The 56,399-nt window shown below is 60.5% G+C and carries 49 protein-coding genes (1 of these 49 cut by a window edge); 22 read left to right on the top strand and 27 right to left on the bottom strand.

Annotated features, from left to right (window positions below; genetic code table 11):
- Positions 1-128: 128 nt before the first annotated feature.
- Positions 129-794: a polysaccharide lyase family 7 protein gene (locus tag AC1RAC_RS20700; protein ID WP_492616941.1), complete on the bottom strand. Its 666-nt coding sequence runs from the start codon at positions 792-794 to the stop codon at positions 129-131.
- 312 nt (positions 795-1,106) lie between these two features.
- Between AC1RAC_RS20700 and AC1RAC_RS20695 the strand changes: the two genes are divergently transcribed.
- The 3 genes from AC1RAC_RS20695 to AC1RAC_RS20685 are packed head-to-tail and all read left to right on the top strand — an operon-like array spanning position 1,107 to position 4,069.
- Positions 1,107-3,212: a putative bifunctional diguanylate cyclase/phosphodiesterase gene (locus tag AC1RAC_RS20695; RefSeq protein ID WP_492616940.1), complete on the top strand. Its 2,106-nt coding sequence runs from the start codon at positions 1,107-1,109 to the stop codon at positions 3,210-3,212.
- A 42-nt stretch (positions 3,213-3,254) separates the two neighbouring features.
- Positions 3,255-3,755, top strand: coding sequence for a M48 metallopeptidase family protein (locus AC1RAC_RS20690; protein WP_034128904.1), 501 nt, complete (start codon positions 3,255-3,257; stop codon positions 3,753-3,755).
- 17 nt (positions 3,756-3,772) lie between these two features.
- Entirely contained in the window at positions 3,773-4,069 is a 297-nt protein-coding gene (locus AC1RAC_RS20685; RefSeq protein ID WP_014720272.1) for a winged helix-turn-helix domain-containing protein, read from the top strand.
- Positions 4,070-4,157: 88 nt separating this feature from the next.
- On the opposite strand, the gene AC1RAC_RS20680 is transcribed toward AC1RAC_RS20685, so the two are convergent.
- Positions 4,158-4,610: a GNAT family N-acetyltransferase gene (locus tag AC1RAC_RS20680; protein WP_054898182.1), complete on the bottom strand. Its 453-nt coding sequence runs from the start codon at positions 4,608-4,610 to the stop codon at positions 4,158-4,160.
- 197 nt (positions 4,611-4,807) lie between these two features.
- Between AC1RAC_RS20680 and AC1RAC_RS20675 the strand changes: the two genes are divergently transcribed.
- The gene (locus tag AC1RAC_RS20675) at positions 4,808-5,545 is read left to right on the top strand and encodes a substrate-binding periplasmic protein (protein ID WP_054898183.1); all 738 of its coding nucleotides are present in this window, start codon (positions 4,808-4,810) and stop codon (positions 5,543-5,545) included.
- A 107-nt stretch (positions 5,546-5,652) separates the two neighbouring features.
- Here the strand turns inward: AC1RAC_RS20675 and yccS are convergent, their stop codons facing one another.
- The 10 genes from yccS to betI all read right to left on the bottom strand — a co-directional run bounded on the left by yccS (position 5,653) and on the right by betI (position 20,574).
- Positions 5,653-7,836 (bottom strand): YccS family putative transporter, encoded by a 2,184-nt coding sequence (yccS, locus tag AC1RAC_RS20670; RefSeq protein WP_034128901.1) that lies wholly within the window; start codon positions 7,834-7,836, stop codon positions 5,653-5,655.
- 207 nt (positions 7,837-8,043) lie between these two features.
- The gene (locus tag AC1RAC_RS20665; protein WP_034129071.1) at positions 8,044-9,222 is read right to left on the bottom strand and encodes a BaiN/RdsA family NAD(P)/FAD-dependent oxidoreductase; all 1,179 of its coding nucleotides are present in this window, start codon (positions 9,220-9,222) and stop codon (positions 8,044-8,046) included.
- A 145-nt stretch (positions 9,223-9,367) separates the two neighbouring features.
- Positions 9,368-10,705: an ATP-dependent RNA helicase DbpA gene (dbpA, locus tag AC1RAC_RS20660; protein ID WP_229999345.1), complete on the bottom strand. Its 1,338-nt coding sequence runs from the start codon at positions 10,703-10,705 to the stop codon at positions 9,368-9,370.
- 197 nt (positions 10,706-10,902) lie between these two features.
- A complete protein-coding gene (mdtD, locus tag AC1RAC_RS20655) occupies positions 10,903-12,330 on the bottom strand; it encodes a multidrug transporter subunit MdtD (protein WP_034128900.1) in 1,428 nt (475 codons plus the stop codon).
- A 36-nt stretch (positions 12,331-12,366) separates the two neighbouring features.
- Positions 12,367-13,257 (bottom strand): alpha/beta fold hydrolase, encoded by an 891-nt coding sequence (locus AC1RAC_RS20650; protein WP_034128899.1) that lies wholly within the window; start codon positions 13,255-13,257, stop codon positions 12,367-12,369.
- Positions 13,258-13,521: 264 nt separating this feature from the next.
- The gene (locus AC1RAC_RS20645; protein ID WP_054898185.1) at positions 13,522-14,838 is read right to left on the bottom strand and encodes a TldD/PmbA family protein; all 1,317 of its coding nucleotides are present in this window, start codon (positions 14,836-14,838) and stop codon (positions 13,522-13,524) included.
- A complete protein-coding gene (locus AC1RAC_RS20640) occupies positions 14,838-16,280 on the bottom strand; it encodes a TldD/PmbA family protein (RefSeq protein WP_054922362.1) in 1,443 nt (480 codons plus the stop codon). Before AC1RAC_RS20640 ends, AC1RAC_RS20645 begins: the two co-directional genes overlap by 1 nt.
- A gap of 219 nt (positions 16,281-16,499) precedes the next feature.
- Positions 16,500-18,203, bottom strand: coding sequence for a choline dehydrogenase (betA, locus tag AC1RAC_RS20635; RefSeq protein ID WP_054898187.1), 1,704 nt, complete (start codon positions 18,201-18,203; stop codon positions 16,500-16,502).
- 194 nt (positions 18,204-18,397) lie between these two features.
- Entirely contained in the window at positions 18,398-19,870 is a 1,473-nt protein-coding gene (betB, locus tag AC1RAC_RS20630) for a betaine-aldehyde dehydrogenase (RefSeq protein WP_054922365.1), read from the bottom strand.
- Positions 19,871-19,980: 110 nt separating this feature from the next.
- Positions 19,981-20,574: a transcriptional regulator BetI gene (betI, locus tag AC1RAC_RS20625; RefSeq protein ID WP_003194919.1), complete on the bottom strand. Its 594-nt coding sequence runs from the start codon at positions 20,572-20,574 to the stop codon at positions 19,981-19,983.
- Between the two features lie 389 nt (positions 20,575-20,963).
- On the opposite strand from betI, the gene AC1RAC_RS20620 reads away from it, so the two are divergent.
- Positions 20,964-22,898, top strand: a complete 1,935-nt coding sequence (locus tag AC1RAC_RS20620; protein ID WP_230633881.1) for a BCCT family transporter — start codon at positions 20,964-20,966, stop codon at positions 22,896-22,898.
- 155 nt (positions 22,899-23,053) lie between these two features.
- On the opposite strand, the gene choV is transcribed toward AC1RAC_RS20620, so the two are convergent.
- The 3 genes from choV to AC1RAC_RS20605 all read right to left on the bottom strand — a co-directional run bounded on the left by choV (position 23,054) and on the right by AC1RAC_RS20605 (position 26,091).
- The gene (gene choV, locus AC1RAC_RS20615; protein ID WP_054922367.1) at positions 23,054-24,232 is read right to left on the bottom strand and encodes a choline ABC transporter ATP-binding protein; all 1,179 of its coding nucleotides are present in this window, start codon (positions 24,230-24,232) and stop codon (positions 23,054-23,056) included.
- Positions 24,229-25,074: a choline ABC transporter permease subunit gene (gene choW / locus AC1RAC_RS20610; protein ID WP_003194913.1), complete on the bottom strand. Its 846-nt coding sequence runs from the start codon at positions 25,072-25,074 to the stop codon at positions 24,229-24,231. The genes choV and choW overlap by 4 nt, the downstream gene beginning before the upstream one ends.
- Positions 25,075-25,143: 69 nt before the next feature.
- Entirely contained in the window at positions 25,144-26,091 is a 948-nt protein-coding gene (locus tag AC1RAC_RS20605) for a choline ABC transporter substrate-binding protein (protein WP_034128893.1), read from the bottom strand.
- 416 nt (positions 26,092-26,507) lie between these two features.
- Here AC1RAC_RS20605 and AC1RAC_RS20600 point away from each other — a divergent pair, with 416 nt between their 5' ends.
- Together AC1RAC_RS20600 and gbdR are read left to right on the top strand one after the other, a co-directional pair.
- Positions 26,508-27,884 (top strand): L-serine ammonia-lyase, encoded by a 1,377-nt coding sequence (locus AC1RAC_RS20600; RefSeq protein ID WP_014720257.1) that lies wholly within the window; start codon positions 26,508-26,510, stop codon positions 27,882-27,884.
- Between the two features lie 523 nt (positions 27,885-28,407).
- Positions 28,408-29,511, top strand: a complete 1,104-nt coding sequence (gbdR, locus tag AC1RAC_RS20595) for a choline metabolism transcriptional regulator GbdR (protein WP_034128892.1) — start codon at positions 28,408-28,410, stop codon at positions 29,509-29,511.
- 88 nt (positions 29,512-29,599) lie between these two features.
- On the opposite strand, the gene AC1RAC_RS20590 is transcribed toward gbdR, so the two are convergent.
- The 5 genes from AC1RAC_RS20590 to AC1RAC_RS20570 form a co-directional block, all read right to left on the bottom strand.
- Positions 29,600-29,863 (bottom strand): hypothetical protein, encoded by a 264-nt coding sequence (locus AC1RAC_RS20590; protein ID WP_034128891.1) that lies wholly within the window; start codon positions 29,861-29,863, stop codon positions 29,600-29,602.
- Between the two features lie 225 nt (positions 29,864-30,088).
- Positions 30,089-30,580, bottom strand: coding sequence for a thioesterase family protein (locus AC1RAC_RS20585; protein WP_054922373.1), 492 nt, complete (start codon positions 30,578-30,580; stop codon positions 30,089-30,091).
- 101 nt (positions 30,581-30,681) lie between these two features.
- Positions 30,682-31,647, bottom strand: a complete 966-nt coding sequence (locus tag AC1RAC_RS20580) for an L-carnitine dehydrogenase (RefSeq protein ID WP_034128889.1) — start codon at positions 31,645-31,647, stop codon at positions 30,682-30,684.
- A 142-nt stretch (positions 31,648-31,789) separates the two neighbouring features.
- Positions 31,790-32,677: a 3-dehydrocarnitine:acetyl-CoA trimethylamine transferase CdhC gene (cdhC, locus tag AC1RAC_RS20575; protein ID WP_034128888.1), complete on the bottom strand. Its 888-nt coding sequence runs from the start codon at positions 32,675-32,677 to the stop codon at positions 31,790-31,792.
- An 86-nt stretch (positions 32,678-32,763) separates the two neighbouring features.
- Positions 32,764-33,708, bottom strand: a complete 945-nt coding sequence (locus AC1RAC_RS20570) for a choline ABC transporter substrate-binding protein (RefSeq protein ID WP_089041454.1) — start codon at positions 33,706-33,708, stop codon at positions 32,764-32,766.
- Between the two features lie 194 nt (positions 33,709-33,902).
- Between AC1RAC_RS20570 and AC1RAC_RS20565 the strand changes: the two genes are divergently transcribed.
- The 3 genes from AC1RAC_RS20565 to AC1RAC_RS20555 all read left to right on the top strand — a co-directional run bounded on the left by AC1RAC_RS20565 (position 33,903) and on the right by AC1RAC_RS20555 (position 36,718).
- Complete coding sequence (locus tag AC1RAC_RS20565) at positions 33,903-34,847, top strand: GlxA family transcriptional regulator (RefSeq protein ID WP_054898194.1); 945 nt, start codon at positions 33,903-33,905, stop codon at positions 34,845-34,847.
- Positions 34,848-34,915: 68 nt separating this feature from the next.
- Positions 34,916-36,100: an AAA family ATPase gene (locus AC1RAC_RS20560; RefSeq protein WP_294138220.1), complete on the top strand. Its 1,185-nt coding sequence runs from the start codon at positions 34,916-34,918 to the stop codon at positions 36,098-36,100.
- Between the two features lie 189 nt (positions 36,101-36,289).
- The gene (locus tag AC1RAC_RS20555) at positions 36,290-36,718 is read left to right on the top strand and encodes a hypothetical protein (protein WP_054898196.1); all 429 of its coding nucleotides are present in this window, start codon (positions 36,290-36,292) and stop codon (positions 36,716-36,718) included.
- Positions 36,719-36,725: 7 nt separating this feature from the next.
- Here the strand turns inward: AC1RAC_RS20555 and AC1RAC_RS20550 are convergent, their stop codons facing one another.
- The 3 genes from AC1RAC_RS20550 to AC1RAC_RS20540 all read right to left on the bottom strand — a co-directional run bounded on the left by AC1RAC_RS20550 (position 36,726) and on the right by AC1RAC_RS20540 (position 38,256).
- Entirely contained in the window at positions 36,726-37,142 is a 417-nt protein-coding gene (locus AC1RAC_RS20550; protein ID WP_034128883.1) for a DUF3010 family protein, read from the bottom strand.
- Positions 37,139-37,780, bottom strand: coding sequence for a hypothetical protein (locus AC1RAC_RS20545; RefSeq protein WP_492616939.1), 642 nt, complete (start codon positions 37,778-37,780; stop codon positions 37,139-37,141). Before AC1RAC_RS20545 ends, AC1RAC_RS20550 begins: the two co-directional genes overlap by 4 nt.
- Positions 37,781-37,851: 71 nt before the next feature.
- A complete protein-coding gene (locus AC1RAC_RS20540; RefSeq protein ID WP_034128881.1) occupies positions 37,852-38,256 on the bottom strand; it encodes a lysozyme inhibitor LprI family protein in 405 nt (134 codons plus the stop codon).
- 218 nt (positions 38,257-38,474) lie between these two features.
- Here AC1RAC_RS20540 and AC1RAC_RS20535 point away from each other — a divergent pair, with 218 nt between their 5' ends.
- The 6 genes from AC1RAC_RS20535 to etfB all read left to right on the top strand — a co-directional run bounded on the left by AC1RAC_RS20535 (position 38,475) and on the right by etfB (position 46,219).
- Positions 38,475-39,452 (top strand): dipeptidase, encoded by a 978-nt coding sequence (locus tag AC1RAC_RS20535; RefSeq protein WP_032879065.1) that lies wholly within the window; start codon positions 38,475-38,477, stop codon positions 39,450-39,452.
- 78 nt (positions 39,453-39,530) lie between these two features.
- Positions 39,531-40,061 (top strand): DUF5943 domain-containing protein, encoded by a 531-nt coding sequence (locus tag AC1RAC_RS20530; RefSeq protein ID WP_008033249.1) that lies wholly within the window; start codon positions 39,531-39,533, stop codon positions 40,059-40,061.
- A gap of 15 nt (positions 40,062-40,076) precedes the next feature.
- Positions 40,077-42,137, top strand: a complete 2,061-nt coding sequence (dgcA, locus tag AC1RAC_RS20525) for a dimethylglycine demethylation protein DgcA (RefSeq protein ID WP_127881617.1) — start codon at positions 40,077-40,079, stop codon at positions 42,135-42,137.
- A gap of 137 nt (positions 42,138-42,274) precedes the next feature.
- On the top strand, positions 42,275-44,218 hold the full coding sequence (gene dgcB, locus AC1RAC_RS20520) for a dimethylglycine demethylation protein DgcB (RefSeq protein ID WP_054898201.1): 1,944 nt from the start codon (positions 42,275-42,277) through the stop codon (positions 44,216-44,218).
- Positions 44,218-45,438 carry an electron transfer flavoprotein subunit alpha gene (gene etfA, locus AC1RAC_RS20515; protein ID WP_492616938.1) on the top strand — a complete coding sequence of 407 codons (1,221 nt, stop codon included), beginning with the start codon at positions 44,218-44,220 and terminating at the stop codon, positions 45,436-45,438. The genes dgcB and etfA overlap by 1 nt, the downstream gene beginning before the upstream one ends.
- 4 nt (positions 45,439-45,442) lie before the next feature.
- Entirely contained in the window at positions 45,443-46,219 is a 777-nt protein-coding gene (etfB, locus tag AC1RAC_RS20510; RefSeq protein ID WP_372441717.1) for an electron transfer flavoprotein subunit beta, read from the top strand.
- Between the two features lie 848 nt (positions 46,220-47,067).
- On the opposite strand, the gene gbca is transcribed toward etfB, so the two are convergent.
- Entirely contained in the window at positions 47,068-48,363 is a 1,296-nt protein-coding gene (gbca, locus tag AC1RAC_RS20505) for a glycine betaine monooxygenase oxygenase subunit (protein ID WP_492616937.1), read from the bottom strand.
- 282 nt (positions 48,364-48,645) lie between these two features.
- Here gbca and gbcB point away from each other — a divergent pair, with 282 nt between their 5' ends.
- The gene (gene gbcB, locus AC1RAC_RS20500) at positions 48,646-49,746 is read left to right on the top strand and encodes a glycine betaine monooxygenase reductase subunit (RefSeq protein ID WP_014720237.1); all 1,101 of its coding nucleotides are present in this window, start codon (positions 48,646-48,648) and stop codon (positions 49,744-49,746) included.
- Between the two features lie 351 nt (positions 49,747-50,097).
- Here gbcB and AC1RAC_RS20495 read toward each other — a convergent pair whose 3' ends face one another.
- From AC1RAC_RS20495 to AC1RAC_RS20485, 3 genes are all read right to left on the bottom strand, one after another.
- Positions 50,098-50,631, bottom strand: a complete 534-nt coding sequence (locus AC1RAC_RS20495; RefSeq protein WP_003194866.1) for an REP-associated tyrosine transposase — start codon at positions 50,629-50,631, stop codon at positions 50,098-50,100.
- A gap of 131 nt (positions 50,632-50,762) precedes the next feature.
- Positions 50,763-50,963, bottom strand: a complete 201-nt coding sequence (locus AC1RAC_RS20490; RefSeq protein WP_054920783.1) for a hypothetical protein — start codon at positions 50,961-50,963, stop codon at positions 50,763-50,765.
- Between the two features lie 193 nt (positions 50,964-51,156).
- Positions 51,157-52,197: a threonine aldolase family protein gene (locus AC1RAC_RS20485; RefSeq protein ID WP_003194862.1), complete on the bottom strand. Its 1,041-nt coding sequence runs from the start codon at positions 52,195-52,197 to the stop codon at positions 51,157-51,159.
- A gap of 90 nt (positions 52,198-52,287) precedes the next feature.
- Here AC1RAC_RS20485 and AC1RAC_RS20480 point away from each other — a divergent pair, with 90 nt between their 5' ends.
- The 5 genes from AC1RAC_RS20480 to AC1RAC_RS20460 form a co-directional block, all read left to right on the top strand.
- A complete protein-coding gene (locus AC1RAC_RS20480) occupies positions 52,288-53,016 on the top strand; it encodes a TraX family protein (protein WP_181124728.1) in 729 nt (242 codons plus the stop codon).
- A 258-nt stretch (positions 53,017-53,274) separates the two neighbouring features.
- Positions 53,275-54,528: a serine hydroxymethyltransferase gene (glyA, locus tag AC1RAC_RS20475; protein WP_003194857.1), complete on the top strand. Its 1,254-nt coding sequence runs from the start codon at positions 53,275-53,277 to the stop codon at positions 54,526-54,528.
- Between the two features lie 22 nt (positions 54,529-54,550).
- Complete coding sequence (locus tag AC1RAC_RS20470) at positions 54,551-55,801, top strand: sarcosine oxidase subunit beta (RefSeq protein WP_003176546.1); 1,251 nt, start codon at positions 54,551-54,553, stop codon at positions 55,799-55,801.
- 15 nt (positions 55,802-55,816) lie between these two features.
- A complete protein-coding gene (locus AC1RAC_RS20465; RefSeq protein ID WP_003194855.1) occupies positions 55,817-56,119 on the top strand; it encodes a sarcosine oxidase subunit delta in 303 nt (100 codons plus the stop codon).
- Positions 56,116-56,399: the 5' portion of a sarcosine oxidase subunit alpha gene (locus AC1RAC_RS20460; RefSeq protein WP_054896756.1), read on the top strand. 2,734 nt of this gene lie beyond the right edge of the window; 284 of the gene's 3,018 nt are visible here — the first part of the coding sequence; it begins with the start codon at positions 56,116-56,118; the stop codon falls past the right edge of the window. Before AC1RAC_RS20465 ends, AC1RAC_RS20460 begins: the two co-directional genes overlap by 4 nt.

Below are 56,399 nucleotides of genomic sequence, written 5' to 3'. Positions count from 1 at the left end.
GTGTGTCAGGCGCCGAGGATATTGGCTGATACGCCGCCATCGCGGGCAAGCCCGGCTCCCACAGGGTGCAACGGTGTGTTTAAGACTTTGGGTTTATCGGGGAAAAATCCTGTGTCTCACGGGACGATTCACTCGTGATCAATATCCAATTTCGCAAACGTCACCCGCGCACCATCATTGGTGTCGCCCGTATTGTCCTGCACATACACCCCCGCCTTGAAGTACAACGGCTTGTCGCCCCATGCCGCGCCAATCCGTTCATTCCACTCACTGTCAGCGGCATACACGCTCAGCAGCCCGGCTTTGTTGAGGTTGATCACGTAGGTGAAGCTCTTCTGCAGTGGCACATTGGAGGCGACGATGATCACCTGGCTTTCGGCCTCGTCCGGGCGCATGCGCACTTTGGCGACGATGTTGCCGGTCTGGGTTTTCTCCTTGAATTGGTACTCCAGCTTGATCAACGGTTTCTGGCTGTCGTAGGCGTGGATCTGGCCGATCACGATCTTGCCGGAGGAGGGCACCTGGTTGACGGTGAGGGTGGCGCGCAGGAAGTTGTCGGCTTCGGGGTAGGTCCAGTTACGCAGGCGGCCGTCGGCGTAGGTTTCACGCAATTCGCTGCGTGGGTAGATGGCGTTTTCGGTGCGCGAGCCCGTCACAGGTGTCCAGAACTGCACATCGCTGCCTTCGGCCTGGAAGTATTGATCGTTGAAGCCGCTCAGCAGCCTTGGCGTTTCAATGGTCGTGGGTGGGGAGCCGACCGGAATGCTCAGGTTCCAGGTGGAAAGGTCGATCATGGTGTTGGCCTTTTTACAGAGGGTGTAGGCATTGGCCCAAAGGGCCTTCCAGGTTCTTTATAGGCCGTGCTGGTGAGATTGTTAAACAATTGCTGGCAATTTATTGGCGTCAGCTAAATGTCAAAAAGCCATGTCGCCCGTGAACCGCGGGCTACAGGGCCTTACCGTTAGTCGGCTTCCTGGCCTTTGGCACAATGAGGGCACCCACGTCACTTCTGCTTTTTTGGCCGCGCGGCTAGAGTGAGCCCTCAGTGTTTATCCGGCCTTGGTAGCAAAAGTGACCGGTGCAGCTCCCTAAGGAAGAGACGTAGCATGGATGGCGCTCCACAACACGACGATGCAATTTCGGTTCTGTTGGTGGTCGATGACTACCCGGAAAACCTCGTCAGCATGCGTGCGCTGTTGCAGCGTGACGACTGGCGGGTGATAACCGCCGCGTCTGGCCTGGAAGCCTTGGAGTTACTGCTGGCCCATGACGTCGACCTGGTGCTGCTGGACGTGCGCATGCCGGGCATGGACGGTTTCGAGGTGGCGCGCCTGATGCGTGGCAGCCAGCGTACGCGCATGACGCCGATTATCTTTCTGACGGCCACCGCCCATTCGCCCGACGCGGTGCTGGAAGGCTACGCCAGTGGGGCGATCGACTACCTGTTCAAGCCCTTTGACCCGCACATCCTCAAGCCCAAGGTGCAGGCGTTGCTCGAGCACCAGCGCAATCGCCGTGCCTTGCAGCGCCTGAGCCATGACCTGGAATTGGCCCGAGCTTTTAATGCCTCGGTGCTGGATAACGCCGCCGAGGGCATTCTGGTGGTGAGCGAAAACAGTGTGATCGAGTACGCCAACCCGGCCATTTCCCGGCTGTTGAATGCAACGATGGCTGAGTTGCAAGGCGAAAGTTTCCTCAGTTTCCTGCAAAAGCCCCATGTGCCAGCCTGGTTGGGCTTTCCCATGTACGAGGCGTATCGCAGGGGCGAGACGTGGCGCCAACACGATGCCATTTTGCGCACCGGTCGGGGCCAGCAAGTGCCGGTAGCGTTGTCCTGCGCGCCTTTGCCTGCGGAGCAGAAGGCAATGGTGGTGACGGTGCTGGACATGTCTGAAGTGCGTCACCTGCATCAGCAACTGGAATTCCAGGCCGTGACCGACCCGCTGACCGGGCTGCTGAACCGGCGCGGTTTCCATCAGGCGATGGAGAATACGTTGCTGCGCAGCGAACGTAGCAAGCAGGCGCTGGTATTGCTGTACCTGGACCTGGATGGCTTCAAGCGGGTCAACGATACGTTGGGCCATGACGCCGGGGATCGCGTGCTGCGTTGGGTTTCGGAGCAGATGCAAGCATGCCTGCGTTCCTACGACATTCTCGGGCGCATGGGCGGTGATGAATTCACCGCGTTGCTGGAGCTGGAGTTTCCCGAGCAGGCCGCGAAGATCGCGGAAAAGCTCATTGAGCGCGTATCGGTGTGCCAGCAGGTCGATGGTCTGGAGGTGATGCTTGGGGTCAGTATTGGCATCGCGACGTTCCCGGATTGCGGCTCGGACTTGAGCGGCCTGCTACGGGCCGCGGACATTGCCATGTACGAAGCCAAGCGCGCCGGCCGTCAGCAGTATCGTTACTACGACCAGGAAATGAACGGCCGCGCCCGCTCGCGGTTGATGCTGGAAGACAGTGTGCGTACCGCCATTGCCAACAAGGATTTCACCTTGGTGTACCAGCCTCAGGTCAGCCTGGAAGACGGGCGTTTGCGTGGCGTCGAAGCGCTGTTGCGTTGGCAGCATCCCAGCGTCGGCGATGTGCCGCCGGGCCTGTTCTTGCCACTGCTGGAAGAGGCGCGGTTGATCAACCAGTTGAGTGCCTGGATCTACCAGCAAGTCGCCGCCCAGCGCCAGGCCTGGCAAGCCACCTTCGACCCCGAACTGGTGTTGAGCGTGAGCCTGAGCAGCAGCCAGTTCAACATGCCCAACCTGGCCAACCAACTGCAGCAGATGCTGGAGCGACATGGGTTACAGGCGCGACAACTGGAGGTGGAAATCGGCGAAGACTGCTTGATGAGCAATCTCGCCGAGTCCACCAAGCAACTCCAGTTACTGCGCCGGATAGGGGTGCGGATTGCCCTGGACGATTTTGGCTGCGGCCAGTGCTCCCTGGCCCATTTGCGCGACTTGGCGTTCGACACCCTCAAGCTTGACCCTCAACTGGTGGCGCGCCTGCCTGGCTCTGTGCGGGATGCGGCGATGGCGCGCAGCATCATCCAATTGTGTGAGCATTTTGGTGTGCTGGTGATCGCCGAAGGCGTGGAGACCCTTGAGCAAACCCAGTGGCTCAAGGCCAATGGCTGCGCCCATATCCAGGGGCCGTGGGCGGCGCTGCCGTTGATGGCCGAGGACGTTGCCGGCTGGTCGTACCCTCGCGCGCTTTGAATTCGCTACACTGGCGCCCGTCCCAATTGCGTTGCAGAGCCCATGACCGCGTTGAAATACCTCCAGGCATACCCCGCCGCGCTCCAGGAGCAAGTGCGCCAGCTGATCGCCAAGGACCAGTTAGGGGCTTACCTGGACCAGCGTTACCCCGAACGCCATGCGGTGCAGAGCGACAAGGCCCTGTACGCCTACGCCCTGGCCTTGAAGCAGGAGCACCTGCGCAACGCGCCGTCTATCGACAAAGTGCTGTTCGACAACCGCCTGGACCTGACCCATCGTGCCTTGGGTTTGCACACCACGATTTCTCGGGTGCAGGGCGGTAATCTCAAGTCCAAGAAAGAGATCCGCATCGCTTCGCTGTTCAAGGAGGCGGCCCCGGAGTTTCTGCGCATGATCGTGGTGCACGAGCTGGCGCACTTCAAGGAATCGGACCACAACAAGGCGTTCTATAAACTCTGCCAATACATGATGCCGGGCTACCATCAGGTGGAATTCGACCTGCGTGTGTACCTCACCTGGCGCGATTTGCAGGGCAAGCCCTAACCCCAAGGCGACTGACCATGGATGTGAGCAAGACCAAAAGCAGCTTCTACCGCCGCCTGTACGTGGCGTACTTGATCGACAGCCAACTGGCCAGCAGCGTCCCGGCGCTGACCGAGGCCACCGGCATGCCTCGGCGTACCGCCCAGGACACCATTGCGGCGTTGGCCGACCTGGATATTGTGTGTGAGTTCGAGCAGGAGGACGGTGCGCGTCACCATGCCGGGCGCTATCGGATTCGGGACTGGGGGGCGATTGATCGGGGGTGGATCGAGGCTAATCTGGCGTCGATCAAGCAGGTGTTGGGCTATCCCTGAAGGTCGGCTTAGGCAGGACTGACGCTATCGCGGGCAAGCCCGGCTCCCACAGTCCAGTGTGGGAGCTGGCTTGCCTGCGATGGCGCCCTCAGATGCGCCGCATACCAATATGTGGAATATCATCTTCCAGGTATTCCTCACCCGCCACCACAAACCCATATCGCCCGTAATACCCCTGCAAATGCGCCTGGGCCGAGAGAAAAATCGGCGTTTGCGGCCAGATATCCTCAATGCGCTCAAGCGCCTCCTCCATCATGTGATGCCCCAGTCCGGTGCCCCGTGCCGCTGGCGAAACGATGACGCGACCAATCACCACATCGCCGCCCTGGGACTCCGGGTCCAGCAGGCGCAGGTAAGCCAATAGCTCATTATCTTGCCAGGCCATCAGGTGATGGGTGTCACCCGCCAGGTCCTGCCCGTCGATGTCCTGATACGCGCATTTCTGCTCGACGACGAATACCTCGCTGCGCAAGCGCAGGACGGCATACAGCTGGTCCTTGCCCAAGTCGTCGTGATGTTTGCAAATCCAATCAACCGTCATGATGTGTGCTCTTGTAAAGACGTGCCTGGATAGTAAGCGCGGCGGGCGCTGCTGTCTAAAATTGGCAAATCTGTGAATAGCGTCAATTTGCCATCATTGAGTGCGTGCGCTGCTGGCTGCTTTGTGTAATCTGCAATGCAGGCTCATTGATGAGCTACTGTTATCAGGCCACCGCCTGCCCGCCAAGGACTTTGAGCATGCCGAGATTGACTCGTGCCGTTGCTTTGATCGCAGTGCTGCTGCTGGCCCAGCCGGTGCTGGCACAGCGTCTGCGTCTGGTGGCGGATGGCTGGCCGCCCTTCACCGATGCCACCTTGATCAATGGCGGTTTGGCCACGGATATCGTCAGCACGGCCCTGGCCCGTGCGGGGTACGCCAGTGACTTTGAGCAGGTGCCCTGGGCCCGTGCGCTCAAGGGCGTGGGCGATGGGCGCTACGATGTGCTGATCAACGCCTGGTACGACGAGGCCCGCACGCAGTTTGGCCAGTTTTCTGCTGAGTACCTGCTTAACCGTGTGCGCTTTCTCAAGCGCAGCGACGATGACATTGTTTATCACAGTCTGGCCCGACTGCGCGACGAGACCATCGCCGTGGTACGCGGTTACGCTTACTCGGCGGCGTTCGATCAAGACTCCCAGCTACAGAAAGTACCCGTGCACAACTTCGCCATGGCGGTGCGCATGCTCGCTGCGCGGCGTGTGCGGTTGACGCTGGAGGACGAATACGTAGCGCGTTATTACCTGGCTCGGGAGTCGCCGCGGGTGCGCAATGCGGTGGCGTTTGTGGGCAAGCCGTTGAGCGAGAACAGCCTGCACATTCTGGTCAGTTTGAAGAACCCCGAGCATGCGCAGATTGTCGCCAGCTTTGATCGGGAGATTGCCAGGATGAAGGCTGATGGCAGTTATGCGCGCTTGATGAAGGCGCATGGGATGTAGCGTGCTTGCGGGCCTCATCGCGGGGCAAGCCGGGCCCCCACATTTTGCCCGCATTCTTATGTTGGAACTCGGTCAAATGTGGGAACTGGCTTGCCTGCGATAGGGGTCTAAGCCGCACCGGTATCCTTGATCAGATGCGCCGCCAACGTACGCAACGGCCCCAACTGCCGGCAGATCAACGCCAACTGCGTCTGCACCAACCGCTGCGCCTCATCGATCTCATCGGGCATTTGCTCCAGCTCGGCTGCCAACCCCTCCTCGGCATCACTCTGGATCGCAATCGACTGTTTGTTGGCCAGGCCCGTAGCAATCTCATCGATACTCGCCGCCAGGCTGTTGCCCGCGCCTTCGATCAAGTGCTCGCGCACGTCGGCCGGTAACTGAGTATCGCGGTGCGCACCCAACCCCGACAAATAGCTGAGCAAGGTGTGAGACAGCACCAGGAACCGAAAACCCACGTCGGCTTCCTTACGAAAGTGCCCCGGCTCCATCAGCATATTGGCCAGGGTGGTGGACAACGCGGCGTCGGCGTTGTGCGCGTTGCGGCGGGCCAGGCGGTAAGCCAGGTCGTCGCTCTTGCCGGCGGCGTATTGCTGCATGATCTGGCGCAGGTAGATGCTGTTGCAGGTCAGGGTGTTGGCCAGCACTTTGTTCAAGCGCCGGCCTTGCCAGTCCGGCAGGAACAGGAATACCGCCAGGCCAGCGATCAGGCTGCCGAGCAAGGTATCGAACAGGCGTGGCAGGAACAGCCCGTAGCCATCACCCACCTGGTTGAAGCAGAACAGCACCATCAGCGTGATCGCCGCCGTCGCCAGGGTGTAGCGGGTGGTGCGGTTGATAAAGAACACCAGGCCCGCGGCGATAGCGAACATCGACTGCACCACCGGGTTGGGGAACAGATCGAACAGCGCCCAGGCCACGGTGAGGCCGATGGCGGTGCCGATAATCCGCTGGCCGAGCTTGCGCCGGGTGGCGCCGTAGCTCGGTTGGCAGACGAACAGTGTGGTGAGGATGATCCAGTAACCCTGGGACGCGTGGATAGCGTGCAGGGTGGCGTAGCCGACGGTCAACGCCAGGGACAGGCGCAGGGCATGGCGAAACAGCAGCGAGGTGGGTGTGAGTTGGGTGCGCAGGCGCGTCCACATTTCCTTGAGGTTGCGCGGGGCGCGGTCCAACAGGTTACTGTCGGTGGCGTCCGCCAGGGCATCGGGATTGCTGGCGTCGCCCAGCAGGCGGTCGAGTGTGGACAGGTTGGCCGCCAAGGCGCGCAATGAACGCAGCAGGCCGCGCCAGGCCGGGTTGCTCTGGATGCGCAGATGCTCCAGGGACGCGTTGAGGTCGCCCAGGGCCTGGGCAAAACTGTCGTCATAGATGAACGGTTGGCGCAGTTGGATCGACTCGGCCAGGGTCTGGCACGCCTTGCCTTGCTGGCGCAGCAAGCGCTGGCAGCGAAACAGCACATCGCTATGGAAGAAGGCTTCAGTGAGGGCGTTGTAGGGGTAGTGGGAGGAACTGGCGCGCTCGTGGATGTCCTGGGCCAGGAAGTACAGTTTCAGGTAGCGGCTGACCTTCGAGCCCGGTCGCCCATTGCCGACGCGGTGCAGGATGATTTCCTTCGCGGCATTCAGCGCAGCCACTACCCGGCCATTTTGCTGGGCCAATTCCAGGCGCCGCGCTTCCACGTCCAGCTGCCGGATCGGTTCGAACAACGATGACTTGAGCTTGAGGTAACGCCCCAGCTCGCGGAACAATCGCGCCAGGCTCTGCTGCACCGGCTGGTTGGAAAACAGCGCCTGCCATAGTACGGACAACACACCGTACCAGGCGGCACCGGCCACCAGCAGCAGCGGCTCATGCCAGAAATCCGTGACGGCGCCACCGCGCTGGTCCACGCCGATCATGGTGTAGACCGACAGAATCAAGGTGGCCGAAGCAATCGCGCCATAGCGTTCGCCCAGCGCGCCGAGCATGGTCAGGCCGAAACTGGCCAGGGCCAGGGCGATGGCAAATATCCAGGGGTAAGGGAACAGCAGCTCCACCGACAGCGCGGCAATGCTGAAACACACCAGTGTCACCGCCAGCGCGTTGAGGCGGCCTTGCCAGCTGTCATCGGTCTCGGCCAGGGCGCTGGCGATAATCCCCAGGAAGAGCGGGATCAGCAGCGTCATTTCATCCTGGTACCAACACAACGCCATGCTGCCGGTGAGGGCGATGAACACCCGTACGCTGTAGCTGAATTTATCCAGCGCCCACAGGCGCCGCATGGACTGCTTGAACGAGGTCGATGACATGAAGTCTGGAGTCTTCCGGGACGTTGTCGCTAAATTGAGCCAGTAATGACGCCACGGCAAGCGTAGCGATCACATCGGATAGCAAAATTTTCAGTATCACTGCAAAACCAATGTGGGAGCGGGCATGCCTGCGATGACGATGTGGGATTCACTGCCGCTATCGCAGGCAAGCCAGCTCCCACAGGGGATTGCATCTCAAGGTGCACGTCAGGCGTATTGCGCGGCCGCGTAGCCCGAGGCCCACGCCCACTGGAAGTTGAACCCGCCCAGGTGGCCGGTCACGTCCAGCACTTCGCCGATAAAGTACAGGCCGGGGCTTTTCAGCGATTCCATGGTCTTGGAGGACACTTCCCGCGTATCCACCCCGCCCAATGTTACCTCGGCGGTGCGATAACCCTCGGTGCCGGCCGGTACCAGTTGCCAGCTCCCCAGCTTTTGCGCGATATCGGCAATTTCAGCGTGGGTGTACTGCTTCATAGGCTTGGATTCGAACCAGCTTTGGGCCAGCAGGTTGGCCATCTTCTTGGTGAAGATCTCACCCAACAGGGTTTTCAATTCGCTGTTGGGGTGTTCGGCCTGTTGCTGTTGCAGCCAGGCATGGGCGTCGTGGTCGGGCAGCAGGTTGATTTCTACCGTGTCGCCGGAGTGCCAATACGAGGAAATCTGCAAAATCGCCGGCCCGCTCAGGCCTCGATGGGTGAACAGGATATTCTCGCGAAAGCTCTGGCCGTTGCAGCTCACCAGGCAGTCGACCGAGGTGCCGGACAACTCGCCGCACAACTCCTTGAGCTGGTCGGTGATGGTGAACGGCACCAGCCCGGCGCGGGTCGGCAGCAGTTCATGGCCGAATTGCCTGGCCACTTGGTAGCCGAAACCGGTGGCGCCCAGCGTCGGGATCGACAAACCGCCCGTGGCGATCACCAGGGATTCACAGCGCAGCTCACCCAAGGTGGTTTGCAGTTGATAGCCGCTTTCGAGCTTGGCGATTGCCTCGATGGAAGTGTCCAGGTGCAGGCTCACGCCGGTCTGGATGCACTCGTCGAGCAGCATGCCGAGGATGTCGCTGGACTTGTTGTCGCAGAACAGCTGGCCGAGTTTCTTCTCGTGGTACGGCACGCCGTGCTTGGCCACCAGCCCGATGAAATCCCACTGGGTATAGCGGGCCAGGGCGGATTTGCAGAAGTGCGCGTTGTGCGAGAGGAAGTTGGCCGGCTCGGTGTACATGTTGGTGAAGTTGCAGCGGCCGCCACCGGACATCAGGATTTTCTTGCCGGCCTTGTTGGCGTGGTCGATCAACATCACCTTGCGCCCACGCCCGGCGGCGGTCAGCGCGCACATCAAGCCTGCGGCGCCGGCGCCAATGATCACAACTTCGGTCGAGCGCACAGCCATGTCCTCACAAAACTATTGATTTGAAATGCAATCAACACTGTGGGAGCTGGCTTGCCTGCGATGGCGGTAGTGGATTCACCGTCGCTATCGCAGGCAAGCCAGCTCCCACAGTGATTCGGTCCTTGCAGTCACTATGTTGTTACAGGATCCGCACGCGCAGCGAACGACCTTTGATCTTGCCGTCATTCAAACGCTGCAACGCCTGCTTGGCGATGCCGCGTTCCACGGCCACGAAAGCCTGGAAGTCAAAGATCGCGATCTTGCCGACCTGGGCACCCGGAATGCCGGCTTCACCGGTCAATGCACCGAGGATGTCGCCTGGGCGAACCTTGTCTTTACGCCCGGCGGCGATGCACAGGGTGCTCATCTGCGGCAGCAACGGGCCACCGCTTTGCGGCTTGAGGTTGTCCAGTTGGTCCCAATTCAGCGGCGACTTCTGCAGTTGCTCGATGGCCTGGGCGCGGTGGGCTTCGGACGGCGCCACCAGGCTGATGGCGATGCCGGTCTCACCGGCACGGCCGGTACGGCCTACACGGTGGATGTGAATTTCCGAGTCGCGGGCCAGTTCGACGTTGATCACCATGTCCAGGGCGTCGATGTCCAGGCCTCGGGCGGCGACGTCGGTGGCCACCAGCACCGAGGTGCTGCGGTTGGCAAACATCGCCAGTACCTGGTCACGGTCGCGCTGTTCCAGGTCACCATGCAGGCCAACGGCGGAAATGCCTTTGGAGGTCAGGTGGTCGACGGTTTCCTGCACTTGCTGCTTGGTAAAGCAGAACGCCACGCAGGAGGCCGGGCGGAAGTGCGCCAGCACCTTGGTCACGGCGTCCATGCGCTCTTCCGGGGAGATCTCGTAGAAGCGTTGTTCGATCTGGTCGTCGGAGTGGAACGCTTCGGCTTTCACTTGCTGAGGCGCACGCATGAACTTGGAGGCCAGTTGCTTGATGCTCACCGGGTAAGTGGCCGAGAACAGCAGGGTCTGGCGGCGCGGTGGGGTCTTGCTGATGATGTCTTCGATGGCGTCGTAGAAGCCCATGTCGAGCATGCGGTCGGCTTCGTCGAGGATCAGGGTGTTCAAGCCGTCCAGCACCAGCGAACCTTTACGCAGGTGCTGCTGGATGCGGCCCGGGGTACCGACGATGACGTGGGCGCCGTGCTCCAGGGAAGCAATCTGTGGGCCGAGGGACACGCCGCCGCACAGGGTCAGCACCTTGATGTTGTCTTCGGCACGGGCCAGGCGACGGATTTCCTTGGCGACCTGGTCGGCCAGTTCGCGGGTCGGGCACATCACCAGCGCCTGGCACCCGAAGTAGCGCGGGTTGATCGGGTTCAGCAGGCCGATGCCGAATGCGGCAGTCTTGCCGCTGCCGGTCTTGGCCTGGGCAATGAGGTCCAGCCCTTTGAGGATCACCGGCAAGCTTTGCGCCTGGATCTGCGTCATCTCGACGTAACCCAGCGAGTCGAGGTTAGCCAGCATGGCGGCGGACAGGGGCAAAGTATTAAAAGCGGTGGCGATGGTAGTCACGGGACTGGCTCTGCAAAACAAAATGTCGCGCAGTGTAACAGGCCCCCTTGGGTTTCTTTGTATGTTCTCGACGAGGAGTAGGGGGGCGCGGCAAATTATCAGCTGCAAGCCGCAAGCTTGAGGCTTACAACTTGAAGCTTGCAGCTGCTTCAATGCTCGATATCGTGCTCGCGGCTGACCACCCGTTTGCCGTCCTTGGGCGACAGCTGCAGGAAGATCGCCGCTGCCAGCATCGCCATGAGGCCCACGGTGAGGAAGGTCAGTTGGAAGGCGCCCAGCACGGTATTGACCCCGTCATTGCCGGCTTCGGCGGTAAAGCCGCCGAGCAATGCGCCGGCACAGGCCACGCCCAGGCTCAGGGACAATTGCGCCACCACCGACAGCAAACTGTTGCCACTGCTGGCCTGGGCGTCGTCGAGGTCGATCAGGGTGACAGTGTTCATGGCGGTAAATTGCAGGGAGTTGATGGCCCCCAGTACCGCCAGCATGGCCAACAGCAGCGGGTAGGGCGTTTGTTCGCTGACCAGGCCCATGCTCGCCAGCATCAGGCCCAGGGCCAGGGTGTTGCCGGTCAGGACGATGCGGTAGCCGAGGCGCTCGATAAGCGGGCGTGCGATGGACTTGGCGAACATCGCCGCCGCCGCCAGTGGCAACATGCTCATGCCGGCTTCCGACGGCGAATAGCCCAGCGCCACCTGCAGCAGCAGCGGTACCAGGAACGGCAATGCGCCGCTGCCCAGGCGCGCAAACAGATTGCCCAGAATCCCCACGGCAAAGGTGCGCGTCTTGAACAGCACCGGCGAGAACAGCGGGTTATCGATATGCCCGGCGCGCAGCCAGTACGCCGCCAGGCAGGCAAACCCGCCGAACAGCAGCAATATCACGCGCAGATGCGGCAGGTGCAGTTCGCCCAGGCCTTCCATGGCGATGGTGATCAGCACCATCGCCGCGCCGAACAGCAGAAAGCCCAGGCCGTCGAAGCGCGTGCGCTCGCTGCCGCGCAGGTCGGGGATGAATTTCCACACGGCGTAGCAGCCGATCATGCCCACCGGCAGGTTGATCAGGAAGATCCAGTGCCAGGTCAGGTATTGCACCATCCAGCCGCCCATTGTCGGGCCAAGCAAGGGGCCAAGCAGGCCGGGAATGGTGATGAAGCCCATGATCCGCACCAACTCGGAGCGCGGATAAGCCCGCAGTACCACCAGCCGTCCGACCGGCAGCATCAGCGCACCGCCCAGGCCCTGGATCACCCGTGCGCCCACCAGCATGCTCAAGCTACTGGACAGCGCACACAGCAGCGACCCGATGCTGAACAGCATGATCGCACCAAAGAAAATCTTCTTGGTGCCAAAGCGGTCAGCGATCCAGCCCGACGCCGGAATCAGCAAGGCAACGGTGAGCATGTAGGCGATCACCACGCCTTGCATGCGCAGCGGGTTTTCCGCGAGGTCCTGCGCCATGGCCGGTAGCGCGGTGTTGAGAATCGTCCCGTCCAGCGACTGCATGAAGAAGGCAATCGCTACCACCCAGGGGAGCCAGCGGGCGGTCTTGGCATCGAGAGGGGCACGATTCGGCATGGGATCCCTTTTAATTAGCAGGCTATGTGTTGGCGATTATGCGCCATCCGTCGCCGCTTTTCCCACTGGCGGTTCGTCTATATCTGACAATGTCACATGCTCGCCCACCAGGAAATCCAGCAACGCCCGATGCACTGCCAGCGCGGCTTCGCGGGACTCCAGGTCCAGCAGATGGCCGGTGTGTTCGGCCACCGCAAAGCTGCTGCGGCCTACGTAGTGTTTGAACAGCTGGGCTTCGTCGGCCGGCGTGTATTCGTCCAGCGCGCCGTTGAGAAAGTGCACCGGTGTTTCAATCTGCCGCAGTGCCGGCAAGTAGTTGCCATCGCCCAAGCCCAGCACCTGATGGATATGAAAGCGCGCCTGGCGGTATTCGGTGGTGGCCATGGTCGACAGGTGTCGATGGTTATTGCGCTTGAGGCGCGGCGACAGGTATTTGCCAACCGTTTCGTTGAGCAGATGGCCGACCGCCGACTTGTCATCGGCCTCGATCAGCACACGCACGCGCTCGACATATTCCAGCATCGCCTGGTTGAGGTTGGGCGCCAGGGCCATCACCACCGAGCTTTCGATGGAGGGCGGGTTGTGCGCCAGGGTCAACAGCGTGGAGATGCCGCCCCATGAGGCCGAAACCAGATGGTTGACCGCAAAGCGCGCTACCAAGGCACGCAGGATTTGCACCTCGTCGTCCTTGGTGACCAGGTCGAGTTCGGTGTTGTGCTCGCGTGACAAGCCAGAGAATGGCAAGTCGAACAGCAGCACATTGAAGTGCTCGGCCAGGCATTTGCTGGTGCGGGCAAAGGAGCGTGTGGTGGACAACGCGCCATTGACCATCAGTACGGTTTTTCTATGCGGGTCGTTACCCAGTTGCTCTACGTGAACGTTGTAGTGCTTGTACAGTTTTTCTATGACGAAACTTCCATGGTTCATGTCAACGCTCCAGCTTGCCTTTCCCGGGCAAGGTTATGCTCTCGTGGGCAGGGGTGGCGAGAAGCCATTAACCGTTATAACGAGGAATAAGCAGAGCGACAACATGCCGAACGGCCAAAGTAGGCGGGATAGAAGTTTCGTCGCAGCGCAGGTTATTGAACTGTAGGAGCGAGCTTGCTCGCGAAAAACGACAACGATAACGCAGCGCTGACAGCCAGCCCGCGGTGTCTGTACGTTCTTCGCGAGCAAGCTCGCTCCTACAGTTTATAAAGTCAGCGTCAAACGGTTTACCAAAGCGCCTGGCAACAGGTTGGAAGCGGTGTTGCGCTGGTCATAGGTACTGGCCGACAACAGCAGCTCCCGATCAGCGGTCAGCGCTTCCAATTGCGAACCGAGCAACTGATAGACACTGTCATCAAAGCGCATGGTGCTGACCGGCGCCTTGATCTCGCCGTTTTCCACCCAGAAGGTCGCAAAGCGCGTCATACCGGTCAGGCGCGCTGCCGGCAGGTCGGAGTAGTTCAGGTACCAGAGGTTGCTGATATACAGACCGGTGCCCAACTGCTTGAGAATATCGGCCTGGGCCAGGCTGCCGGCCGCCATTTGCAGGGCGCTGGGCGACTCGTCGCTGCTGGCGCCGTTGGTGCTCAAGCCGTATTCGGCGGCGCTGCGCGAGTTGACCAACTGGCCCTCGGCCTTGCCTGCGTTGATCAGGGTGACATCCTTGCGCGGGTAGCCTTCAGTGGAAAACGCCTGGCTCAGGGAGCCGCTGATCTGCTCATCCACCGTCACCAGCGGGCTCAATGACTGATCACCCGCGTACAGGCGTTGCAACGAACTGCCTTTGCTCGCGATGGCCTGGGCCGAAAAACCACCCCAGGTGATGATGCTGATGATTTCTTCCAGCGCTGCCGGCGCCAGGTAGGCGCGGTACTGGCCGGGCGCCAGGGTGTGGAGCGGGCGACCGAGAAACGCCAGTTGCTCACGGGCCTGTTGGAAACGGGCGGCGAATTCGGCGCTGTTCCAGGTGTGCCCGGCGTAGCTGGCTTTTACCGCTTCGCCATTGGCGTGGAACAGGCTGAAGTCGAAATTGAAGCTGTTAGCCCGGTGCCAGCCGAACGCCCCCGATGAGCTGGCGAAACCACGGCTGATCGGGCCGGCGGCGTAGAAGCCAACCAGGTCCACGCCATCGGCGGCCTGGCTGATGTCGTCCAGCACTTGGGCCAGTTCCGGCAGCGGGCGCAGCTGTTCGTTATGGCTGTGCCAGGCGTCGGGGTTCAGCAGCAGGTACGGGTCAGGCGGCAACAGCGGCAAGGTCTCGCGCAATTGTTGCAGGCCATTCGCCAGGCGTTGACGATCCAGCTGCGCCTCGCCCGACAGGGTGATACCCAGATCGGCGTGGCGCCCATCGTTGATCAGCTTGAGGTTCAGGCTGGCCTGCTGTACCTGGCCGGCCTGGCGTACCTGCGCATGGTTGAAGCGCACGAACTCGGACGCCTCATCCGCGTAGCCGAGGTGAAATTGTTCTTGATCGGTGACCGCCTGCTTGAGCCAATCCACCAGAGCCTTGAAGTGGTTCATCAGGCATCTCCCCCAAATACATCGACATTGCTGAATACACAGGCCGGCGACGCATGGCCGACACGGATCACCTGGTTGGGTTCGCCCTTGCCGCAGTTCGGCGTGCCCAAGACCTTGAAGGTGCTGGCGTCGCCTACCGCGCTGAGCTTGCGCCAGAACTGCGCGGAAATCGCCCGGTAGTTGGGGTTCTTCACCACGCCCTTGAGTTCGCCGTTTTCGATCAACTGGCCCCACTCGCAGCCGAACTGGAACTTGTTGCGCGCATCGTCGATGGACCACGAACGGTTGGTCGACATCAGGATGCCGCTCTCAATGCCGCCCACCAATTGCGCGAGGCTTTTATCCCCAGGCTCGATATTCAGGTTGGCCATGCGGTCGATGGGGGCACGGTTCCAGCTGCAGGCGCGGCTGTTGGCGACGCCTGGCAGGTTGGCGCGAAATTGCGATAAGGCCCCGCCCAAGGGCTTGAGCAGCAGGCCTTCGCGAATCAGAAATTGCTTGCTGGCAGGCGTGCCGTCGTCGTCATGAGCGTAGCTGGCAAGCTGTTCGGGGATGTCCGGGTCGAAGGTGACGTTGAGCAGCGGTGAGCCATATTGCAGGTGGCCGAAGTCGCTGGCTTTCACAAAACTGGTGCCGGCGTAATTGCGCTCGTCACCAAGGATGCGATCCAGCTCCAGCGGATGACCGATCGACTCGTGGATCTGCAGGATCATTTGGTCGGGCATCAGCAGCAGGTCACGCGGGCCGTGGGGCGTATTCGGTGCGAGCAGCAATTGCAGGGCTTCGTCGGCCACCTTGCGGGCGGCGCCCACCAGGCCAAAACGCTGGATCACCCCGGCACTGCCTTGCTGGCCGAAGTTGGTACCGCCCAGGGTACGGGTCTGGCTGTCGTTGCCGTCGAAGGCGGTCACACTCAGGCCCGGAAAGACAAAGCGCTGGGCCTGACGCAATTGCGCGCCGGCGCTGTTGAGATAGATCTGTTCAACCCGCGTGGTCCCCAGGCTGACTTCCCAGCTCACCAGGCGCTCATCCTTGGGCACGGCGGCGGACTCATCGCCGAGCAATTGGTAGCAGTCGCTCAGGGATGGGAAGGGCTGGTCGAGGTCGGGCGACAGGTAGTCGGCGACGTCGCTGGACACTGGCTGCTGGTGCAGGTCGAGCAGGGCGTGAGGCTTGATCAACCGGGCTTGCTGTTCAGCGCGCTCAAGGGCGGCTTGCAGGCCGGCAAGGGAAATGTCGTTGGTCGCGGCGTAGGCTTCCACGCCGTTGAGACGCACGGTAAGCATGGCGCCTTCGTCATGGCCCAGGTGAGGCGGCTCGGCGACGTTCTTGCGTACTGACAGGTACTGACCGGATTCGCGCACGTAGCGCAGGGAGAAAAATTCGGCGGTGGTGCGCAGGGCACCGAAGTGTTTCTTGAGCGTGGCGTGGTGTTCGAACATGGGGCCTTCCTTGTGGGCGGCTCGGCGCGGGCAGGCGAACAGAGTAGGCCTGGGCGGGGAGCTGATCAAGGGAGGTTTTGTTGTGTGATCGTTCCCACGCTCTGCGTGGGAATGCCACCCTGGACGCTCTGCGTCCGCTCTTGAAGGGCGTGACGCAGAGCATCACAGGATGCGTTCCCACGCGGAGCGTGGGAACGATCAATCACTGGGGTGTTTCGGTTACTGCGCCAATGGCCCTACTTCACGCATAGGCTTGCCACGCACCGGCGCATCGCCTGCTACGTAGTAGTCAGCGGTGCTGCGCGGCAGTGGCTTGCGGCCACGGATCTTGTCGGCGATTTTCTCGGCGATCATGATCGTTGGCGCGTTCAGGTTGCCGGTGGTGATGATCGGCATGATCGAGGCATCGACCACACGCAAGCCCTGCATGCCATGCACGCGGCCTTCGCCATCGACTACGGCCATCTCGTCGGTGCCCATCTTGCACGAGCAGGACGGGTGGAACGCGGTCTCGGCGTGCTCGCGGATGAACTTGTCCAACTGTTCATCGGTTTGCACTTCAATGCCGGGGCTGATTTCGCGGCCACGGTACGGGTCCAGTGCCGGCTGCTGCATGATTTCACGGGTCAGGCGGATGCCATCGCGGAACTCCTGCCAGTCCTGCTCGGTGGCCATGTAGTTGAAGAGGATGCTCGGGTAGTCCCGTGGGTTCTTCGACTTCAGCTGGATACGGCCACGGCTTGGCGAACGCATGGAGCCCATGTGCGCCTGGAAACCGTGCTCTTTCACACCGTTGCTGCCGTTGTAGTTAATCGCCACCGGCAGGAAGTGGTACTGGATGTTTGGCCACTCGAACTCTTCACGGGTACGGATAAAACCGCCCGCTTCGAACTGGTTGCTGGCGCCGATGCCGGTGCCGTTGAACAGCCATTCGGCACCAATGGCCGGCTGGTTGTACCAGAGCAGCGAGGGGTACAGCGACACTGGCTGGGTGCACGCGTATTGCAGGTACAGCTCAAGGTGGTCCTGCAGGTTTTCACCCACGCCAGGCAGGTCGTGAACCACCGGGATGTCGAGGCTTTCCAGCAGTTTGGCCGGGCCGACACCGGAGCGTTGCAGCAGTTGCGGCGAAGCGATTGCGCCACTGCACACCAGCACTTCTTTGCGCGCACGGGCTTCAACGCGTTCTTCGGCAGCGCCGATCAGGTAACGCACGCCGACCGCACGCTTGCCTTCGAACAAGACTTTGTCGGTGAGGGCATGGGTGACGATGGTCAGGGTCGAGCGCTTTTTAGCCGTGTCCAGGTAGCCGCGTGCGGTGCTGGCGCGACGGCCGTTCGGCGTGACAGTACGGTCCATCGGGCCGAAGCCTTCTTGCTGGTAGCCGTTCAAATCTTCGGTACGTGGGTAACCGGCCTGTACGCCCGCTTCAACCATGGCGTGGAACAGCGGGTTGTTGCCCGCTTTCGGCGTGGTCACGCTGACCGGGCCGTCGCCACCGTGCCAATCGTTGGGGCCGATGTCGCGGGTTTCGGCTTTGCGGAAATACGGCAGGCAGTCCAGGTAGGTCCAGTCTTCCAGGCCCGGCAGCTTCGACCAGTTGTCGTAGTCCATGGCGTTGCCGCGGATGTAGCACATGCCGTTGATCAGGGAAGAACCACCCAGGCCCTTGCCGCGCCCGCATTCCATCCGGCGGCCGTCCATGTGTGGCTCTGGATCGGTTTCGTAGGCCCAGTTGTAGCGGCGGCCTTGCAGCGGGAAAGCCAGGGCGGCTGGCATCTGGGTGCGGAAGTCGAGGCGGTAGTCCGGGCCACCGGCCTCCAGCAGCAAAACAGTGACGCCTTCGTCTTCGGTCAGACGGGTCGCCAGGGTGTTACCGGCAGAGCCGGCACCCACAATGATGTAATCGTATTCTTGGGACATGAATGTACCCTCGTAAAATGGGTTCAGGCTGCTTTTGTGGCGAGGGAGCTTGCTCCCGTTCGACTGCGCAGCAGTCGCAAAATCAGCGCTCGAGTTCTGTCTGAAAGAACTACTGGGTCTGGAATGGGGCTGCTTCGCAGCCCAGCGGGAGCAAGCTCCCTCGCCACAGAGGAGCATTCCAGGCCCATAAGGTGTTAGAACACCGAGGCGTAATCGCCCAACTCAACCTGTACCGATTTGATACGCGTGAAGTTGTTCAGCGAGCTGATCCCGTTCTCACGGCCCACACCCGACTGCTTGTAGCCGCCAACCGGCATCTTCGCGTCGGACTCGCCCCAGGCGTTGATCCAGCAGATACCGGCTTCCAACTGATGAATCACGCGGTGGGCGCGGTTCAGGTCCTTGGTCACCAGGCCAGCGGCCAGGCCGAAGTCGGTGTCGTTGGCACGGCGGATCACTTCTTCTTCGGTCTCGTAGGTGAGGATGCTCATCACCGGGCCGAAGATTTCTTCACGCACGATCACCATGTCATCGGTGCAGTCGGTGAACACGGTCGGGGCCACGAAGGCGCCTTTGGCGAAGTCACCCTCGGTCAGGCGGTCGCCGCCGCACAGCAGGCGGGCGCCTTGCTCTTTGCCTTTGGCGATGTAGCCCAGCACGCTTTCCATGTGGGCGAAGCTGACCAGCGGGCCGAAGTTGGTGTTTTCGTCTTCCGGGTTGCCGATGCGAATACGCGCCACACGCTCGACGATCTTGGCTTCGAACGCGGCTTGCAGGTGCTTGGGCACGAACACGCGGGTGCCGTTGGTGCAGACCTGACCGGAGCTGTAGAAGTTGGCCATCATGGCGGTGTCGGCGGCGCGGTCGAGGTCGGCGTCGTCGAAAATGATCAGCGGGGACTTGCCGCCCAGCTCCATGGTCACGTCCTTGAGCGAGGAGCTCGACGCGCTGGCCATGACTTTCTTGCCGGTGTCGGTGCCGCCGGTGAAGGAGACTTTCTCAATGCGCGGGTGCTCGGTCAGCCAGGTGCCGACTTCACGGCCGCTGCCGGTCAGTACGTTGAACACGCCCGCTGGAACGCCAGCCTCGGTGTAGATCTCGGCCAGTTTCAGGGTGGTCAGCGAGGTGACTTCGCTTGGCTTGAAGATCATCGCGTTACCGGCAGCCAGGGCCGGTGCGGATTTCCACAGGGCGATCTGGATCGGGTAGTTCCACGCGCCGATACCGGCAACCACGCCCAGCGGCTCGCGGCGGGTGTAGACAAACGAGGTGTCGCGCAGTGGGATCTGCTCGCCTTCGATGGCAGGTACCAGGCCGGCGTAGTATTCCAGCACGTCAGCGCCGGTGACGATGTCGACGTACTTGGTTTCGGAGAAGGCTTTACCGGTGTCCAGGGTTTCCAGGGCGGCCAGTTCATCGTTGCGCTCGCGCAGGATGTCCACGGCACGGCGCAGGATGCGCGAACGTTCCATGGCGGTCATGGCGGCCCAGATTTTCTGGCCTTTTTCAGCGCTGGCCACGGCACGTTCAACGTCGTCTTTGGTGGCGCGTTGCACTTGGGCGAGAACTTCACCGTTAGCCGGGTTGATGGCTTCGAAGGTGGCATCGCTGCCAGCGTCGCTGTAGCCGCCGTCAATGTAGAGTTTTTGCAGGTCGAAACGGGCCATAAAGTCCTCGCAAGTGCATAAGTGGTTGGCGTTACCCGCCGAACAGTGGGCCATGGGGGTGTGGCAACACTGAGCGGCGGACGTTCAGGGGTTGAGCATTTATAAGGGCTCTAACTCACCTGCTTGGCCAATTGGAAATCCATGTATTCGTAAGCGATCCGTTGCGCCTGCTCCGTGTCGAAAGCGTCTCCCGACAGGGCGCCGCGCAACCACAAACCGTCGATCAGGGCCGCCAGGCCTCGGGCTGCTTTGCGTGCGTGCGGCAGCGGCAGCACTCGGCGGAACTGGCAGCACAGGTTGGAATACAGACGTTGATCGTTGATCCGCTGCAACCTGTGCAATGACGGGTGGTGCATGCTGGTGGCCCAGAAGGCCAGCCAGGTTTTCATTGCCGGGCCGTTGACCTGGCTGGCGTCGAAGTTGCCTTCGATGATCACCTGAAGGTGCGCCCGTGGGCTGTCATCCTTCAAGGCACGCCTGCGTTCTTGCACGTTCTCGATCAGCGCATTCATCAGGTAGCGCATCGTCGCTGCGATCAGGCCGTTCTTGTCCTGAAAGTAGTGGCTGATGATGCCGTTCGAGACGCCGGCCAGACGGGCGATCAGCGCAATGCTGGCATCTCCCATCCCGACCCGATCGATGGCCGTCAACGTGGCTTCGATCAACTGCTGGCGGCGTATGGGTTGCATACCGACCTTGGGCATGTAGCACCTCTCCTTAGGCCTGCCGATGGGCGATCCACGTCCGTCGGCTTGAGGGCCAGTCTATTTTGTTTTGATTGAACGTTCAATCAACAAAGAATAAGATCTGCGACAAATGGTCGCTGCCTACAGATGTTTCCTACCTGCGAGCCGCAACCTTCGACACCTGCAAAAACCCTTGAAACAGGCCACTTCAGAGCCTGATCACCGCTTAGGCGGGCTCAAGAATTTTGGGGTGTCTTTATAACACCCGTCCGTCGACTGCCGAAAAATCGATGTCCCGGGATAACCGTTGCCTTGTGTTTCTCTCTCGCACTGCCTGGAGCATCTGCGCCATGAGTTCTGCCTCTCTTATAAAGACCCCACCGGAAAAGGTCCGGGTCAACGGTTGGGTGTTCTACACCTCCACCGCGCTGATTTTATTGTTGACCGCCATTCTGATCGTCGCCCCGCAGGAGGCCGGGCGCATGCTCGGCGTAGCCCAGGCCTGGCTGTCGAAAAGCTTTGGCTGGTACTACATGGTGGTCATCGCCGCCTACCTGGTGTTTGTGGTCGGCCTGGCGTTTTCGTCCTATGGGAAACTTAAGCTAGGTGCGAAGGACGATACCCCAGACTTCAGCTACGGCGCCTGGGCCGGCATGTTGTTCTCGTCGGGTATCGGCATCTCGCTGTTGTATTTCGGTGCGTCCGAGCCGTTGGACCATTACTTCAACCCGCCCGAAGGCGCTGCCGCCAGCAATGGCGCGGCACGCCAGGCGCTGCAACTGACCTTCCTGCACTGGGGCCTGCACGGCTGGGCGATCTATGCGCTGGTCGGCCTGGCCGTGGCGTACTTTGCGTACCGCCACAACCAACCGCTGGCCCTGCGTTCGGCGCTGTACCCGCTGGTGGGCGAGCGTTGGGTGAAGGGCGCGGCTGGCCATGCGGTAGACGGTTTCGGCATGTTCGTGACCCTGCTGGGCCTGGTGACCAACCTGGGGATCGGCTCGATGCAAGTGTCGTCGGGGCTGGAAAACCTGTTCGGCATGGAGCACAGCAATACCAATTTGCTGATCGTGATCATCGTGATGAGCACCGTGGCGACCATTGCCGCCGTGTCGGGTGTGGAAAACGGTATTCGTCGTCTGTCCAACCTCAACATCGTGCTGTTCAGCGGTTTGCTGATCTTCGTGCTGTTGTTCGGCCCCACCTTGCACCTGCTCAATGGCCTGGTGCAGAACACCGGTGATTACCTCAACGGTATCGTGCTGAAAACCTTCGACCTGTATGTGTACGAAGGCGACGGTGCCAAGACCGAACGCTGGATGGGCCTGTGGACCTTGTTCTACTGGGCCTGGTGGATTTCCTGGGCGCCATTTGTGGGCATGTTCATCGCGCGTATTTCCCGTGGTCGCACCGTGCGCGAACTGGTGGCTGGCGTATTGCTGATCCCGCTGGGCTTTACCCTGGCGTGGCTGTCGATCTTCGGCAACTCGGCCCTGGACCTGGTGTTGAACCATGGGGCGGTGGAGTTGGGCAAGACGGCGCTGGAGCAACCGTCCATGGCCATCTACCAGCTGCTTGAGCATTACCCAGCGTCGAAAGTGGTGATCGGCGTGTCGATCTTCGTGGGCTTCGTGCTGTTCCTGACGCCTGCGGATTCCGGCGCGGTGATGATGGCCAACCTTTCCTGCAAAGGCGGCAATGTGGATGAAGATGCGCCGCACTGGTTGCGTATCTTCTGGTCGGCGGTGATCACCCTGGTGACCATCGGTCTGCTGTTTGCCGGCAACTTCGAAGCCATGCAAACCATGGTGGTGCTAGCGGGGCTGCCGTTCTCTGTGGTGCTGGTGTTCTTTATGTTCGGTTTGCACAAGGCCATGCGCCAGGACGTGGCCACCGAACAGGAGCAAGCGCAATTGGCTGAACGCGGGCGTCGTGGTTTCAGCGAGCGCTTGACGGCGCTGGACCTGCAACCGAGCCAGGCCACCGTGCAGCGCTTTATGGACAAGCACGTAACGCCGGCGTTGGAAGAAGCCGCGAGTGCGTTGCGTGATCAGGGCCTGGAAGTGCAGACCCTGCTGGGCAAGTCCAAGCGCTGCATCGGCGTGCGGATCGAGATGGACGAGGGCAACCCGTTTGTCTACGAAGTGAGCCTGGATGGCTACTCGGCGGCACCGGCTGACCTGCCTGAAGAAGAGCGCACCCGTTACTATCGTGCCGAGGTGTACCTGCACAACGGGCCGCAGGAGTATGACCTGATGGGCTTCACCCAGGAGCAGATCACCCGGGATGTGCTCGATCAGTTTGAAAGCCATCGGCAGCTCCTTGGCCGGGTCTATAGCTGATAGTTGAAGCCTGGTGGTGTCTTCACTGACATGATCGTTCCCACGCTCTGCGTGGGAACACCGCCATGGACGCTCCGCGTCCCGCTCTTGAAGTCGTGACGCGGAGCGTCACAGGGTGCATTCCCACGCAGAGCGTGGGAACGATCCACAGGGTTCTAGCCCAGGTTCTTGCCCAGCAGGGCATGGTAGAGCTCACTGTCCCCCAGTATCCCCACCACCTTGTTGTTGTCATGCAGCACCAGCTTATTGCCTGTCTGGTAGCGAATCTGCAACGCATCGCGCATGCCGATGTTCGAGTCCACCAGCGTCGGTACGCGGCCCAATCCTTCCACGGCTTGCCCTGGCGCCCAGTTCTGCAGGTTCATCGTCACGCCATTCTGGCGTGCGCCCTGGATGGTGTTGCCTTCAGCCAGGTCCAGCCAAGAGTCGCCACCCGGATCAAGGCACACCGAACCATTCACACGCGTGCAGTTATCCAGGGTGCGCATCAGGCTGCGCCCGCACAGCACGTTCAACGGGTTGGTATGGGCGACAAAGGTGCGCACATAGTCGTCCGCCGGGTTCAGCACGATCTCTTCCGGCACGCTGTACTGGATGATCTTGCCGTCTTTCATGATCGCGATACGGCTGCCGAGCTTGAGTGCTTCATCCAGGTCGTGGCTGACGAACACGATGGTCTTGCTCAATTTGCGTTGCAGTTCCAGTAGCTCATCTTGCAAGCCTTGGCGGATCAGCGGGTCGAGGGCCGAGAAGGGTTCGTCCATCAGCAGGATATCGGCGTCCATCGCCAGGGCGCGAGCCAGGCCGACGCGCTGCTGCATACCGCCGGACAACTCGTCGGGCTTCTTGTTGCGCCATTGGCTCAGGCCCACCAGTTCGAGTTTCTCGTCCACCAGTGTGCGTCGTTCTTTCTCTGGGCGGCCCTGCATCTCCAGGCCGAAGCTGATGTTCTCGCGCACCGTCAGCCATGGCATCAGGGCGAACTTCTGGAACACCATGGCGATGCGTTTGGTGCGCATCATTTTCAGCTCGGCGGGGGTGCAGGAGGCGATGTCGATCTGACGCCCTTCATGCTCCACAAACAGCTGGCCACGGCTGACGGTATTGAGGCCGTTGATGCAGCGCAGCAAGCTGGATTTGCCTGAGCCCGAGAGGCCCATCAGCACACAGATCTCGCCTTTCTCGATATCCAGGCTGGCGTTCTCGACGCCGACGATCTGCCCGGTCTTCTTCAGGATTTCGTTACGGCTCATGCCCTGGTCCAGCAGCTTGAGCGCTTCGCGTGGGTCTTTGGAAAAGATCACGTCGACTTTGTCGAATCGGATAATGCTCATGCATCACCCCCTACTTTAGCGTCGGGTTGTTTGCAGATACGGTCGAGCATGATGGCGAGCAACACAATGGCCAGGCCCGCTTCAAAGCCCAGCGCAATATCGGCAGTGTTGAGTGCGTTGACCACTGGCTTGCCGAGGCCGTCGGCGCCTACCAGGGCGGCGATCACCACCATCGACAACGACAGCATGATGCATTGGGTAATGCCGGCGGCGATGCTCGGCATGGCGTGGGGCAGTTCAATGCGCGAGAGCAACTGGCGGCGCGAGCAGCCAAAGGCCTTGCCGGCGTCCATCAGCTCTTGCGGCACATCGCGGATACCCAGGTAGGTCAGGCGGATCGGCGCGGCAATCGCGAACACCACCGTGGAAATCAGCCCAGGCACCACACCCAGCCCGAAGAGGGTCAGGGTAGGGATGAGGTAGACGAAGGTCGGCACGGTCTGCATCAGATCGAGTACCGGCCGCATCATGGTGTAGAACATCGGCTTATGCGCGGCAACAATGCCCAGCGGCACACCGATGACCACGCAGACCAGGGTGGCGAACAGCACCTGCGCGAGGGTTTCCATGGTTTCTTGCCAGTACCCCAGGTTGAGGATCAGCAGGAAGGAGGCGATGACAAAAACAGTCAGTCCCCATTTACGTTGAATAAAGTGAGCCAGCAGCGCAATCAGACCGATCAATGCCAGTGGATTGAACCAGGTCAGCGCAAACGTCACGCCGTGGATCATCGTTTCCAGTGTCGATGCGATTGCGTCGAAGTAGTTGGCACCGTGTTGGGTCAACCAGTCGACGAAGGCAGCGATGTACTGGCCTAGTGGGATTTTCTGTTCAGTCAGCATGGTAGTGAATGTCCACATGCGAAGGGGAAAACATCCCAGGCCAGCGCACCGGCCTGGGGTCAGCGGGTGCTATTTGGCGAGGTAAGCTTTAACGGCATCGAGCCCTGGTTTGCCATCAACGGTGGTGACACCGGCGAGCCAGGTGTCGAGCACTTGCGGGTTCTTCTGCAGCCAGGCCTTGGCGGCAGCATCGGCCTTCATCTTGTCGTCCAGGACGTTACCCATCAGGGTGCTTTCCATGTCGAGGGTGAACACCAGGTTTTTCAGCAACTGACCAACGTTGCTGCATTCCTGGGTGTAGCCTTTGCGGGTGTTGGTGTAGATGGTGGCCTGGCCGTAGTTGGGGCCGAACGAGTCGTCACCACCGGTCAGGTACTTCATCTTGAAGCGAGTGTTCATCGGGTGCGGTTCCCAGCCGAGGAACACGATGGCCTGGTTGCGCTTGGAGGCGCGTTCGACCTGGGAGAGCATGCCGGCTTCGCTGGATTCGACCACCTTGAAACCGGCGGTTTTCAGGCCGAAGGCATCTTTGTCGATCAGCGTCTGGATGGTGCGATTGCCATCGTTGCCCGGCTCGATGCCGTAGATCTTGCCGCCCAGCTCATCCTTGAATTTGGCGATGTCGGCGAAGTCTTTCAGGCCCTTCTCATACAGCGCCTCTGGGACCGCCAGGGTGTACTTGGCGTTCTCCAGGTTGGCGCGCACGGTTTCCACGGTGCCGGCATCACGGTACTGCTTGATGTCGTTTTCCATGGTCGGCATCCAGTTGCCGAGGAAAATGTCCATGTTCTTGCCGTCGGCCAGGGACTTGTAAGTCACAGGTACCGAAATCATCGTGGTGCGCGGCTTGTAGCCCAGGCCCTTGAGGATCTCGCTGGTGGTCGCGGTGGTGACGGTGATGTCGGTCCAGCCGACATCGGAGAAGTTGACGGTCTTGCACTGTTCCGGTTCTGCGGCGTGTGCCACGACTGGCAGACTCAGCATGGCGGCCAACAACAACGAGGGTGAACCTTTCATGTGGGTAGACTCCTGTGTCTTTTCTGGCGGCATTCGCCGCGCTTTATAAGTGTTGCGGTTGGAGCGTGCGACAACAGCTCTGGCGCGGTGCCTTGCAAACGAGTCGAGACTGATCATGTACCAGTGAAAATCTGACGCCTACAGGGGGCGTCGTATCCAGTACAGGGAGGGTCGCATCCAGTACCGATGACGTCGCTTACAGGTTTTTCCGAAGGTAAAACTGCTGTTTTTACCCTTCTGCACCGCAAAAAACGGCCAAAACTGGCGTTCGCACGCGAGCGCCGCTGGTGAGCATGAGTGCGTCGGTGTGAGACGCCGTGATGACGAATAAAAGCTTGATGATGCCGCCATCTGGGCGATCTGAGCGTAGCACCTCGTTCAAGCCCGGCCCGTGCTTATCGAGGAGTTCCACGTTAATGGCTATCAGCGTTTTCGACCTGTTCAAGATCGGCATCGGGCCTTCGAGTTCCCACACCGTGGGGCCCATGCGCGCCGCGGCGTTGTTCGTTCAAGGGTTGCGTGAGCGTGGGTGGCTGGAACAGGTGCAGCGTGTCGAAGTGCAACTGTACGGCTCGTTGTCGGCCACCGGCATCGGCCACGGCAGCGACACCGCCACCATCATGGGCCTGATGGGCGAGTGGCCAGACGCAATCGACCCCACGCAAATCGGCGCCCGTATCCACACCCTGCGCGAAACCGACACGCTGCTGCTGGACGGGCGTTTGCCGGTGCCCTTTGTATGGGCGCGGGATATGCGCCTGCTCGATGAGAACCTGCCGTTCCATCCCAATGCCATGACCCTGGTGGTGTTTGGCGAAAACGGCGAGTTGCACCGCGACACCTATTACTCGGTGGGCGGCGGTTTTGTGGTGGATGAAGCCCAGGCCCAAAGCGGTGTGGCGGACATGGACCGCACCGAGCTGCCTTATGACTTTTCCAGTGCCGTGGAGCTGTTGCAGTTGTGCAAGACCCACAACCTGCGCGTTGCCGAACTGATGCTGGCGAATGAAAAAACCTGGCGCAGCGAAGAAGAAATCCGCAGCGGCCTGATGAAGCTCTGGCGCGCCATGCAAGATTGCGTGGAGCAGGGCCTCAAGCACGAAGGCATCCTGCCCGGCGGCTTGAACGTGCGCCGTCGCGCTGCCAAGTTGCACCGCAGCTTGCAGGAGCTGAACAAGCCCAATGTGATCGGCTCGACCTTGAGCGCCATGGAATGGGTCAACCTGTTCGCCCTGGCGGTCAACGAAGAAAACGCCGCCGGTGGGCGCATGGTCACGGCGCCCACCAACGGCGCGGCGGGAATCATCCCGGCGGTGTTGCACTACTTCATGAAGTTCAGTGAAGAAGTCACCGAAGCCAACGTGGTTGACTACCTGTTGGGCGCGGCGGCGGTGGGCATCCTGTGTAAAAAGAACGCCTCGATCTCCGGTGCCGAAGTCGGTTGCCAGGGCGAGGTCGGTTCCGCGTGTGCCATGGCCGCAGCCGGGCTGGCGGAGATCCTTGGTGCCACGCCGGAGCAACTGTGCAACGCTGCCGAAATCGGCTTGGAACACAACCTCGGCCTGACCTGCGACCCGGTGGGCGGCCTGGTGCAAGTGCCGTGTATCGAGCGCAATGCAATTGCGGCGGTGAAGGCGATCAACGCGGCGCAAATGGCGTTGCGTGGCGATGGCCAGCACTTCATCTCGTTGGACCGGGTGATCCGCACCATGCGTGATACCGGGGCCGATATGCATGACAAGTACAAAGAGACATCACGCGGTGGGTTGGCGGTGAGTGCGGTTGAATGTTGAGTCAGTGACATGATCGTTCCCACGCTCCGCGTGGGAATGCCGCCCCGGACGCTCCGCCCATGGGTGACGCAGAGCGTGACAGGATGCATGCCCACGCAGAGCGTGGGAACGAGCTGAAGAGGAGCATCATTGCTCACAAAGTGAACACCCCAGCCAAAATCGCCACCTTTTAGCGCGTCGCAAATAGATAAGTAGCTTCCGAACGAATTCCTACACGATCACACGCCTGATGTGCTTTGGGTGACAGACTCCTCCTACGCCCGCAAAGCGCCTTCCCACAAGTGCTACCGATCTGCTCACCCCCCTTGAACTCCGCCCGTTATGCGTCATATCCCGCACTTCACGCGTGGGCTCATATAGACGCATAAACAGGTCGTTTTCAGGAGTTCTTGAATAGCCATTCAATTTTAGGCATGGCATTTGCTCTATCAATTACAAAGCCTCTCCTTTTCAGGACGAGCGCAATAACAAGAGCCTCGCCTGAGGCCGCCACCCGCTTTGTGTGATGTGAGGAGATACCGCGATGACGTCGACCAACTCCGGGGCCCAACCCCAGAACCGTGCGCCTCAATCCATCGGCTTTTTGCTGCTGGACAATTTCACGCTGATTTCCCTGGCGTCAGCCGTGGAGCCACTGCGCATGGCCAACCAGCTGTCCGGCCGCGAGCTGTATCGCTGGACAACCCTGAGTGTCGACGGCAACCAGGTGTGGGCCAGCGATGGCCTGCAAATCACACCCGATGCCTCCATGCACAAAGCACCCGTGCTGGACACGGTCATCGTGTGTGGCGGCGTGGGTATCCAGCGCACCGTCACCCGTGAACATGTGTCGTGGCTGCAAAGCCAGGCACGCCAGTCTCGTCGCCTCGGCGCAGTGTGCACCGGCAGTTGGGCCCTGGCCTGCGCCGGCTTGCTCGACGGCTTTGATTGCAGCGTGCACTGGGAATGCCTGGCGTCGATGCAGGAAGCCTTCCCGCGGGTGGCCATGAGCACGCGCCTGTTCACCCTCGACCGCAACCGCTTCACCAGCTCCGGTGGTACCGCGCCCCTGGACATGATGTTGCACCTGATCAGCCGCGACCACGGCCGTGAATTGTCGGCCGCCATCTCCGAGATGTTCGTGTACGAACGCATCCGCAACGAACAGGATCACCAGCGTGTGCCGCTCAAGCACATGCTTGGCACCAACCAGCCGAAGCTGCAGGAAATCGTCGCGCTGATGGAAGCCAACCTCGAAGAGCCAATCGATTTGGACGAACTGGCGGTGTATGTCGCCGTGTCGCGCCGGCAGTTGGAGCGGCTGTTCCAGAAATACCTGCACTGCTCGCCGTCGCGCTACTACCTCAAGCTGCGCCTGATTCGTGCGCGGCAGTTGCTCAAGCAAACGCCGATGTCGATCATCGAAGTCGCCTCGGTGTGCGGGTTTGTGTCTACGCCGCACTTTTCCAAGTGCTACCGCGAATATTTCGGCATTCCGCCACGGGATGAACGTGTCGGCTCCAACACCACCCAGCAAGTGGCGATGATGCCGATTCCGCAGGCGTTGGTGTTGTCACCGTTGTCGGGGCCGATGTCGGCGTTGAGCCAGGCCAGGAACGAGTCGACGTTTGCCAGTGTAAGGCTCTAAACCGAGTCGTCTGCATCGCAGGCAAGCCAGCTGCCACCTTGGAATGCGTTCTCCTGTGGGAGCTGGCTTGCCTGCGATAGCGGTATTTTCAGGCGCCGGAGTTCTGTTTGAATTGCATCAGCGCCGGCAACAACTGCTTGTCGATCGCCTGGCGCACGGCCGGCAAAATGGTCGCCTTGCCGGTGTACATTTGCTCCACCATTCCCTTGAGCGCCTTGGCCCGCGCTTCGCTCAAACCGCGCACTGCACATTCACACGCCTGCTCGGCGCTGGCGCCGCTGGACACTTCAAAACCCAGTGAGCGCAGTTGGCTCAGCAGGTCATCCTGATCAATCAAATCCGCGTGCATCATGACGTTTATCCTGGTGTAGGGAACAGGGATTGACCTGGATTCTGGTAGGCCCTTGCTGGGTGGGCAAGAGCAGAATCGAGCGATGGCTTGGATGGCTATGAACAGGTCGTTTTCGGGTCACTTGGCAATACGGTTAATAGGCACACTGAACCCAGGCACGCAGCTTGACGGTTTGGTCACCCTCCAGATGCACAGCTCACACAAGGCCCCTCTGCCCCGATCCAGTCACGGCTGGCTCGGGGCTTTTTTTGCCGGTAAACCGATGACACGGCCAAGCAGGGCAGGCCTTGGCAGCTCGGCCTGGGCAGCGCCGATCGCGGCAAGCCGTTGCAGCGTGGCCTCGGTGAACAGCGTGGCCTGCGGCCCGGCCAGGTCGACGTGCAACAGCATCTGTTCATTGCCGGCCAGTTCCTCGTCGTCTCCCACCCGGTGCAGGCTGTGATAAAGGTGCAGGCGCTTGGCGTCATGGGCGATCAGTTGGGTATGCACCTCAACCTCGGCCCCGAGCTTCACCTCATGCAGGTAGTTCAGGTGCAGCTCCAGGGTGAACAGCGAGTGGCCACTGGCTTCGCGGTTTTCGCTGTCCAGCCCCAGCGCGTCCATCAGCGCATCGGTGGCGTAGCTGAAGATCAGCAGATAGAACGCGTCACGCAGATGGCCGTTGTAGTCGACCCAGTCGGGCAGGATTTTCGTGGTGTAGGTGGTCAGTGCGGGCATGGCATGAATCCAATTCAGTGTGCGGTCAAATGTGCTGGCCGGCCTGCGATAGCAATGGTGAGGCCAACACCGCCATCGCAGGCAAGCCAGCTCCCACAGGGTTATTCGGCGAAGTTCATGCCGTGCTTGGCCTTGGTTGTTTTTACGGCTTCCAGCACCGCCAGCAGGCAGTCATCACGATAGCGCTCCAGCGCCGAGATGCTGTGGTTACCCAACTGCTCAGCGGTGCCATCGACCACATCATCAATCAGCTTTTCAGTCAATTCAGGCGCCGGTAGATAAGTCCACGGCAGCTGCAACGCCGGGCCGAACTGTGCCATGAAGTGGCGCATGCCGGCGTCGCCGCCCGCCAGTGTGTAAGTGAGGAAAGTGCCCATGAACGACCAGCGCAACCCGGCACCAAAACGAATGGCGTCGTCGATTTCGCCGGTGGTCGCCACCCCGTCATTGACCAGGTGCAGCGCCTCACGCCACAGCGCTTCCAGTAGGCGGTCGGCAATAAACCCCGGCACTTCCTTGCGCACATGCAAAGGACGCATGCCCAGGGATTCATACACCGAGATCGCCGCCTGGATTGCCTCTGGCGCGGTGTTTTTGCCGCCCACCACTTCTACCAGTGGCAACAGGTAGACCGGGTTGAAGGGGTGGCCGACCACGCAGCGTTCCGGGTGGGTAGAGCTTTCATAGAATTCGCTGGGCAATAGCCCTGAGGTGCTGGAGCCGATCAATGCGTTCGGCTTGGCCGCGGCGCTGATCTGGCTGTGCAATTGCAGCTTCAGCTCCAGGCGTTCCGGGGCGCTTTCCTGGATGAAGTCGGCGTCTTTTACGCAGTCTTCGATGGTAGTGACAAAGCGCAGGCGGTCCTGGGAGGCACCTGCCGCCAGGCCCTGTTGTTCAAGGGCGGGCCAGGCGTTGGCGACGCGTTTGCGCAAGGCCGCCTCGGCGCCGGGCGCGGGGTCCCAGGCCACCACATCCAGACCATGGGCAAGGGCACGGGACACCCAGCCGCTGCCGATGACACCGCTGCCCAACGCGGCGAAGGTTTTGATTTCGGTGATAAAGCGCATGGCATATTCCTAAAGTGTTCGATGATCCTTTGTGGGAGCCGGGCTTGCCCGCGATGGCGGCATTGCAGGCTACAAAGATGTGGCAGATTTACTGGCCTCATCGCGGGCAAGCCCGGCTCCCACAGGAGTGGTGGTGTCTGTGTTAGCCGCGTTGGGTCAGGCCCATCTTGATGCGGCCTTCGGCTGGGGTCAGGACCCTTGCGCCTAACCGGCTGAGAATTTCACTGGCGCGCTCCACCAACTGCCCATTGGTGGCGAGCACGCCTTTGTCCAGCCACAGGTTGTCTTCCAGGCCCACCCGTACGTTGCCGCCCAGCAGCACCGCCTGCGCGGCCATTGGCATTTGCATGCGGCCAATGCCGAAGCCGGCCCACACCGCGTCGGCGGGCAGGTTATCGACCATGGCTTTCATGGTGGTGGTGTCGGCCGGTGCCCCCCAGGGAATGCCCAGGCACAGTTGGAACAGCGGGTTATCCAGCAGCCCTTCCTTGATCATCTGCTTGGCGAACCACAGGTGGCCGGTGTCGAAAATTTCCAGCTCGGCCTTTACGCCCAATTCCTGGATACGTTTGGCGCCGGCACGCAGTTGCGCCGGGGTGGACACGTAAATGGTATCGCCATCGCCGAAGTTCAGCGTGCCGCAGTCCAGGGTGCAGATTTCCGGCAGCAGTTCTTCAACGTGGGCCAGGCGGGTCAGCGGGCCCACCAGGTCGGTATTGGGCCCGAACTCCATGGGATTCTCGCCGCCACCGATCTCCAGGTCGCCACCCATGCCGGCGGTGAGGTTGACGATGATGTCGATGTCGGCCTCGCGGATGCGCTCCATCACTTCGCGGTACAGCGCGACGTCGCGACTGAACTTGCCGGTCTCGGGGTCGCGTACGTGGCAATGCACGACCGTGGCGCCGGCCTTGGCGGCCTCCACGGCAGCGGCGGCGATTTGCTTGGGAGTGACCGGCACGTGGGGGCTTCTGGCGGTCGTGTCGCCAGCACCGGTGAGTGCGCAGGTGATGATGACGTCGTGGTTCATGGGGCGGTTCCTTACAGGCGGGTGATTTCAAGGCGCAGGGCGCCGTTCGCAACCTTCAGGGGTTGCGAAGCGGTGATCTGGATGGGTTATTTCGTGGTCAATTGCAGGTTGGCGGCAGCCGGTTTGCCGTCGAAGGTGGTCACACCCTCCAGCCAGCGCGCCTGGTCTTGCGGGTGATCCTTGAGCCACTGCTTGGCGGATTCGATGGCATCCTTGTGGTCCAGCAGCGGTTGCATCATGCGGCTCTCGTCGGCGGCGGTGAACGTCAGGTTGGTCAGCAGCTTATGCACGTTGGGGCACTGCTCGGCGTAGGCCGGCGCGGTCACGGTCCACACGGTGGCCATGCCTTCGTTCGGGCCCAGGGCGCCTTCGCTGCCGGTGAGGTAAGTCATCGCCACATTGACGTTCATCGGGTGCGGTGCCCAACCAAAGAACACCACGGCTTCCTTGCGGCGCACGGCACGGTCTACGGCCGCCAACATGCCGGCTTCGCTGGACTCCACCAACTGGAACTTGCCCAGGCCGAACTGGTTTTTGGCGATCATCGCCTTGATCTGCGTATTGGCCCCCGAGCCCGGCTCGATGCCATAAATCTTGCCGCCCAGGTCTTTTTCGAACCTGGCGATGTCGGCAAAGGTTTTCAGGCCCTTGTCGGCCAGATAAGTCGGCACCGCCAGGGTGGCGCGGGCGTCTTCCAGGCTGGGTTTTTCGAGGACCTTGACTTGCTTGGCGTCGACGAACGGCGTGATGGTCTGGGTCATCAGCGGGTTCCAGTAACCCAGAAACAGGTCCAGGCGCTGGTCGCGGATGCCGGCAAAGATGATTTGCTGAGAGGCGCTGGTTTGTTTGGTCTTGTAGCCGAGGCCATCGAGCAGCACCTGCGCCATGGCGCTGGTGGCGATGACGTCGGTCCAGTTGACCACGCCCATGCGTACGTTCTGGCATGAAGCGGCATCCGCTGCCAGGGCGTTAGTGCTCAAAATGGCGCTGGCGCTGAGTGCAAGTACGCAGCGGCTGATCAGTCGGTTCATGGGTGGAGCCCTCGGCAGTCGTTATTGTGGGTGCCGGCGTCTTTGTGCGCCGTGGGATCACGTTACGCAGCTTGGCGCCCCGCAAAGCGCACGGCGGCGACCCACTCTTGCACTGCAGCGACCTGGGCTCTTGAATGGCCGGTTGAACTGGCGTATCACAGTGATCACGCTGCCCGTATGACGAGAGCGCCACCATGTCCCAGGATGTCTATTTCTTGCTGATGCCGGGGTTCTCGGCCCTCGGTTTTATCTCCGCGCTGGAACCGTTACGCGTGGCCAATCGCTTTCGCGGCGAGCTGTACCGCTGGCACATCTTGAGTGCCGATGGCGGCGCGGTACTGGCGAGCAACGGCATGTCGGTCAACGCCGATGCCGCGCTGGAACCGTTGAAAAAAGGCGCGACCTTACTGGTGGTGGCCGGCTTCGAACCCCTGCAGTTCGCCACGCCCGCCCTGGAGCATTGGCTGCGCCGCCTCGACCATGAGGGTGTGACCCTCGGTGCCATCGACACCGGCGCCTGCGTGCTGGCCGAGGCGGGCCTGCTTGACGGCCACCGCCTGACCTTGCACTGGGAAGCCATCGACGCCTTCAAGGAGGCCTATCCGCACCTGAGCGTGACCCAGGAACTGTTCGAAATCGACCGGCGCCGCATCACCTGTGCCGGCGGCACCGCGTCCATCGACTTGATGCTCGATCTCATCGCTCAGGCCCACGGCCCGGAGCTGGCGATCCAGGTTTCCGAGCAATTCGTACTTGGCCGCATCCGCCCCCGCAAGGACCACCAGCGCATGCAGATCGCCACGCGCTACGGCATCAATAACAAGAAACTGGTGCACGTGATCGGCGAAATGGAACAGCACACCGAACCGCCCCTGAGCACCTTGGCCCTGGCCGAAACGATCAAGGTCACCCGACGCCAACTGGAGCGGCTGTTTCGCCTGCACCTGAACGATACGCCGAGCAATTTCTACCTGGGCCTGCGCCTGGAAAAAGCCCGCAAACTGCTGCGCCAGAGCGACATGAGCGTGCTGGAAGTGAGTATCGCGTGCGGGTTTGAGTCACCGTCGTATTTCACCAGGAGCTATCGCGCAAGGTTTGCCAAATGCCCGCGGGAGGATCGGCGGCGGGAGGTGGTTTGACGGACAATTATAGTCAATTATACTCTTCGCTATAATTTATAGTCCTTTCCATAATTGAGTATAAAACCATGTCCAAGCACAGCGGCTTTGTGTTTCGCCGCCCCACCCTGGCAAGCAGTATTGCCGATGGCCTGGTGGGGGCCGGTATTCAGGATTTCACCTCCGGCCTGTTTCTCGCGGCGCCCCGACGCACGGGCAAAAGCACTTTTTTGCGCGAAGACCTGATTCCGGAATGTCAGCTGCGGGGCTGGCTGGCGGTGTATGTCGACCTGTGGGCCGACAAGGAAAAAGACCCCGCCGAGCTGATCGCAGGTGCCATTGCGGGGGCGTTGGTGCCGTTTGAAAAGGGCATTCGCAAACTGGCAAAGAGCATTGGCATCGAGAAACTAAGCTTTCTGCGTACGCTTTCCTGGGACTTTACCAAGCCACGATTGCCTGTCGGTGCGACGCTGACCCAAGCGTTGGAATTGCTCCATAGGGCTGCAGAAAAACCCGTTGTACTGGTGATTGACGAAGCACAGCACGCATTAACCACCGAGTCAGGTATCAATGCGATGTTCGCGTTGAAGGCTGCCCGGGATCAGCTCAACCAAGGCCGGGACGAGGAGGGCAGCGGTTTGCGCCTGGTGTTTACCGGCTCCAATCGCGACAAACTCGCCCATTTGGTATTGGGTAAAAGCCAGCCATTCTTCGGTTCCAGCATCACGCCGTTTCCGCTGCTGGGCAAAGCGTTCACCCAGGCCTACACCGTGCACCTCAACGCGCACCTGGCCAAGAACAACCAATTCAACGCGGCTGACATTGATGAGGCGTTTGAGCTGGTAGGTCGGCGTCCCGAGATGTTGCGCACGATCATCGGTGAAGTCGCATTGGAGCTGGGCGAGGCGAGCAATCTTGGCCAACTGCTGCACAGTCGCGCAGAACTGCTGCGCGCGGGTGTATGGACCGAGTTCGAAAGCGCCTGGAACGCCCTGACCATCCCGCAGCGTGCGGTGTTGCAGGTGATGGTGGTGCGTTCGCAAAGCAATGAGCCATTTGCGCCGTTTACCGACAGCACGATTACCGCAGTCAGCAAGGCATTGGAGGTTATGCGCAGCGATGTGGTGCCCGGGACCCAGACCATTCAGGCCTGTATCGATGCCCTGCGCGACAAGGAATTGGTATGGAAGTCGAGCCGGGGAGGGTATGCCCTGGAAGACAAGTCGTTCGGGGATTGGCTGCTGTACAAAACCCGCATACCGACTAACGAGTGAAACCCGATGTAGCGCAGTTTATAAGGGAATCATGGAAGGTGTAGGAAGTTTCTTTTTTTTCATCGCTAACGGAGACTTATAGCCAAGGACTGCTAACGTCCTATGGGTCTTAGAAGTGGCTCTTGACCAAATGCTTTTGAAATGAAGCACGCAGGCCAGGAAGTCACTACTTAACCAGAAGAGGTTGGCATGCTTAGAAAACTAGTTACTGTCATCGCGTTAGCGACCACCCCGGCGTGGGCAGCCCAGGCGTCTGCACCTTTCACCGGAGCCGACTACAGCGGACGCTATGAATGTACCGGCCAGGATAAACATATAGGCAGCTATAAGGGTGTTGTTGATATGGCACTCGACGCCAAGCAAAGTACTGGCAAGTACGCCGCCTACACCTTCACCTTGACCTTGGAAGACAAGTCCCGTTATGACGGAATGGCCGCCGGGACTTCGGACGCGCTGGGCGTTTATTTTGCTCACACCGACCCTGTCTTGAAAGACTTCGGCGTGGGGGTCGCACAAATGACGTCAACCCCGGAGGGCAAAGTGTCTTTCGTTAAGTACTACTACACGCCTGAATACGAAGGCGGTGGTCACGGCTTGGAACACTGCGTCAAAAGCTGATGGGTAATTACTTTTTCATCAGGGTTGAGCAGGCTGTTTTATAAGCTTCATGCTGATACTTGTTCAACGTCGTCGGCAGATCAAAGCTGTGCTTCTTGTTTTGCGCATTGATGGTCTGCGGCGACAGCAGCGTCACCTCCACCCCATCCAGCAACTGAAACACCCCTTCGATCTTGAACGTCGTCGGGCCACCGGCGAACTCGCCTTTTTTACTGCGTTTCTTGATGGCAATGCGCGTGATGCCGTTGGCTTGAACGAACGCCTTCACCTGGGCGGCGAAAGCTTTTACGTTGGCCGCTTCGTCGTCATCGTCGAGGGCGATTTTCTTGGTGGCCAGGGCGACGTGGGTCAGCGCCTGGTTGTCCAGGGAGGCGACGGCGATGATGGCTTCGCTGCCTTTGATTTCGATGCCGCAGATGGTCATGAGCGGGTCCTTTGCGAGGGAGAGGCTTCAGGAAAGGGCTTATTGAAATGCAATTCAAAGAGCTGCTCTATTGTCTTGCTCATTGGTTGAAGTTGGGAAATTTCTATCTTAAGTTTCAATAAGCTTGCTTCTTTGATTTTAATATCTAGCTCATTCAGTACTTCGCCGGGCTTTTGTATTTTCTGAAACCAGCGGCTAAAACCTATCACCGTGCACAGTGACGTGAGCGTCGCGTACAGACCTATGAAAATGTAAAACTCGTTTTCGTGGACGAGCAGATAGTCCATGAACGTGTCGAGGTTATCTTTCTCTCGTTCTTTGTATGTAGAAAGTTTTCTTTCTTGTATAACGAGGCTGTTCTTCAGGAAGGTGACGTCGTTGTTGAATGACTCCGGCAGATCTGCGATTTTATGCAGTTCCGGTGTGCCTTTCTCAAGTGCTTCAATGCGTTTAGTGAAATCGTTTACCATTTGCTCCGTTTGCGAATGGTGGCTTTCCTCGCGTGTTTCTTTTTGGAACCTGTAGTCCAGATAAGAAAAAATAGACACCAGTGTCAGCGCACCTGCAATTAGCCATAAACCAAATACAGCAAGCAACTTATAAATATTGTCGGTGGGTGGGGATGGAAGCCATTGCATGCCGAAAATTCCTTAAATCAGCGTCAGGTAGCGAAAAGCGACAGTGGGACGCTTCTATTGTAGGAATATAGTTACTGTTCTTGGCCAATCGACTCCAAAAACTCCGACCGCTCATCACTCATGCGCGCCAGGCAGTCGTTGTGCGCAATCGCATAGGCCTTGGTGCCGGTCACTGCCGGGAAGGTGTCCACTGCACAATCGGCGTCGCGCAGTTTTTCCCACTTCTGCTGCGCATCCTTCAGACGGGCGGTAATGTCCGCCAGTTTGGTCTTGTCGCTGCCGTAGGTCGAACCCATGCGCTCCAGCAACCCCTGATAGTTATCTTTGAGCAATTGCTCGGCGGTGGTCTTGTTGTAGGTGGCGCATTCCAAGGTTTGCTGGTCGTTCTCGATACCGTCGCACGGCGTGCTGTCGGTGTCTTCGGCCGCGTGGGCGGTGGTTGCGATGAGTGCCAAAGCCAGGAAAATCGATTTCATTGCGCCGTCTCATATCACGTGATGCGCAATTCTGGCTCAAGCGTAAGACAAAGAACAGCCGACCGTGGGGCCTGTCTTCGCAGGCTTTGTCGCGGATTGACGCTTTCGGCAATTCCCCTGTCGTTTTTGCACCCGGCTCCGTCGGTCTCTGGGCATATGCTGGCCCCAAAGCGCCGGCAGACGATTCGGCGCATGAATCGCCAATAAGGGGACGCCTGATGAGCCCAGCCGAGTTGCACGCCGACAGCATCGTTATCGACGGTCTGATTATTGCCAAGTGGAACCGCGACCTGTTCGAAGACATGCGCAAAGGTGGCCTCACCGCCGCCAACTGCACGGTGTCGGTGTGGGAAGGCTTCCAGGCCACGATCAATAACATTGTCGCCAGCCAGACCCTGATCCGTGAGAACAGCGACCTGGTGATCCCGGTGAAAACTACCGCCGACATCCGCCGCGCCAAGGAGCAGGGCAAGACCGGCATCATCTTCGGCTTCCAGAATGCCCATGCCTTTGAGGACCAGCTCGGCTATGTCGAGATCTTCAAGCAGCTCGGCGTGGGGGTGGTGCAGATGTGCTACAACACCCAGAACCTGGTGGGCACCGGCTGCTACGAGCGTGATGGCGGCCTGTCGGGTTTCGGGCGTGAGATCGTCGCCGAGATGAACCGCGTCGGCATTATGTGCGACCTGTCCCACGTGGGCTCCAAGACCAGCGAAGAGGTCATCCTCGAATCGAAAAAGCCGGTGTGCTACTCCCACTGCCTACCGTCCGGGCTTAAAGAGCACCCGCGCAACAAGTCCGATGAAGAGCTGAAGTTCATCGCCGACCATGGCGGTTTTGTCGGCGTGACCATGTTCGCGCCGTTCCTGGCCAAGGGCATCGACTCGACTATCGACGACTACGCCGAAGCCATCGAATACACCATGAACATCGTCGGCGAAGACGCCATCGGCATCGGCACCGACTTCACCCAGGGCCATGGTCAGGATTTCTTCGAAATGCTCACCCATGACAAGGGCTACGCCCGCCGCCTGACCAGCTTCGGCAAGATCATCAACCCGCTGGGCATCCGCACCGTGGGTGAGTTCCCCAACCTCACCGAGACCCTGCTCAAGCGCGGCCACAGCGAGCGCGTGGTGCGCAAGATCATGGGCGAGAACTGGGTCAACGTGCTCAAGGACGTCTGGGGCGAATAAGCCACTGCTCGCTTAATCCTTCACCCGCCGCCATCCGCGCGGCGGGCATCAAAACGAATTTTCTGGAGTTGAGTTTCCATGGCCAAGATCGCCCCGCAATTGCCAATTGAAGTCGACAGCGAAACCGGTGTCTGGACCTCCGACGCCCTGCCGATGCTGTACGTGCCGCGTCATTTCTTCGTCAACAACCACATGGGTATCGAAGAAGTACTGGGGGCCGACGCCTACGCCGAGATCCTCTACAAGGCCGGCTACAAATCCGCCTGGCACTGGTGTGAAAAAGAAGCTGAATGCCACGGCCTGGAAGGCGTCGCGGTGTTCGAGCACTACATGAAGCGCCTGTCGCAACGCGGCTGGGGTCTGTTCAAGATCCAGGACATCGACCTCGATAAAGGCACCGCCAGCGTCAAGCTTGAGCATTCAGCTTTTGTGTATGTCTACGGCAAGGTCGGACGCAAAGTGGACTACATGTTCACCGGCTGGTTTGCCGGCGCCATGGACCAGATCCTTCAAGCGCGTGGCAGCAAGATCCGCACTGTCGCCGAACAAGTCTACGGAGGCTCCGAAGAGGGCCACGATGATGGTTTGTTCACCGTCAAACCGTTGTAAGCCGAGGACCGTGCCATGGCTTTCGAAGCAATGTTCCAGCCGATCCAGATCGGCAAACTGACCATCCGCAACCGGGTGCTCAGCACTGCGCATGCCGAGGTGTATGCCACCGACGGCGGCATGACCACCGACCGCTATGTGAAGTACTACGAAGAGAAAGCCAAGGGCGGTATTGGCCTGGCGATCTGCGGTGGCTCCTCCGTGGTGGCCATCGACAGCCCGCAGGAATGGTGGGCGTCGGTGAACCTGTCCACCGACCGCATCATCCCGCACTTCCAGAATCTGGCCGATGCCATGCACAAGCATGGCGCCAAGATCATGATCCAGATTACCCACATGGGCCGGCGCTCGCGTTGGGACGGCTTCAACTGGCCGACCCTGATGTCGCCGTCCGGCGTGCGTGAGCCGGTGCACCGTGCCACCTGCAAGACCATCGAGCCAGAAGAAATCTGGCGTGTGATCGGCAACTACGCCCAGGCTGCGCGTCGGGCCAAGGCCGGTGGCCTGGACGGGGTGGAATTGTCGGCCGTGCACCAGCACATGATCGACCAGTTCTGGAGCCCGCGGGTCAACAAGCGTACCGACGAGTGGGGCGGCAGCTTCGAGGGCCGCATGAAGTTCGGCCTGGAAGTGTTGAAGGCCGTGCGTGCCGAAGTGGGGGATGACTTCTGTGTGGGCATGCGCCTGTGCGGTGACGAGTTCCACCCGGACGGCTTGTCCCACGAGGACATGAAGCAAATCGCCAAGTACTACGATGACACCGGCATGCTCGATTTCATCGGCGTGGTGGGCTCGGGTTGCGACACCCACAACACCCTGGCCAACGTCATCCCGAACATGAGCTACCCGCCGGAGCCGTTCCTGCACCTGGCGGCCGGCATCAAGGAAGTGGTCAAGGTTCCGGTGCTGCACGCGCAGAACATCAAGGACCCGAACCAGGCCACGCGTATTCTGGAAGGCGGCTATGTGGACATGGTCGGCATGACCCGTGCGCACATCGCCGACCCGCACCTGATCGCCAAGATCAAGATGGGCCAGATCGACCAGATCAAGCAGTGCGTGGGCGCCAACTACTGCATCGACCGCCAGTACCAGGGCCTGGATGTGCTGTGCATCCAGAACGCCGCGACCTCCCGTGAATACATGGGCGTGCCGCACATCATCGAGAAGTCCACCGGGCCCAAGCGCAAGGTGGTTGTAGTGGGGGCCGGCCCGGCCGGGATGGAAGCCGCGCGCGTGGCGGCTGAACGTGGCCACGACGTGACGCTGTTCGAGAAAAAGGAGTTTATCGGCGGGCAAATCACCACGGCATCGAAAGCGCCGCAACGTGACCAGATCGCCGGTATCACCCGTTGGTATCAACTGGAGCTGGCGCGTTTGAAAGTCGACCTGCGCCTGGGTGTTGCAGCCGATGTCGAGACCATCCTGGACGTGCGTCCGGACGTGGTGGTGCTGGCGGTGGGCGGGCACCCGTTCATCGAGCAGAACGAACACTGGGGCGCCGCCGAAGGCTTGGTAGTGAGCAGTTGGGACGTGCTCGACGGCAAGGTGCTGCCTGGCAAGAACGTGCTGGTGTACGACACCATCTGTGAATTCACCGGGATGTCGGTGGCCGACTTCCTGGCCGACAAAGGCAGCCAGGTGGAGATCGTCACCGACGACATCAAGCCAGGCGTGGCAATCGGCGGTACGTCGTTCCCCACGTACTACCGCAGCATGTACCCCAAGGAAGTGATCATGACCGGCGACATGATGCTGGAAAAGGTCTACCGCGAGGGCGACAAGCTGGTGGCCGTGCTGGAGAACGAATACACCGGCGCCAAAGAGGAGCGGGTGGTCGACCAGGTCGTGGTGGAGAACGGCGTGCGTCCGGACGAGGCCATTTACTACGGGCTCAAGGAAGGTTCGCGCAACAAGGGCCAGATCGACGTTGAAGCGCTGTTTGCGATCAAGCCGCAGCCATGCCTGAGCGAGGCGGGCGAGGGGTACTTGCTGTTCCGCATTGGTGACTGTGTGGCCCAGCGCAATACCCACGCCGCCATCTATGACGCCCTGCGCTTGTGCAAGGATTTCTGACGCACCTGATCGTTCCCACGCTCTGCGTGGGAATGCCGCCCTGGACGCTCCGCGTCTGCTTTTAAGGTCGTGACGCAGAGCGTCACAGGATGCATTCCCACGCAGAGCGTGGGAACGATCTTCGTGGGAGCTTCACCATGTTGAATACCTTGCTGCCTATTCTCTTGTTTGCCGCCCTGGGCCTCGCCGTCCTCGGCGCCTTGCGCCGGGTGAACATGTGGCGCCGTGGCCGTGCGTCCAAAGTCGACCTGCTGGGTGGCCTCTTGGCCATGCCCAAGCGCTACATGGTCGACCTGCACCACGTGGTCGCCCGTGACAAATACATCGCCAACACCCACGTAGCGACGGCGCTGGGCTTTGTGCTGTCGGCGCTGCTGGCGATTGTGGTGCACGGTTTCGGCCTGCAGAGCCGCATTCTTGGTTATGCCCTGCTGCTGGCGTCGACATTGATGTTTGTCGGCGCGATCTTCATGTACCTGCGCCGCCGCAATCCGCCTGCCCGCCTGTCCAAAGGCCCGTGGATGCGCCTGCCGAAAAGCCTGATGGCCTTCTCGGTGAGCTTCTTCCTGGTGACCTTGCCGGTGGCCGGGATTCTGCCCGTCGACTTCGGCGGCTGGCTGCTCGCGGCATTGCTGAGCGTGGGCGTGTTGTGGGGCGTGTCCGAAATGTTCTTCGGCATGACCTGGGGTGGGCCGATGAAACACGCGTTTGCCGGAGCCCTGCACCTGGCCTGGCACCGTCGCGCCGAACGCTTTGGCGGTGGCCGCTCCACCGGTTTGAAACCCTTGGACCTGAGCGATAAAACCGCGCCACTGGGCGTGGAAAAACCCAAGGACTTCACCTGGAACCAACTGCTCGGCTTCGACGCCTGCGTGCAGTGCGGCAAGTGCGAAGCGGCGTGCCCGGCGTTTGCCGCCGGCCAGCCACTGAACCCGAAAAAACTCATTCAGGACATGGTGGTCGGTTTGGCCGGTGGCACCGATGCCAAGTTCGCCGGCAGCCCGTACCCCGGCAAACCGGTGGGCGAACACGGCGGCAACCCGCACCAGCCGATCGTCAACGGCCTGGTGGACGCCGAGACCCTGTGGTCGTGCACCACCTGCCGCGCTTGCGTGGAAGAGTGCCCGATGATGATCGAGCATGTGGACGCTATCGTCGACATGCGTCGCCACCTCACCCTGGAAAAAGGCGCCACGCCGAACAAGGGCGCCGAAGTCCTGGAAAACCTGATCGCTACCGATAACCCTGGCGGCTTTGCCCCCGGTGGGCGCCTGAACTGGGCGGCAGACCTGAACCTGCCGTTGCTCAGCGACAAAGGCAGTTGCGATGTGCTGTTCTGGGTCGGCGATGGCGCCTTCGACATGCGTAACCAGCGTACCCTGCGCGCTTTCGTCAAAGTGCTCAAGGCCGCCAAGGTCGATTTCGCCGTGCTCGGCCTGGAAGAACGCGACAGCGGCGACGTGGCGCGTCGCCTCGGTGACGAAGCGACATTCCAGTTGCTGGCCACGCGCAATATCCAGACCCTGGCCAAGTACAGCTTCAAGCGCATCGTCACCTGCGATCCGCACAGCTTCCATGTGCTGAAAAACGAATACGGCGCCTTCAACGGCAACTACCGCGTGCAGCACCACAGCACCTTCATGGCCGAGCTGATCGGCGAGGGCGCGCTGAATCTGGGCCAGCACAAAGGCAACAGCGTGACCTACCATGACCCGTGTTACCTGGGCCGCTACAACGGTGAATACGAGGCGCCGCGCCAAGTGCTGCGGGCTTTGGGTATCGAGGTCAAGGAAATGCAACGCTCGGGCTTCCGTTCACGCTGCTGCGGTGGCGGTGGCGGTGCGCCGATCACTGACATCCCCGGCAAGCAACGTATCCCCGATATGCGTATGGACGACATCCGCGAGACCGGTGCCGAACTGGTGGCCGTGGGTTGCCCGCAATGCACCGCGATGCTTGAAGGCGTGGTCGAACCGCGCCCGTTGATCAAGGACATCGCCGAACTGGTAGCCGACGCGTTGCTTGAAGACGCCGCGCCGGCCAAAGCCCCCGTCAAGCGTGAACCTGCGGAGGTGCACTGATGAGCGATATTATCCGCCGCGACCCCCGGGCCGAATGGATCGCCCGTAACCGCCTGCACCCGTTGCACGCGGCGATGCAGCCGGCGCAACACAGCTGGATGGGGCCCAACGGCATCATTCGCAAAAACGTGCATGGTGTCGGTTTTATCGGGCCCAACGGCATCAAGCGCATCGACCGCAGCGGTGCCCAGCAGGGCGGCGCGGCCAAGCGCACCGCGGCAGTGGAAGTGCAATTGCCGCTGCATCAAGTGCCGACCCCGGCGTTCTACATCAACGTGGTGCCGGACATGGTCGGTGGCCGCCTGAGCAGCCACGACCGCGACCTGCTTGGCTTGGCGCGCCAACTGGCCGGCAATGACGGCGCGGTGTTGGCGGTGGTGTTCGGTGAACACAAGGAAAGCGCCTTTGCCACGGCCGGCGTCGACCGACTGCTGGTGCTGGAGGGGCATGAGTTCGAGGGTTATGCACCGGAGCAACGCGTGCAGGGCCTGCGCGCTGTGGATAACCAATTCAGCCCGCGCCACTGGTTGCTGCCAGACAGCCGCAGCGGTGGTGGTGAGCTGGGGCGGCGCTTTGCCGCCAGCCTTAAGGAGCGCCCGGCGACGCGGGTGTGGCAGATCAAGGGCGAGGAATGCATCGGCCGTGCCGGTGCCGGCCAGGAAGACCTGGCGCGGCCGTTGCCCCGTCTGATCCTCGCTGCCGCCGAATGTGCCGACCCGGTCAGCGAGACCCGCCACGAAGTCTTGCCCGTGGAGTTATCCACAAGCCTGGCGCGCAGTTTGCCTCGTATCGAAGACCTCGGCGCGGTGGCGGTCGATCCGGCAGCGATTCCGATGGCCGAGGCAGAGTTCATTTTCTCCGGTGGCAACGGCGTGAAGGATTGGGCGCTGTTCCACCAGACCGCCGCGGCCCTGGGCGCTACTGAAGGCGCCTCGCGGGTGGCAGTGGACGATGGCTTCATGGCGCGTGATCGCCAGGTCGGCGCCAGCGGCACCTGGGTGACTGCGCGGGTGTACGTGGCGGTGGGCATTTCCGGGGCGATCCAGCACCTGCAAGGCATCGGTGCCTGCGACAAGGTGGTGGCGATCAACCTCGACCCAGGGTGCGACATGATCAAGCGTGCCGACCTGTCGGTGATCGGCGAAAGCGCCGCGATACTGCACGCCTTGATCGCGGCGGTCGAGACCTACCGCAACGGCGCCAAGCGCGATGCAGCCTGAGGATATGACCATGACGAACACTGTATTCAGCCTGGTGTCCATCGGTGCTCACCCCACCTCCGGGCGTCCACGCCGCGCCGAGCAGGATGCGCGCGCGGTTGAGCTGGGGCTGCAACTGGCTGGGGATAAGTTGCAGGTGCTGCACGCTGGTGATGTCAGCGAGCCGACCCTGCGCAGCTACCTGGGCATGGGCCTGCCGCAACTGCAGGTACTGGAACAACCGGCCGGCTCGGATGCCTTGCCGGTGCTCAGTGAGTATCTGCGCGACGCCGGTGCTCAGGTGGTACTGACCGGGAGCCAGGCAGAAACCGGCGAAGGTTCGGGAATGCTGCCGTTCCTCTTGGCCGAGCAACTGGGCTGGCCGCTGATTGTGGGGCTGGCCCAGGTGGAGTCCATCGACGCCGGCGTAGCCCTGGTGCTGCAGGCGCTGCCTCGCGGCCAGCGACGGCGCTTGAAGGTGCGCCTGCCGTTTCTCGCCACTGTGGATAACGCCGCGCCCAAGCCACGTCAGAGCGCCTACGGCCCGGCGCAACGGGGTGAACTGGCCGCCCATGACGTTGAGATTGAACACGACGAGTTATTCACAGGCGCACTGTTGCAACCGGCCAAGCCACGGCCAAAGCGCCTCAAGGTGATCAAGGCCAAGAGTGGTGCCGACCGTATGAAGGCCGCAACGGCAAAGGCCAGTGGCGGCGGTGGGCAGGTGCTCAAGGGCGTGAGCGCTGAAGAGGGCGCGCAAGCGATTCTCAAGCTTCTGGTAGAAGAGGGCGTCGTACGCTGAACCCTGACCACCACCAAACCTTGTGGGAGCTGGCTTGCCTGCGATATCGGTGGGTCAGCAACCCATGCATCCGTTGACGTATTGCAATCGCGGGCAAGCCCGCTTCCACATTTTCCTGCTTTATCTTGGGCTTACCCACAATGCCTGTTGATCCGCCTGTGGATAACCTGTTCGCGGGTGCCCACAAGCCCGGCATATCAAGCTCTGCAGCCCTCTGTACGAAAAACAACCAACCTAACTTGCGGTTTTTGCTCGGGTTTTCACCGGGTTTAGGCCTCGACTTGCCCCCAAAGTCTGTTGGCGCTTTTGTGGATAAGATGTTCGCTATCCGCTACAAGCCTTATAAAACGTGGCTTTCGAGGGGTTGGTCAATAATTGATCAAATCTCACATATTCGCCGTTTAAACGGCTGGATATCCCCGATTCATGAGGGTTTCAAGGGCTTTTCCACAACCCGAACAAAGTTGCCCCCGAATTCTGTTGGCGCATCTGTGGATAAGGTGTTCGCTTACCGCTGCAAGCCACGCCAAACAAGGCTCTTGGAGGTTTGGTCAATAAATGAACAGCTCAAGATAAAACCCGCAAGTTTAAATAAGTCACGGATTTTCTTGATTTAATTTGTGAGCACGGCGCACTTGCCCACAATTGCTGTGGGTGGCTTTGTGGATAAGTTGTTGGGGAAAGGCTGGAGGGCAGGGTGGTAAAGGGCTGCATCGGAACTGATCGAATTTTGAACAGTTAACCTGTCCAAATGTGGGAGCTGGCTTGCCTGCGATAGCGGTCTGTCAGCCAATACAGGCTTTGACAGACACAATGCCATCGCGGGCAAGCCCGCTCCCACACAAGCGTTATTCGTGAGCAGCTACGCCTTTGAGATAAGGCGCTGGCGCCGCGCCCAGGTTGTTGAGCATCCGCTCGCTGTACCAATCCACAAAATTCACCACGCCAAACTCATAGGTCTTGGAGTAAGGGCCTGGCTGGTAGGCGGTGGAGTTGATGCCGCGCTGGTTCTCTTCGGCCAGGCGGCGATCCTGGTCGTTGGTGGCATCCCACACCTGGCGCATGCGCTCCACGTCGTAGTCCACGCCTTCCACCGCGTCCTTATGCACGATCCACTTGGTGGTGACCATGGTTTCCTGGGCGCTGATCGGCCACACGGTGAACACAATGATGTGGTCGCCCATGCAGTGGTTCCAGGAGTGCGGCAGGTGCAGGATGCGCATCGAACCCAGGTCCGGGTTCTTGATGCGGCCCATCAGTTTGGCGCAGCCCTGCTTGCCGTCCAGGGTCATCGACACAGTGCCCTTGAGCAGTGGCATGCGCACGATGCGGTTACGCAGGCCGAAGCTGGCGTGGGCGTAAGGGATTTTTTCGGCATCCCAAGCGGCGGCGGACGCGGCTACGTGATCCTTGAACGCCTGGTCGGCGCGCGGGTCGGTAACGTCGTCCCACTCCAGCAGGGTTTTCAGCAGTTCCGGGTGCGAGGCGTTGCAGTGGTAGCACTCGCGGTTGTTTTCCAGCACCAGCTTCCAGTTGGCTTTTTCGAACAAGGTGGTCTGGATCGCCACCTTGGTGTTTTCCATGTCGTAGGGCTCCATGTAATGGCTGAGCGTCGACAGGAAGTCATCAATGGCCGGTGGGTTTTCGGCCAGGCTGATAAAGATGTAGCCGCCAGCAGTCTTCACGTTCACCGGCTTGAGGCCGTACTGCTTCATGTCGAAATCGGCGCCCATCTCGGTGCCGGCGAACAGCAGGCGGCCGTCCAGCTCGTAGGTCCACTGGTGGTAGTGGCACACCAATTTGGCGACCTTGCCCTTGTCGCTGGTGCACAAGCGCGAGCCACGGTGGCGGCAGACGTTGTGGAACGCATGCACCACGCCGTCGGCGCCACGGATGACGATGATAGGGTTCTTGCCCACTTGCAGGGTCAGGTAGTTGCCCTTGGCGGGGATTTCGCAGGTCATGCCGGCGATCAACCACTCTTTCTGGAAGATCTCCTGCATGTCGATATCAAACAACCGCTCATCAGAGTAGAACGGCTGCGGCAGTGAAAAAGTGCGCTCGCGCTCTTGCAGCATTTGCGCGGTGGCCTTGCGTGCGGGTTCCAGCGGATCGCCCAAGCTTAAGGTTGCGGTGACGTCCATCGTGTGTGTCCTCATGGCCATTCTGTGTGGCCGGCGAATAGTGGCTACGGTTGGTGCTGTGCAAGGCGTAAAGAACGCGTCTTTGTTGGGAGCGAGTGTGGGCCCGGCGTAACGTCGAACCTTATCCATGGGCGACATGGCCCAATCTGATCCCGACGCGCAAGCCCCTGTCTTTGGGGGCTGGTCGCCGTAAGTATGTGAATGTCGCAGATAGGTAAATGGGTGGTTCTCGCGTTACGCAGAATCGCCACCATAAGGCCGACGTCGGCGGTGGAGAACAACATGTCCAATAATTTCCTGAATCCGGTAACCACCCAGACCTGGGCCAATGGTCGGCACATCGTCCGCTGCGTCAAAGTCATCCAGGAAACCTGGGATGTGCGCACCTTCTGCTTCATGGCCGATCAGCCGATCCTGTTCTTTTTCAAGCCAGGGCAATTCGTCACCCTGGAGCTGGAAATCGAAGGCCAGCCGATCATGCGTTCGTACACGATTTCCAGCTCACCGTCGGTGCCTTACAGCTTTTCGGTGACCATCAAGCGTGTGCCGGGCGGCCGGGTTTCCAATTGGTTGCACGACACTTTGCACGAAGGCCAGGAGCTGGCGGTGCACGGGCCGGTCGGGCTGTTCAATGCCATCGACTTCCCGAGCCCGAAAGTGCTGTACCTCAGCGGCGGCGTTGGAATTACGCCGGTGATGTCCATGGCGCGCTGGTTCTACGACACCAACGCGAACGTCGACATGACCTTTATCCACAGCGCCCGCTCGCCCAAGGACATCATCTATCACCGCGAGCTGGAGCACATGGCGTCGCGGATCGACAACTTCAGCCTGCACCTGATTTGCGAAAAACACGGCCTGGGTGAGCCATGGGCCGGGTATCGCGGCTATCTGAACCACAAGATGCTGGAGCTGATGGTGCCGGACTTCCTGGAGCGCGAAGTGTTCTGCTGCGGCCCTACGCCGTACATGAATGCTGTGAAGCGTTTGCTGGAAGTTGCCGGTTTCGACATGACGCGTTATCACGAAGAATCCTTTGGCGCGACACCGCCCGAAGCCCGTGCCGATGCGGTGGAGCAGGCCGAGCAAGCGGCGGATGCGCCGGAGATCGACCTGGCAGACCTGCATCAAGTGGAATTTATCGCGTCCGGCAAGAGCATTCGCGTGGCGCCGGGGGAAACGGTGCATGCTGCGGCGGCCAAGCTCGGCCTGCTGATCCCCAAGGCCTGCGGCATGGGCATCTGCGGTACGTGCAAGGTCATGAAGCTGGGCGGCGAAGTAGAGATGGAGCACAACGGCGGGATTACCGAAGAGGACGAAGCCGAAGGCTATATCCTGTCGTGCTGCAGTGTGCCGAAGGGTGATGTACGCATCGAGTTCTGATCTGCTCGTTCCCACGCTCTGCGTGGTAACGCCTCCCAGGACGCTCCGCGTCCCGCCGCAGTTGAGGGGTGACGCGGAGCGTCACGGGCTGCATTCCCACGCAGAGCGCGGGAACGATCTTTCCGGCAGCAGGCACCTGCTCGTTCCCACGCTCTGCGTGGTAACGCCTCCCAGGACGCTCCGCGTCCCGTCGCAACTGAAGGGTGACGCGGAGCGTCACGGGCTGCATTCCCACGCGGAGCGCGGGAACGATCTTTCCGGCAGCAGGCACCTGCTCGTTCCCACGCTCCGCGTGGTAACGCCACCAGGGACGCTCCGCGTCCCGTCGTAAGGGAAGGGGCACGCGGATCTTCAGAGCCAAGGTTGGATGTCGATCAGGCCTGGCATACCTGCATAGTTGCGCGCGCTGGAGTAGCGCCAGTGTTCAGCCAGGTCCACATAGCCCCGCTTTATGGGGTTGTGATGGATGTAATCAAGCTTCTGGCGCATGACTGCCTCGCTGTAAACCAACTCCGCATGTGAACCTTCCTGCCACAGTTGATAAACACGATCTGTCTTGTGTGCACGCTTGCAGAAACGCAGGCGCTGCAATACCCGCTCCGCGCCTTTGCTTTGCAGGTCGTCAATGATGGTGCGGGCGGTGAAGGATTTGAATTGGCTGACGCACTTTCCCAGATCGGGCGCTTGAGCAATAAAGTGCAAGTGATTTTCCAGGATGACGTAACCAAACAAGTTTAAAGCGTGGTTGCTTTGTTGATATCGCCAGCAATCCAGAAGATGGTCCACCAGGTAGTTGCGGGTGAAGAGGGGGAGCCATTCCATGACAGTGCAGGTGAGGAAGTGGGGTTTTTCGGGTTCGGTGATGACATAGCGGCTTCTGCCCACGTGTTCATCCTTGATTTGGGGTGGACGCGGAGCGTCCGAGGAGGCATTCCCACGCGGAGCGTGGGAACGATCATGATTCAGCGTCGCGTCGCAGGTCGGGAATCTGCGACGCGAGCCTTAGGTGTTAACAGTTATTGGGCATAGATATGGACAACGAAGTGCTGGCCTGAGTTTGTCAATTCGTAGGCTTTGTCGTAGATGGTCAGCGTCCTTGATGACTCCTGAATGGTGTCCCCGACCTTGGCGTGTTTCCTGAACTCATCCCAGTCAATGACCGTGGTGCTAGTGCTGCCGCCGCTTTGCAGTGTGTTGCTATTGCTTTGATATTCCATGATAAAGCTCTCCATTGATGTGCCTTTGCCGCCGATTATTCGGCTGGCGGTGAAACCCGAAAGGTGGCAGTTATCGCTGCGTTTTCCTTGCGGGTAACAAGAGGCTAGACAATGAATGCGAGCTACGTAGCTGTCAGAAATATCAAAAAACAGTCTCGACAATCGGCCAGTAAGGACTGGCCGGGGCCCTGCTTTAAGCGTTCATCACTTCCCGAATATCGGCAGCCAATTCCCTTACACGCTCTTCCTCGGTATCCCACGCACACATGAAGCGCGCACCACCTTTGCCGATGAAGGTGTAGAAACGCCAGCCCTTGGCGGTCAGCGCTGCAATCGCGGGTTCGGAGAGTTGCAGGAACACGCCGTTGGCCTGTACCGGGAACATCAATTCCACACCGGGAATATCCGCCACCAGGCTGCTCAACAATTGCGCGCAATGGTTAGCGTGGCGCGCATGCTTGAGCCAGGCGTCATTTTCCAGCAGGCCCACCCATGGCGCAGAAAGGAAGCGCATTTTCGACGCCAACTGACCGGCCTGTTTGCAGCGGTAGTCGAAGTCTTCAGCCAGTTTGTGATTGAAGAACAGGATGGCTTCACCCACCGCCATGCCGTTTTTGGTACCACCAAAGCACAGCACGTCGACGCCGGCTTTCCAGGTCAGGTCGGCCGGTGAGCAACCCAGGAATGCACAGGCATTGGCGAAGCGGGCACCGTCCATGTGCAGGTTCAGGCCCAGCTCCTTGCAGGTGGCGCTGATGGCACGGATTTCTTCCGGGGTGTACACGCTGCCGACTTCGGTGGCCTGGGTCAGGGTCACGACGCGGGGTTTGGGGTAGTGGATGTCCTGGCGCTTGAGGGCGATCTCACGGATCGACTCCGGGGTCAGCTTGCCGTTTTCGGTGCGGGCAACCAACAATTTGGAGCCGTTGGAGAAAAACTCCGGCGCGCCGCATTCGTCGGTCTCGACGTGGGCAGTTTCCGAGCAAATCACGCTATGGTAGCTCTGGCACAACGAGGACAGCGCCAGGGAGTTGGCAGCCGTACCGTTGAAGGCGAAGAACACCTCGCAGTCGGTCTCGAACAGATTGCGGAAACCGTCGGCGGCGCGGTGGGTCCATTCATCATCGCCGTAGGCACGCTGATGGCCCTGGTTGGCTTGTTCCATGGCGGCCCAGGCTTCCGGGCAGATGCCGGAATAGTTGTCGCTGGCAAATTGTTGGCTCTTGTCGGTCATGGCCCGTTCCTGTGGTCGATGTTGGTGCGCACTTTACCCAAGATTGCCGGGGGCACGCACGCACTGTAAATGCAAAGTCGTTGGGGAATTATGCACGGTACTGAAACCTTGCCTGTCGGACCTGTCCGAGATGGCGCTTTGGATCTGCTCAAGTGGCTGGCGCTGTTGAGTATGGTGCTCGATCATTTGCGCTATGTGGGGCTGAGCCTGGATGGGCTATACGTGCCGGGGCGCCTGGCGTTTCCATGGTTTTGCCTGGCGATTGCGGCCAATTTGCACCGTGTCCGTTACGCCCCAGTGACGGGCCATTGGCGCTACCTGGGTTGGTTGCTGCTGTTCAGCGTGATCAGCGAAGTGCCTTATCGGATGTTCATCGAAGATGCCGATACCTTGAACGTGTTGCCGACCCTGGCGCTGGGCATGCTGGTTGCCCGAGGTTGGCAGCAAAAGGCGTTGGTTGATCGAGGATTGGCGCTGATCGCCGTCACAATGGCGGCCGTGTTTTCACACCAGTTGATGTTCGGTTTCTTTGGTGTATTGCTGCCACTGGCGTTATTGCTGGTGTTTCGCCGGCCCTGGTATTTCAGCGTGCTGCCGGGTTTAGTCTGCGTCGCCGCCAATCAGTGGCAGATTCTGCTCAATAGCGGCACGCTTGTGGCGCTGTCGGGGTTGGCTGCATGTCTGATTGCGCCGCTGGCAGGATTGGTCTTATTGCGACATGGCAAAAACGCCAACCCCCCCGCCATGCGACGCTGGGCCTATGCCCTGTATCCCATGCATTTTCTTCTGTTGCTACTCGTTCGCAAGCTCATCGCCTAGCCCTTGTAGGAGCGAGCTTGCTCGCGAAAAACGTCAACAATAACGCGGGCTGCCTGATTGAACGCGGCGCCCTCAGGTTTTTCGCGAGCAAGCTCGCTCCTACAGTTTGTAGGCACCCAGTTAGCATTTGCTCAGGCCATGTCGTAAACGCACCTTTGCGTGGCGTGCGCAGGCATTTGGCCCGCACGCGCCAGCCCTACCATCGCATCAAAGGGCCCTGCGAGGGCCTCAACAATACGAAAGGCTGGGAGAGACGCGATGTTCAGCAAACAAGACCAGATCCAGGGATATGACGACGCACTGCTGGCGGCGATGAATGCCGAGGAGCAGCGCCAGGAAGATCATATCGAGCTGATCGCGTCGGAGAACTACACCAGCAAGCGCGTGATGGAAGCTCAAGGCAGTGGCCTTACCAACAAATACGCCGAAGGCTACCCGGGCAAGCGCTACTACGGCGGCTGCGAGCATGTGGACAAGGTCGAAGCCCTGGCCATCGAGCGCGCCAAGCAGCTGTTCGGTGCCGATTACGCCAACGTGCAACCGCACTCCGGTTCCTCCGCCAACAGCGCCGTGTACCTGGCGCTGATCAATGCCGGCGACACTATTCTGGGCATGAGCCTGGCCCACGGCGGTCACCTGACCCACGGCGCCAAAGTGTCGTCCTCGGGCAAGCTGTATAACGCGGTGCAGTACGGCATCAACACCGACACCGGCCTGATCGACTACGACGAAGTCGAGCGCCTGGCGGTCGAGCACAAGCCGAAGATGGTCGTGGCAGGTTTCTCGGCCTACTCCAAGACCCTAGATTTTCCACGCTTTCGTCAGATCGCCGACAAGGTCGGCGCGCTGCTGTTCGTCGACATGGCCCACGTCGCCGGCCTGGTCGCCGCTGGCCTGTACCCGAACCCGCTGCCTTACGCCGACGTGGTCACCACCACCACTCACAAGACCCTGCGCGGTCCACGGGGCGGTTTGATCCTGGCCAAGGCCAACGAAGAAATCGAAAAGAAACTCAACGCTGCGGTATTCCCCGGCGCCCAGGGCGGCCCGCTGATGCACGTGATCGCTGGCAAGGCCGTGTGCTTCAAGGAAGCGCTGGAGCCCGGCTTCAAGGCTTACCAGCAGCAAGTGATCGATAACGCCCAGGCCATGGCCGAAGTGTTCATCAAGCGTGGCTACGATGTGGTCTCCGGCGGCACCGACAACCACCTGTTCCTGGTCAGCCTGATCCGCCAGGGCCTCACCGGCAAAGAGGCGGACGCCGCCTTGGGTCGCGCCCACATCACCGTCAACAAGAACGCGGTGCCGAATGACCCGCAGTCGCCGTTCGTGACCTCGGGCCTGCGCATCGGCACCCCGGCGGTGACCACCCGTGGCTTCAAAGTGCCGCAGTGCGTCGAACTGGCCGGCTGGATCTGCGACATCCTCGACAACCTCGGCGACGCCGACGTCGAGGCCAACGTGGCCAAGCACGTGTCTGCCCTGTGCGCTGATTTCCCGGTTTATCGCTGAGCGCGGTTTTGGAGTAATGACTATGCAACGCTACTCAGGCTTCGGCCTCTTCAAGCACTCCCTCAGCCATCACGAAAACTGGCAGAAGATGTGGCGCACGCCGACCCCTAAAAAGGTCTACGACGTGGTCATCGTCGGCGGCGGCGGGCATGGTCTGGCGACCGCTTACTACCTGGCCAAGGAACACGGCATCACCAACGTGGCGGTGGTCGAGAAAGGCTGGCTGGGCGGCGGTAACACCGCGCGCAACACCACCATCGTGCGTTCCAACTACCTGTGGGACGAGTCGGCGCACCTGTACGAACACGCTATGAAACTCTGGGAAGGTTTGTCCCAGGACCTGAACTACAACGTGATGTTCTCCCAGCGTGGCGTGTACAACCTGTGCCACACCCTGCAGGACATCCGTGACTCCGAACGCCGCGTGAGCGCCAACCGCCTCAACGGTGTGGACGGCGAGCTGCTGAATGCCCAGCAAGTGGCCGACGAAATCCCGTATCTGGATTGCTCCAAGAACACCCGTTACCCCGTGCTCGGCGCCACCGTGCAACGTCGCGGCGGCGTGGCCCGTCACGATGCCGTGGCCTGGGGCTTTGCTCGCGCTGCCGACGCCTTGGGCGTGGACCTGATCCAGCAGACCGAAGTGATCGGGTTCCGCAAGGAAAACGGCGTGTGCATCGGTGTGGAAACCAACAAGGGCTTTATCGGCGCCAAGCGCGTCGGTGTGGTCACTGCCGGTAACTCCGGGCACATGGCCTCGCTGGCGGGCTTTCGCCTGCCGATCGAATCCCACCCGCTGCAAGCGTTGGTGTCGGAGCCGATCAAGCCGATTATCGACAGCGTGATCATGTCCAACGCCGTGCATGGCTACATCAGCCAATCCGACAAGGGCGACCTGGTGATCGGCGCCGGTATCGACGGCTACAACGGCTACGGCCAGCGCGGTTCGTACCCGGTGATCGAGCACACCATCCAGGCCATCGTCGAGATGTTCCCGGTGCTGTCACGGGTGCGCATGAACCGCCAGTGGGGCGGCATCGTCGACACCACGCCGGATGCCTGCCCGATCATCTCCAAAACCCCGGTACCGAACATGTTCTTCAACTGCGGTTGGGGTACGGGCGGCTTCAAGGCCACCCCAGGCTCAGGCAACGTGTTTGCCGCCAGCCTGGCCAAGGGTGAAATGCACCCACTGGCCGCACCTTTTTCCATCGACCGTTTCCACAACGGTGCGTTGATCGACGAACACGGCGCTGCGGCCGTCGCCCACTAACAGGAGAAATCCCCTATGTTGCATATCTTCTGTCCTCACTGTGGCGAACTGCGCTCCGAAGAGGAATTCCACGCGTCCGGCCAAGCGCACATCCCGCGCCCGCTGGACCCGAATGCCTGCACCGACGAGCAGTGGGGCGACTACATGTTCTTTCGCGATAACCCGCGCGGCCTGCACCACGAACTGTGGATCCATGCCGCCGGTTGCCGTCAGTATTTCAACGCCACCCGCGACACTGTGACCTACGAAATTCTTGAAACCTACAAGATCGGTGAGAAGCCTCAGTTCACCGCCAAGGCCTCTGGAGAGAAGGTATGAGCCAGATCAATCGCCTGTCCAACGGTGGCCGCATCGACCGTAATAAAGTCCTGACGTTTACGTTCAACGGTCAGAGCTACAAGGGTTTTGAAGGCGACACCCTGGCCGCAGCCCTGCTGGCCAACGGTGTCGACATCATTGGCCGCAGCTTCAAGTACTCGCGCCCAAGGGGCATCTTTGCCGCGGGCGCCGAAGAGCCGAACGCGGTGCTGCAGATCGGCGCCACCGAAGCCACGCAGATCCCCAACGTGCGCGCCACCCAACAGGCGCTGTACCAAGG

The sequence above is a fragment of the Pseudomonas sp. GW823-FHT02F05 genome (genome assembly GCF_058797315.1).
The sequence above is the reverse complement of the archived record's forward strand: the minus strand, read 5'-3'. Positions and strand labels throughout refer to the sequence as shown.

What these genes read in the sequence shown, in the direction of transcription:
- AC1RAC_RS20580 (WP_034128889.1), bottom strand. Translation starts at nt 31,647, where the DNA reads ATGCGCTTTATCACCGAAATCAAAACCTTCGCCGCGTTGGGCAGCGGT.
- AC1RAC_RS20470 (WP_003176546.1), top strand. Translation starts at nt 54,551, where the DNA reads ATGCAACGCTACTCAGGCTTCGGCCTCTTCAAGCACTCCCTCAGCCAT.
- etfB (WP_372441717.1), top strand. Translation starts at nt 45,443, where the DNA reads ATGACCATGACGAACACTGTATTCAGCCTGGTGTCCATCGGTGCTCAC.
- yccS (WP_034128901.1), bottom strand. Translation starts at nt 7,836, where the DNA reads ATGTCATCGACCTCGTTCAAGCAGTCCATGCGGCGCCTGTGGGCGCTG.
- AC1RAC_RS20465 (WP_003194855.1), top strand. Translation starts at nt 55,817, where the DNA reads ATGTTGCATATCTTCTGTCCTCACTGTGGCGAACTGCGCTCCGAAGAG.
- dgcB (WP_054898201.1), top strand. Translation starts at nt 42,275, where the DNA reads ATGTTGAATACCTTGCTGCCTATTCTCTTGTTTGCCGCCCTGGGCCTC.
- AC1RAC_RS20645 (WP_054898185.1), bottom strand. Translation starts at nt 14,838, where the DNA reads ATGAACCACTTCAAGGCTCTGGTGGATTGGCTCAAGCAGGCGGTCACC.
- AC1RAC_RS20485 (WP_003194862.1), bottom strand. Translation starts at nt 52,197, where the DNA reads ATGACCGACAAGAGCCAACAATTTGCCAGCGACAACTATTCCGGCATC.
- choW (WP_003194913.1), bottom strand. Translation starts at nt 25,074, where the DNA reads ATGCTGACTGAACAGAAAATCCCACTAGGCCAGTACATCGCTGCCTTC.
- AC1RAC_RS20565 (WP_054898194.1), top strand. Translation starts at nt 33,903, where the DNA reads ATGTCCCAGGATGTCTATTTCTTGCTGATGCCGGGGTTCTCGGCCCTC.
- AC1RAC_RS20550 (WP_034128883.1), bottom strand. Translation starts at nt 37,142, where the DNA reads ATGACCATCTGCGGCATCGAAATCAAAGGCAGCGAAGCCATCATCGCC.
- AC1RAC_RS20490 (WP_054920783.1), bottom strand. Translation starts at nt 50,963, where the DNA reads ATGGAATATCAAAGCAATAGCAACACACTGCAAAGCGGCGGCAGCACT.
- AC1RAC_RS20695 (WP_492616940.1), top strand. Translation starts at nt 1,107, where the DNA reads ATGGATGGCGCTCCACAACACGACGATGCAATTTCGGTTCTGTTGGTG.
- AC1RAC_RS20640 (WP_054922362.1), bottom strand. Translation starts at nt 16,280, where the DNA reads ATGTTCGAACACCACGCCACGCTCAAGAAACACTTCGGTGCCCTGCGC.
- AC1RAC_RS20540 (WP_034128881.1), bottom strand. Translation starts at nt 38,256, where the DNA reads ATGAAATCGATTTTCCTGGCTTTGGCACTCATCGCAACCACCGCCCAC.
- AC1RAC_RS20555 (WP_054898196.1), top strand. Translation starts at nt 36,290, where the DNA reads ATGCTTAGAAAACTAGTTACTGTCATCGCGTTAGCGACCACCCCGGCG.
- dbpA (WP_229999345.1), bottom strand. Translation starts at nt 10,705, where the DNA reads ATGCTGGCTAACCTCGACTCGCTGGGTTACGTCGAGATGACGCAGATC.
- betA (WP_054898187.1), bottom strand. Translation starts at nt 18,203, where the DNA reads ATGTCCCAAGAATACGATTACATCATTGTGGGTGCCGGCTCTGCCGGT.
- AC1RAC_RS20700 (WP_492616941.1), bottom strand. Translation starts at nt 794, where the DNA reads ATGATCGACCTTTCCACCTGGAACCTGAGCATTCCGGTCGGCTCCCCA.
- choV (WP_054922367.1), bottom strand. Translation starts at nt 24,232, where the DNA reads ATGAGCATTATCCGATTCGACAAAGTCGACGTGATCTTTTCCAAAGAC.
- AC1RAC_RS20530 (WP_008033249.1), top strand. Translation starts at nt 39,531, where the DNA reads ATGGCCAAGATCGCCCCGCAATTGCCAATTGAAGTCGACAGCGAAACC.
- AC1RAC_RS20690 (WP_034128904.1), top strand. Translation starts at nt 3,255, where the DNA reads ATGACCGCGTTGAAATACCTCCAGGCATACCCCGCCGCGCTCCAGGAG.
- gbca (WP_492616937.1), bottom strand. Translation starts at nt 48,363, where the DNA reads ATGGACGTCACCGCAACCTTAAGCTTGGGCGATCCGCTGGAACCCGCA.
- AC1RAC_RS20600 (WP_014720257.1), top strand. Translation starts at nt 26,508, where the DNA reads ATGGCTATCAGCGTTTTCGACCTGTTCAAGATCGGCATCGGGCCTTCG.
- AC1RAC_RS20675 (WP_054898183.1), top strand. Translation starts at nt 4,808, where the DNA reads ATGCCGAGATTGACTCGTGCCGTTGCTTTGATCGCAGTGCTGCTGCTG.
- AC1RAC_RS20545 (WP_492616939.1), bottom strand. Translation starts at nt 37,780, where the DNA reads ATGCAATGGCTTCCATCCCCACCCACCGACAATATTTATAAGTTGCTT.
- AC1RAC_RS20570 (WP_089041454.1), bottom strand. Translation starts at nt 33,708, where the DNA reads ATGAACCGACTGATCAGCCGCTGCGTACTTGCACTCAGCGCCAGCGCC.
- AC1RAC_RS20605 (WP_034128893.1), bottom strand. Translation starts at nt 26,091, where the DNA reads ATGAAAGGTTCACCCTCGTTGTTGTTGGCCGCCATGCTGAGTCTGCCA.
- AC1RAC_RS20650 (WP_034128899.1), bottom strand. Translation starts at nt 13,257, where the DNA reads ATGAACCATGGAAGTTTCGTCATAGAAAAACTGTACAAGCACTACAAC.
- mdtD (WP_034128900.1), bottom strand. Translation starts at nt 12,330, where the DNA reads ATGCCGAATCGTGCCCCTCTCGATGCCAAGACCGCCCGCTGGCTCCCC.
- AC1RAC_RS20535 (WP_032879065.1), top strand. Translation starts at nt 38,475, where the DNA reads ATGAGCCCAGCCGAGTTGCACGCCGACAGCATCGTTATCGACGGTCTG.
- betI (WP_003194919.1), bottom strand. Translation starts at nt 20,574, where the DNA reads ATGCCCAAGGTCGGTATGCAACCCATACGCCGCCAGCAGTTGATCGAA.
- AC1RAC_RS20685 (WP_014720272.1), top strand. Translation starts at nt 3,773, where the DNA reads ATGGATGTGAGCAAGACCAAAAGCAGCTTCTACCGCCGCCTGTACGTG.
- AC1RAC_RS20560 (WP_294138220.1), top strand. Translation starts at nt 34,916, where the DNA reads ATGTCCAAGCACAGCGGCTTTGTGTTTCGCCGCCCCACCCTGGCAAGC.
- gbdR (WP_034128892.1), top strand. Translation starts at nt 28,408, where the DNA reads ATGACGTCGACCAACTCCGGGGCCCAACCCCAGAACCGTGCGCCTCAA.
- AC1RAC_RS20480 (WP_181124728.1), top strand. Translation starts at nt 52,288, where the DNA reads ATGCACGGTACTGAAACCTTGCCTGTCGGACCTGTCCGAGATGGCGCT.
- cdhC (WP_034128888.1), bottom strand. Translation starts at nt 32,677, where the DNA reads ATGAACCACGACGTCATCATCACCTGCGCACTCACCGGTGCTGGCGAC.
- gbcB (WP_014720237.1), top strand. Translation starts at nt 48,646, where the DNA reads ATGTCCAATAATTTCCTGAATCCGGTAACCACCCAGACCTGGGCCAAT.
- etfA (WP_492616938.1), top strand. Translation starts at nt 44,218, where the DNA reads ATGAGCGATATTATCCGCCGCGACCCCCGGGCCGAATGGATCGCCCGT.
- AC1RAC_RS20585 (WP_054922373.1), bottom strand. Translation starts at nt 30,580, where the DNA reads ATGCCCGCACTGACCACCTACACCACGAAAATCCTGCCCGACTGGGTC.
- betB (WP_054922365.1), bottom strand. Translation starts at nt 19,870, where the DNA reads ATGGCCCGTTTCGACCTGCAAAAACTCTACATTGACGGCGGCTACAGC.
- AC1RAC_RS20590 (WP_034128891.1), bottom strand. Translation starts at nt 29,863, where the DNA reads ATGATGCACGCGGATTTGATTGATCAGGATGACCTGCTGAGCCAACTG.
- dgcA (WP_127881617.1), top strand. Translation starts at nt 40,077, where the DNA reads ATGGCTTTCGAAGCAATGTTCCAGCCGATCCAGATCGGCAAACTGACC.
- glyA (WP_003194857.1), top strand. Translation starts at nt 53,275, where the DNA reads ATGTTCAGCAAACAAGACCAGATCCAGGGATATGACGACGCACTGCTG.
- AC1RAC_RS20680 (WP_054898182.1), bottom strand. Translation starts at nt 4,610, where the DNA reads ATGACGGTTGATTGGATTTGCAAACATCACGACGACTTGGGCAAGGAC.